Annotated in this window: 59 protein-coding genes (2 of these 59 cut by a window edge); 17 read left to right on the plus strand and 42 right to left on the minus strand. The window is 45.2% G+C overall.

Going from position 1 to position 57,671, the window contains the following annotated elements; all coding sequences use genetic code 11:
- From H8K52_RS09940 to hemE, 18 genes are all read right to left on the minus strand, one after another.
- Positions 1-383, minus strand: partial view of a DUF695 domain-containing protein gene (locus H8K52_RS09940; RefSeq protein WP_186922750.1) — the 5' portion only. 139 nt of this gene lie to the left of the window's left edge; the window shows 383 of its 522 coding nt (coding positions 1-383); the start codon lies at positions 381-383; its stop codon lies beyond the left edge, outside the window.
- Positions 384-464: 81 nt separating this feature from the next.
- Positions 465-998 carry a hypothetical protein gene (locus tag H8K52_RS09945; RefSeq protein ID WP_186922751.1) on the minus strand — a complete coding sequence of 178 codons (534 nt, stop codon included), beginning with the start codon at positions 996-998 and terminating at the stop codon, positions 465-467.
- A 367-nt stretch (positions 999-1,365) separates the two neighbouring features.
- On the minus strand, positions 1,366-1,749 hold the full coding sequence (locus tag H8K52_RS09950) for a nuclear transport factor 2 family protein (RefSeq protein WP_186922752.1): 384 nt from the start codon (positions 1,747-1,749) through the stop codon (positions 1,366-1,368).
- A gap of 105 nt (positions 1,750-1,854) precedes the next feature.
- Positions 1,855-2,121: a hypothetical protein gene (locus H8K52_RS09955; RefSeq protein ID WP_186922753.1), complete on the minus strand. Its 267-nt coding sequence runs from the start codon at positions 2,119-2,121 to the stop codon at positions 1,855-1,857.
- Positions 2,122-2,325: 204 nt separating this feature from the next.
- Positions 2,326-2,700 (minus strand): VOC family protein, encoded by a 375-nt coding sequence (locus tag H8K52_RS09960; protein WP_186922754.1) that lies wholly within the window; start codon positions 2,698-2,700, stop codon positions 2,326-2,328.
- Positions 2,701-2,728: 28 nt separating this feature from the next.
- Complete coding sequence (locus tag H8K52_RS09965) at positions 2,729-3,214, minus strand: hypothetical protein (RefSeq protein ID WP_186922755.1); 486 nt, start codon at positions 3,212-3,214, stop codon at positions 2,729-2,731.
- Between the two features lie 7 nt (positions 3,215-3,221).
- Complete coding sequence (locus H8K52_RS09970) at positions 3,222-3,671, minus strand: hypothetical protein (protein WP_186922756.1); 450 nt, start codon at positions 3,669-3,671, stop codon at positions 3,222-3,224.
- Positions 3,671-3,988, minus strand: coding sequence for a hypothetical protein (locus tag H8K52_RS09975; RefSeq protein ID WP_186922757.1), 318 nt, complete (start codon positions 3,986-3,988; stop codon positions 3,671-3,673). Before H8K52_RS09975 ends, H8K52_RS09970 begins: the two co-directional genes overlap by 1 nt.
- On the minus strand, positions 3,981-4,589 hold the full coding sequence (locus H8K52_RS09980) for an HD domain-containing protein (RefSeq protein ID WP_186922834.1): 609 nt from the start codon (positions 4,587-4,589) through the stop codon (positions 3,981-3,983). Before H8K52_RS09980 ends, H8K52_RS09975 begins: the two co-directional genes overlap by 8 nt.
- Before the next feature lie 32 nt (positions 4,590-4,621).
- Positions 4,622-5,893 carry a sterol desaturase family protein gene (locus H8K52_RS09985; protein ID WP_186922758.1) on the minus strand — a complete coding sequence of 424 codons (1,272 nt, stop codon included), beginning with the start codon at positions 5,891-5,893 and terminating at the stop codon, positions 4,622-4,624.
- A gap of 97 nt (positions 5,894-5,990) precedes the next feature.
- Complete coding sequence (locus H8K52_RS09990; RefSeq protein WP_186922759.1) at positions 5,991-6,545, minus strand: dienelactone hydrolase family protein; 555 nt, start codon at positions 6,543-6,545, stop codon at positions 5,991-5,993.
- Positions 6,546-6,589: 44 nt separating this feature from the next.
- Positions 6,590-7,429, minus strand: coding sequence for a PhzF family phenazine biosynthesis protein (locus H8K52_RS09995; protein WP_186922760.1), 840 nt, complete (start codon positions 7,427-7,429; stop codon positions 6,590-6,592).
- 174 nt (positions 7,430-7,603) lie between these two features.
- Positions 7,604-8,062 carry a hypothetical protein gene (locus H8K52_RS10000; RefSeq protein WP_186922761.1) on the minus strand — a complete coding sequence of 153 codons (459 nt, stop codon included), beginning with the start codon at positions 8,060-8,062 and terminating at the stop codon, positions 7,604-7,606.
- 220 nt (positions 8,063-8,282) lie between these two features.
- Positions 8,283-9,839, minus strand: coding sequence for a serine hydrolase domain-containing protein (locus tag H8K52_RS10005; protein ID WP_186922762.1), 1,557 nt, complete (start codon positions 9,837-9,839; stop codon positions 8,283-8,285).
- A gap of 212 nt (positions 9,840-10,051) precedes the next feature.
- The gene (locus tag H8K52_RS10010; RefSeq protein ID WP_186922763.1) at positions 10,052-10,438 is read right to left on the minus strand and encodes a YbaN family protein; all 387 of its coding nucleotides are present in this window, start codon (positions 10,436-10,438) and stop codon (positions 10,052-10,054) included.
- A 43-nt stretch (positions 10,439-10,481) separates the two neighbouring features.
- Positions 10,482-13,583 carry a DUF4214 domain-containing protein gene (locus H8K52_RS10015; RefSeq protein WP_186922764.1) on the minus strand — a complete coding sequence of 1,034 codons (3,102 nt, stop codon included), beginning with the start codon at positions 13,581-13,583 and terminating at the stop codon, positions 10,482-10,484.
- 178 nt (positions 13,584-13,761) lie between these two features.
- The gene (locus tag H8K52_RS10020; protein ID WP_186922765.1) at positions 13,762-15,786 is read right to left on the minus strand and encodes a primosomal protein N'; all 2,025 of its coding nucleotides are present in this window, start codon (positions 15,784-15,786) and stop codon (positions 13,762-13,764) included.
- A gap of 538 nt (positions 15,787-16,324) precedes the next feature.
- Positions 16,325-17,410, minus strand: a complete 1,086-nt coding sequence (gene hemE / locus H8K52_RS10025; RefSeq protein WP_186922766.1) for a uroporphyrinogen decarboxylase — start codon at positions 17,408-17,410, stop codon at positions 16,325-16,327.
- A 322-nt stretch (positions 17,411-17,732) separates the two neighbouring features.
- On the opposite strand from hemE, the gene H8K52_RS10030 reads away from it, so the two are divergent.
- Positions 17,733-18,347, plus strand: a complete 615-nt coding sequence (locus H8K52_RS10030; RefSeq protein ID WP_186922767.1) for a hypothetical protein — start codon at positions 17,733-17,735, stop codon at positions 18,345-18,347.
- Between the two features lie 344 nt (positions 18,348-18,691).
- Here H8K52_RS10030 and H8K52_RS10035 read toward each other — a convergent pair whose 3' ends face one another.
- Positions 18,692-19,381: a Bax inhibitor-1/YccA family protein gene (locus H8K52_RS10035; protein WP_186922768.1), complete on the minus strand. Its 690-nt coding sequence runs from the start codon at positions 19,379-19,381 to the stop codon at positions 18,692-18,694.
- A gap of 567 nt (positions 19,382-19,948) precedes the next feature.
- On the opposite strand from H8K52_RS10035, the gene H8K52_RS10040 reads away from it, so the two are divergent.
- A complete protein-coding gene (locus H8K52_RS10040) occupies positions 19,949-20,353 on the plus strand; it encodes an MAPEG family protein (RefSeq protein ID WP_186922769.1) in 405 nt (134 codons plus the stop codon).
- 687 nt (positions 20,354-21,040) lie between these two features.
- On the opposite strand, the gene H8K52_RS10045 is transcribed toward H8K52_RS10040, so the two are convergent.
- From H8K52_RS10045 to H8K52_RS10125, 17 genes are all read right to left on the minus strand, one after another.
- Positions 21,041-21,850 carry a PPK2 family polyphosphate kinase gene (locus H8K52_RS10045; protein ID WP_186922770.1) on the minus strand — a complete coding sequence of 270 codons (810 nt, stop codon included), beginning with the start codon at positions 21,848-21,850 and terminating at the stop codon, positions 21,041-21,043.
- An 18-nt stretch (positions 21,851-21,868) separates the two neighbouring features.
- On the minus strand, positions 21,869-22,297 hold the full coding sequence (locus H8K52_RS10050; protein ID WP_186922771.1) for a CoA-binding protein: 429 nt from the start codon (positions 22,295-22,297) through the stop codon (positions 21,869-21,871).
- A 115-nt stretch (positions 22,298-22,412) separates the two neighbouring features.
- A complete protein-coding gene (locus H8K52_RS10055) occupies positions 22,413-22,835 on the minus strand; it encodes a F0F1 ATP synthase subunit epsilon (protein ID WP_186891525.1) in 423 nt (140 codons plus the stop codon).
- Positions 22,836-22,956: 121 nt separating this feature from the next.
- Entirely contained in the window at positions 22,957-24,360 is a 1,404-nt protein-coding gene (gene atpD, locus H8K52_RS10060; RefSeq protein ID WP_186891524.1) for a F0F1 ATP synthase subunit beta, read from the minus strand.
- A gap of 30 nt (positions 24,361-24,390) precedes the next feature.
- Positions 24,391-25,260, minus strand: a complete 870-nt coding sequence (atpG, locus tag H8K52_RS10065) for a F0F1 ATP synthase subunit gamma (protein WP_186922772.1) — start codon at positions 25,258-25,260, stop codon at positions 24,391-24,393.
- Positions 25,261-25,287: 27 nt separating this feature from the next.
- On the minus strand, positions 25,288-26,829 hold the full coding sequence (gene atpA / locus H8K52_RS10070; RefSeq protein ID WP_186891522.1) for a F0F1 ATP synthase subunit alpha: 1,542 nt from the start codon (positions 26,827-26,829) through the stop codon (positions 25,288-25,290).
- 163 nt (positions 26,830-26,992) lie between these two features.
- On the minus strand, positions 26,993-27,526 hold the full coding sequence (locus H8K52_RS10075; protein ID WP_186922773.1) for a F0F1 ATP synthase subunit delta: 534 nt from the start codon (positions 27,524-27,526) through the stop codon (positions 26,993-26,995).
- A gap of 2 nt (positions 27,527-27,528) precedes the next feature.
- Entirely contained in the window at positions 27,529-27,999 is a 471-nt protein-coding gene (locus H8K52_RS10080; RefSeq protein ID WP_186922774.1) for a F0F1 ATP synthase subunit B, read from the minus strand.
- A gap of 78 nt (positions 28,000-28,077) precedes the next feature.
- A complete protein-coding gene (atpE, locus tag H8K52_RS10085) occupies positions 28,078-28,320 on the minus strand; it encodes a F0F1 ATP synthase subunit C (RefSeq protein WP_186891519.1) in 243 nt (80 codons plus the stop codon).
- A 129-nt stretch (positions 28,321-28,449) separates the two neighbouring features.
- The gene (gene atpB, locus H8K52_RS10090; protein WP_186922775.1) at positions 28,450-29,274 is read right to left on the minus strand and encodes a F0F1 ATP synthase subunit A; all 825 of its coding nucleotides are present in this window, start codon (positions 29,272-29,274) and stop codon (positions 28,450-28,452) included.
- A 2-nt stretch (positions 29,275-29,276) separates the two neighbouring features.
- A complete protein-coding gene (locus tag H8K52_RS10095) occupies positions 29,277-29,615 on the minus strand; it encodes an ATP synthase subunit I (RefSeq protein WP_186922776.1) in 339 nt (112 codons plus the stop codon).
- Positions 29,616-29,935: 320 nt separating this feature from the next.
- Positions 29,936-30,829, minus strand: a complete 894-nt coding sequence (locus tag H8K52_RS10100) for a ParB/RepB/Spo0J family partition protein (RefSeq protein ID WP_186922777.1) — start codon at positions 30,827-30,829, stop codon at positions 29,936-29,938.
- Positions 30,830-30,843: 14 nt separating this feature from the next.
- Positions 30,844-31,623 carry a ParA family protein gene (locus H8K52_RS10105; RefSeq protein WP_186922778.1) on the minus strand — a complete coding sequence of 260 codons (780 nt, stop codon included), beginning with the start codon at positions 31,621-31,623 and terminating at the stop codon, positions 30,844-30,846.
- 62 nt (positions 31,624-31,685) lie between these two features.
- The gene (rsmG, locus tag H8K52_RS10110; protein WP_186922779.1) at positions 31,686-32,342 is read right to left on the minus strand and encodes a 16S rRNA (guanine(527)-N(7))-methyltransferase RsmG; all 657 of its coding nucleotides are present in this window, start codon (positions 32,340-32,342) and stop codon (positions 31,686-31,688) included.
- Between the two features lie 3 nt (positions 32,343-32,345).
- A complete protein-coding gene (mnmG, locus tag H8K52_RS10115) occupies positions 32,346-34,304 on the minus strand; it encodes a tRNA uridine-5-carboxymethylaminomethyl(34) synthesis enzyme MnmG (protein WP_186922780.1) in 1,959 nt (652 codons plus the stop codon).
- A gap of 124 nt (positions 34,305-34,428) precedes the next feature.
- Positions 34,429-35,118: a hypothetical protein gene (locus tag H8K52_RS10120; protein ID WP_222613749.1), complete on the minus strand. Its 690-nt coding sequence runs from the start codon at positions 35,116-35,118 to the stop codon at positions 34,429-34,431.
- Positions 35,115-35,876 (minus strand): TSUP family transporter, encoded by a 762-nt coding sequence (locus tag H8K52_RS10125; RefSeq protein ID WP_186922782.1) that lies wholly within the window; start codon positions 35,874-35,876, stop codon positions 35,115-35,117. The genes H8K52_RS10120 and H8K52_RS10125 overlap by 4 nt, the downstream gene beginning before the upstream one ends.
- A 704-nt stretch (positions 35,877-36,580) precedes the next feature.
- Between H8K52_RS10125 and H8K52_RS10130 the strand changes: the two genes are divergently transcribed.
- The 3 genes from H8K52_RS10130 to H8K52_RS10140 all read left to right on the plus strand — a co-directional run bounded on the left by H8K52_RS10130 (position 36,581) and on the right by H8K52_RS10140 (position 41,729).
- Positions 36,581-39,475, plus strand: a complete 2,895-nt coding sequence (locus H8K52_RS10130; RefSeq protein WP_186922783.1) for a TonB-dependent receptor domain-containing protein — start codon at positions 36,581-36,583, stop codon at positions 39,473-39,475.
- 81 nt (positions 39,476-39,556) lie between these two features.
- Positions 39,557-40,834 (plus strand): aspartyl/asparaginyl beta-hydroxylase domain-containing protein, encoded by a 1,278-nt coding sequence (locus H8K52_RS10135; RefSeq protein WP_186922784.1) that lies wholly within the window; start codon positions 39,557-39,559, stop codon positions 40,832-40,834.
- A gap of 181 nt (positions 40,835-41,015) precedes the next feature.
- Positions 41,016-41,729, plus strand: a complete 714-nt coding sequence (locus tag H8K52_RS10140; protein ID WP_186922785.1) for a chitinase — start codon at positions 41,016-41,018, stop codon at positions 41,727-41,729.
- Between the two features lie 81 nt (positions 41,730-41,810).
- On the opposite strand, the gene H8K52_RS10145 is transcribed toward H8K52_RS10140, so the two are convergent.
- Positions 41,811-43,304 (minus strand): CoA-acylating methylmalonate-semialdehyde dehydrogenase, encoded by a 1,494-nt coding sequence (locus tag H8K52_RS10145; RefSeq protein ID WP_186922786.1) that lies wholly within the window; start codon positions 43,302-43,304, stop codon positions 41,811-41,813.
- A 117-nt stretch (positions 43,305-43,421) separates the two neighbouring features.
- Here H8K52_RS10145 and H8K52_RS10150 point away from each other — a divergent pair, with 117 nt between their 5' ends.
- From H8K52_RS10150 to H8K52_RS10170, 5 genes are read left to right on the plus strand one after another with little or no spacing between them, the layout of a single operon-like run.
- Positions 43,422-43,679 carry a hypothetical protein gene (locus H8K52_RS10150; RefSeq protein WP_186922787.1) on the plus strand — a complete coding sequence of 86 codons (258 nt, stop codon included), beginning with the start codon at positions 43,422-43,424 and terminating at the stop codon, positions 43,677-43,679.
- Between the two features lie 55 nt (positions 43,680-43,734).
- Entirely contained in the window at positions 43,735-44,652 is a 918-nt protein-coding gene (locus H8K52_RS21815; protein ID WP_186922788.1) for an FKBP-type peptidyl-prolyl cis-trans isomerase, read from the plus strand.
- Position 44,653: 1 nt separating this feature from the next.
- Positions 44,654-45,178, plus strand: coding sequence for a M48 family metallopeptidase (locus H8K52_RS10160; RefSeq protein ID WP_343044177.1), 525 nt, complete (start codon positions 44,654-44,656; stop codon positions 45,176-45,178).
- Positions 45,179-45,220: 42 nt separating this feature from the next.
- Positions 45,221-46,699, plus strand: coding sequence for a glycerol kinase GlpK (glpK, locus tag H8K52_RS10165; RefSeq protein ID WP_186922789.1), 1,479 nt, complete (start codon positions 45,221-45,223; stop codon positions 46,697-46,699).
- A 54-nt stretch (positions 46,700-46,753) separates the two neighbouring features.
- On the plus strand, positions 46,754-47,293 hold the full coding sequence (locus tag H8K52_RS10170) for an SRPBCC family protein (RefSeq protein WP_186922790.1): 540 nt from the start codon (positions 46,754-46,756) through the stop codon (positions 47,291-47,293).
- Between the two features lie 111 nt (positions 47,294-47,404).
- On the opposite strand, the gene H8K52_RS10175 is transcribed toward H8K52_RS10170, so the two are convergent.
- Positions 47,405-47,914: a ClbS/DfsB family four-helix bundle protein gene (locus tag H8K52_RS10175; RefSeq protein WP_186922791.1), complete on the minus strand. Its 510-nt coding sequence runs from the start codon at positions 47,912-47,914 to the stop codon at positions 47,405-47,407.
- Between the two features lie 7 nt (positions 47,915-47,921).
- Complete coding sequence (gene putP, locus H8K52_RS10180) at positions 47,922-49,400, minus strand: sodium/proline symporter PutP (RefSeq protein ID WP_186922792.1); 1,479 nt, start codon at positions 49,398-49,400, stop codon at positions 47,922-47,924.
- Between the two features lie 446 nt (positions 49,401-49,846).
- Between putP and H8K52_RS10185 the strand changes: the two genes are divergently transcribed.
- The 3 genes from H8K52_RS10185 (at position 49,847) to H8K52_RS10195 (ending at position 52,883) form a co-directional block, all read left to right on the plus strand.
- The gene (locus H8K52_RS10185; RefSeq protein ID WP_186922793.1) at positions 49,847-50,488 is read left to right on the plus strand and encodes a hypothetical protein; all 642 of its coding nucleotides are present in this window, start codon (positions 49,847-49,849) and stop codon (positions 50,486-50,488) included.
- A gap of 120 nt (positions 50,489-50,608) precedes the next feature.
- The gene (locus H8K52_RS10190; RefSeq protein WP_186922794.1) at positions 50,609-51,826 is read left to right on the plus strand and encodes a DUF3419 family protein; all 1,218 of its coding nucleotides are present in this window, start codon (positions 50,609-50,611) and stop codon (positions 51,824-51,826) included.
- 271 nt (positions 51,827-52,097) lie between these two features.
- Positions 52,098-52,883 carry a 5'-methylthioadenosine/adenosylhomocysteine nucleosidase gene (locus H8K52_RS10195; RefSeq protein WP_186922795.1) on the plus strand — a complete coding sequence of 262 codons (786 nt, stop codon included), beginning with the start codon at positions 52,098-52,100 and terminating at the stop codon, positions 52,881-52,883.
- Positions 52,884-53,197: 314 nt separating this feature from the next.
- Here the strand turns inward: H8K52_RS10195 and H8K52_RS10200 are convergent, their stop codons facing one another.
- The 3 genes from H8K52_RS10200 to H8K52_RS10210 are packed head-to-tail and all read right to left on the minus strand — an operon-like array spanning position 53,198 to position 55,296.
- Positions 53,198-54,010 carry a LytR/AlgR family response regulator transcription factor gene (locus H8K52_RS10200; protein WP_186922796.1) on the minus strand — a complete coding sequence of 271 codons (813 nt, stop codon included), beginning with the start codon at positions 54,008-54,010 and terminating at the stop codon, positions 53,198-53,200.
- Position 54,011: 1 nt separating this feature from the next.
- The gene (locus H8K52_RS10205) at positions 54,012-54,893 is read right to left on the minus strand and encodes a sensor histidine kinase (protein ID WP_186922797.1); all 882 of its coding nucleotides are present in this window, start codon (positions 54,891-54,893) and stop codon (positions 54,012-54,014) included.
- Between the two features lies 1 nt (position 54,894).
- On the minus strand, positions 54,895-55,296 hold the full coding sequence (locus H8K52_RS10210) for a hypothetical protein (protein ID WP_186922798.1): 402 nt from the start codon (positions 55,294-55,296) through the stop codon (positions 54,895-54,897).
- Between the two features lie 332 nt (positions 55,297-55,628).
- On the opposite strand from H8K52_RS10210, the gene H8K52_RS10215 reads away from it, so the two are divergent.
- From H8K52_RS10215 to rsmB, 4 genes are all read left to right on the plus strand, one after another.
- Positions 55,629-56,156 carry a hypothetical protein gene (locus H8K52_RS10215; RefSeq protein ID WP_186922799.1) on the plus strand — a complete coding sequence of 176 codons (528 nt, stop codon included), beginning with the start codon at positions 55,629-55,631 and terminating at the stop codon, positions 56,154-56,156.
- Between the two features lie 38 nt (positions 56,157-56,194).
- Positions 56,195-56,533, plus strand: a complete 339-nt coding sequence (locus H8K52_RS10220) for a DUF1840 domain-containing protein (RefSeq protein WP_186922800.1) — start codon at positions 56,195-56,197, stop codon at positions 56,531-56,533.
- 4 nt (positions 56,534-56,537) lie between these two features.
- Positions 56,538-57,425, plus strand: a complete 888-nt coding sequence (locus tag H8K52_RS10225) for an alpha/beta hydrolase (protein WP_186922801.1) — start codon at positions 56,538-56,540, stop codon at positions 57,423-57,425.
- Positions 57,426-57,494: 69 nt separating this feature from the next.
- Positions 57,495-57,671, plus strand: partial view of a 16S rRNA (cytosine(967)-C(5))-methyltransferase RsmB gene (gene rsmB / locus H8K52_RS10230; RefSeq protein ID WP_186922802.1) — the 5' end (the start) only. The gene runs 1,230 nt beyond the window's last position; only the first 177 of its 1,407 coding nucleotides appear in the window; its start codon is at positions 57,495-57,497; the stop codon falls past the right edge of the window.

Consider the following 57,671-nt stretch of genomic DNA (forward strand, 5'->3'; position numbering starts at 1 on the left):
AATACGAATTCCCGTTCGCCCCTGCCTGTAAGCACTAAAGTTAGTATTGCTACACCGTCTGACTCAGTTGTAGCAACCAGTCGATCTTCAAACGAATGCATCAGACTTATATCCGCTGGCGAAGCAAGTCCATTCTTTTGTGGCATGTTCATTTTCCAGAAAATGTTTATACGAATGGGGTAATGAGCACGTGGAAAGCTTGCGGGTATTTTTCGAAATCGTAGCTGAAATGGATAAGTCTCAGTTTTTCCCTCAGCAATTGCCCAACTATGCTCACTTGAAGTTCTCAATTTCTGCCCCTGCGCATAGGTTTGTGTGACAGCAAATGAAAACATTGCAGCAATGAGCATGAGACGTAAAAATTGAACATTTGGTTTAGACATAACGTTGAGCTGTGCGGCTGGCCGCCAGCGGATTATGCAAAAAAAAGACAGCGTGTCCGGCCAGTCCGAACGAGCGCTATGTTAGAGCTTAGGAACGATGCCATCATGTGAATAAGGTTTAAACCAGCGACCACTAGGCTCCAATGGAAAACGGCCCATACGCTGGAGCGATGCTACGTGATGGGGGAGACAAGTGACGAGTCCTTGCATCGAATTCCGTGTGCAGCCTTCCAAACGACAGGTTTGATCGCCCGAGACGAAGTTTCCCTTCTCTAGTAAATCATGCATAACCGCAGCGTAAATCAATAAGTCGTCCGGCTGCACATAAACATTCTTCAGCCATTCCGCAACCTCGATTTCGGGAACCCGAAAAAGGTACGGATCATTACCCCAGTTCCAAGCCCGGCTACCTTGCCAAAATTGACCACACGCGCGGCAAACATAAAGTTTATGTTCTCCGTCTGAGTGCGTCGCAATTTCATCAAGGGATTTCTTGAGTTGGCGAGACGCTTTAATTCGGCCACTAATAGAGTCACGAGTCAGTTCGATAGGATCGTAATTGCTGCAGGTACACATGCGATGGGCTCTAACGCGATTTAATTTAACAAGTTGCAAAGATAACCTACCATCAAAACTTTGGCAATTTGTTTCGCCCCTCTGGAAACCCGCATCAAGCTTGGCTGAAATTAGTTATACCTTACAGAAACTTGGTTTAAACAAACCGACAAAAAGTGCAAATGGTTTCAAGAAAGCTGAATACGCGAACGACACATTTGAGCAGACACTTGGATGCTCCATACCGCGAAGCAAACAAGGTATTACAAAAACTTGTCCGCAGCCAGACAAGCATTTGCCAAAATGGACCGCATTAGACACCCATCTTAAAATTCGGGGAAGATAATTGAAATGACAGGCTTTGGCTTATTTTTGTTATTTTTTGAAATGAGTGTCTTTGTAATCCTGTTATGCGGCATGGGGGCGCTCAACTGAAGTCTGTGATTTTGGAGATCGCGCCGTCTTGGAACTCGAATTCGGAGCGGCCGGAGAAGTTTAAAACCTGCCCTTTCTTCAGACCGTTTGGCAGATCGGCGGCAACGACTGCGCGAAAATCGATCGTGGCAATCGCCACAGAGCCTTGAAGCTCGAAGGACTCAATTTTTTGATGCCGTTCCGAGAATAGCGATAAAGACTGCTGAGCAAGGGTTCTGAGATCCGCGACCCCATTTGTGCTTGCGTTCACGACACCAGCACAAATGTTCTTGAACTCAACCTGTGAATGAACACTCATGAGCATGTCGTCAATATTCTTGCGATTGTACGCGTCGATATAGTTGTCGACGAGTGCGCGGATATCAGTGGGACTCAATTAATACCTCCGTGAAATGTTACATAACGCAACGGTGAGCGGATGGCCGCCCATAAATTTATAAAATACTGAGCCGTATCGCAGCCAGTCCGATCGACCAACCAGTTAAGCATCAGTTGATTCAGCCACTGCATTTGCAAGTTCATCATCATACAATTCTGTGTCATCAACGAACCCCGCAGCAAGGCGTCGCTTAGCCTCGGGAATAACAAGTGCAAGTGCAATTCGTTGGCGAATAAAGGTGGAAAGCACATAGTTTGAGATTTCTCCAACCGGCACGTTCCAGTTCTTTCTACATCGTTCTATAAGGCTTGATTCAAAATCTGGATCAACCCATGCTCCGGCAACGTCTGCGACACTTCTAGTTTCCATATCTGATGCTTAACGCGATTTAATTTGACAAGTTGCAAAGATAACCGACCATCAAAAATTTGGCAATTTGTTTCAACCGTCCGGAAACCCGCATCAGGCTTAGCTTAATTTGTTTATACCCTACAACAACTTGGTTTAAACAATCCGACAAAAAGTGCAGGTGGTATTAACAAGCTGAGTACGCGAATACCACATTTCAAACACTCACCGCTTCTCTTCCATCAAGCCCACCAAATTACCATCAGGATCACGCACAAATCCTATCCATAGCGCGTGATCGGGCATTTGTGCTGCCATTTGCGGTGCGCGTTCTAGCTGCGCTCCACGGGCGAGGATGCTGGTGAATACGCTTTCTATGTCTTCGACTTTGAAATACAAAACAGAATTCGCACCAACTGCACCCGCACCTTGTGGCGTGCTCAACATGATACGAACCGAGCCAGCACTGAGAAAAGCTAGACTCGGTGCGGGGCTGAATAAAAATTCTAAACCAAGCACATCACGATAAAACTCTAAGGCCTGTGAAACATCACTAACCGTGATGGCGATTTGTCCTATTTCAGATAATTTATGTTCCATCGCTGTCTCCTCAAATTTGAATTTGTCATCATGCACTCGTGCGCAATCTCTTATACAAAGTTCGCCACATCACAATAGGCATGAGGACGCTCAGACACGACCAGATTGCCGCTATGGCTAAGAAAATGGGATCGATATTCGGACTGGCTGGTGTCTTGCAATGATGGGATTGACCCAGACTACAACGCAATACCACCGTTTGATTGGTGGGCGGAATTTCATCGGCGACCATGGCATTGTCGAGCGTCAAAAGCTGTCCATCAGATAAGCGAAATGTGGGAAAGAAGCGTGGTCTACCGCGTGATGCACGTGGTGGACCAGCATCGACCAAAACAGCGTCCACCACCCGAACCCGACCAAATACATAATCTGCATCATTCTGCCAAAAGGCCGCGAATATCATCGATGTGAAGAACAAAAACGGTAGCGGTGCGAGTAACAAGATGGCGGAATTGACATGCTGTGAACTAGCCTGAAGGTGCCTGCCTATCCTTGAAAAAAAAGCGTAGGCCATTTACATCTCACACAAAATCCAAAACCAAATGACCACCAACTGCAACCGACTGCCATTGCGCACTCAATTCCAGTAGTTTGCTCCGCACCGCCTCGATGTCCTCGGCATGCAATTCCAAAGGTGCGCATTGTCGCGCATTGCAGGTGACTTGATACAGGTCTAGCATATCTGCCGGGGCGCTCGTCCAACCTGACCAACCGTCTGCCTGAAACACTTCGACCAAGCGCTCAACGCCATCGCTCTCTTCTTCTGCGGCCATTTGAAATGAGGCCGCTTCGCCATGCAAGATGCGATCAACAAAACCGCGTTTGTGCAAAGTGCTCTCGACACCGTAATGCACCATGTCATGCGGAATAATGCCTTGCTTGGGGCACTCAATACGCTCAACAGCAACGCCGTCACGCACGACAGCCATCTGATCGTGCTTGCCAGCACCTTTGGTAAAAACTAATTGCATCATTTCTCGTAGCCCGTTTCTTGTGTAGGAACATCGGTGGCGTTCGTGCTTTGCTTACGAATACGTGCCAATACCCAAAATGACGCGATCAAACCAAAAGTCATCGTGCCCCCAAAACCACCTCTGATGATGGGCTCACCGAGATAATGCGCGATCGCCGCACCAATCCCAAATCCAAGCAAACCGGCCCAAGCAATTTTGCGCTTCTCACCTTGTGCAAATTCAGCTCGGCTTTGGTCATTGAGTCGATCTTCCTGTGCTTGTAGTTCAGGGGAGCGAAACGTATCGGCTGCTTGTTCAGCTTGAAATTTATCCATCGATCACCACTCCTTCACTTTTTACCCGCGCAAAATGGGCGCGTGCCATTTCCTCACAATGCATCCACAAAGCAGGTGAACTGCGTTCAATTGTCGGTCCATAGCGTTGCAGCACCATCTCTAAGCTGACATTATTTTCAACCCAAGTACCGCCATTGGTGGCGACGTTGATTAATAAAGGTTGGACACGATCTAATGCTTTGGCGAACTTCGCGTCATCGCTGCTTGCTGCCTCAAACTCCTGCCACAGAGCGAGCAAGTCTGCGCCTTGTTGTTGTGGAAGCAGCCCAAATAGGCGCTCGGCTGCCATGCTTTCTTGTAGTGCCTGATCTTGTTGCGAAGCACCGCTATGAATCGGCGTATCACCAACATCCACCTCAACAATATCGTGAATCAACAACATCTTTATGACCCGCTCAATATTGACAGGACTATGCGCATGATCATGCAACAACATGGCGTACATTGCCAAATGCCAAGAATGTTCAGCGCTATTTTCTTTGCGGCTTTGGTCTAACAGCGGTGACTGTCGTATGACTGATTTAAGACGATCAATCTCGCGCAGAAAATCTAATTGTTGAAGCATGGCATTGGCTTGCATTGGCATCGGTACTTTCTCAAATTCAAGCGAGCTTATTCTTTATCTGCGGTGCTAACTTCGCTATGCTTCCCCGCTTGCCGTTGCCGACGCTGGGAGCGCAAACGCGCGGCTGTGCCTGCACGATACGGATCAACATGAAAAGGAAATCGTTGCTGCGCCATAAAACCTTCCGGCATGTAATCGCCAAACACACCGTAATTTTTTGGGAAGCCCGTTTGGCCTTTGATCGCAGTACCAAATACATAATCGAGGAATGAAAAATGCGCGGCATAATTTTTATCGATGGCGATTTCATCAGATGAATGATGCCAGTGGTGAAAATCCGGTGTGACGATCACATACTTTAATGGTCCCCAATTAAGATGGACGTTGGCATGATTAAACACAGCTTGGAAACCGACCACGATGATATACACATCCATCACGGTCTTTTCAAAACCCAGGACATACAAACTGCCCAAGACCAACACGCGGGTGGCGATCAGCTCTAACATGTGCATACGTGATCCCGCCAGCCAATCCATGGTTTTGGTACTGTGATGCACCGCGTGGAAACGCCATAAAAACGGTACTTCGTGATAAGCGCGATGCGTCCAATACTGCGCCAGATCTGCCACTAAAATACACAAAACTAACTGCAACACGAAAGGAATCGCCTGCACCAATTCTTGTAGTGCCGGAATCGCGATCCAACCAAAAATTTTGTGTATTAAAAAGTTGACCGTCAACAGTGCCAGTCCAATGATGAAATGATTGACGGCGAAATGCACCAGATCGGTCTGCCATTCTTTCCGAAAAATCGGCTGCCCGCGATACAGAGGAAAGAGCTTTTCCAAGCCGACAAAAATCAAGGTCGAGCCTAGCAAATCCAAGATAAACCAATCCAGTCCGATGTACGGCGTGTGATCAGGAAAATCCGCAACTGGCACATGCGATCCACCCAACATCACACTAATCAATACCAGCAAACCCGCCACCGCATTGACACTACGTGCGCGCTTCAAAATCAAATTGACCAAGCTAATGGAGCCAGACAACACCAAGGCAGCAAACATGACATGGCGAATCAAATCGGGGGAATATTGGCGTCGTAATTCCGGTGTCGTCAAATACTGCGGAAAGTGAAACGCCAACACGCCAAGCAAACACAAGATAGCCAATCCTAAGGCCCACACGCCGCTGACGATGCCATAACCTTTTATCAGCTCACCGTCTGCGGCCATTAATTTCGCGGTATCTTTAGCGACGCTGGCGATTGCAGCAACTGGTGCGGGTATTTTGTCTTGTTTGATATTTTCTGACATAGAAACTTAATGTATTTAGGAGATGGACTGCTCGGATTTCGATTGAGTTTGCAATAGTAAGTGATTTTTTAATAATTGCCTATGCGATCATCGTCGCTTAGATTGACTGGCTAGCCACACGCAAGTAAGCGAGCTGCTGATGCGACAAGCTAGAATCAAAATGGGGCGAATGTGGATTCATAAAGCCGTGACGTGTGCCAGCGATAACCTCACAATCTGTGCTTGAGTTCGTCAATTGATCGACAATACGATGTGGTTGAAACGCGCTCTCATGTTCCGCAAAGATCAAAGAACTTTTACAACGAGGCACTAGCGACAGGTGATCACGAATGCGAGAGCCATAATACATAACAGCACGACTGTCAGGATGACATTCCTCGCTACTGGCATAGTGCCATAGCGCCGATGCACCAACGCTAAAACCAATCAGCAAGGCGGGCATATCGCCCGCGATATGTGCAATTTTTTTCTGATATCGAAGCAAGCCTTGATCTGCATGAAACGCCTGTACTGCGTTTTGCTCCGTCGAATAGGGATGTTCATCGCTATCCCATGGTGATAAAAACCGCAGTTGATGCGGATCAAAACTCTCGAATAAGGCACGAACGCCATCGGTGACGCCGTGAATGTCAGTAGCAATGATTATCTGCATCAATCACATTTCTTTTATCTTCGTGAGGGTGGACGAAGTCTAAACTACATGGATGTTGCCATCAATCGCGCAGTACCTGAAACGCGAATTGAAGACCCTGGTTCGGAACCAATATCTGCCGCGATCCGGGAGCGCATTCCCATATCTTCGCCTTGAACAATATCAATATGTCCGCCATGCAGCCAAGCCAAATCACGTAAATAACCAGCAAACGCTGCACTCGCCGCCCCCGTCGCCGGATCTTCCAATACGCCACCAGAGGCAAATGCGTTTCGGGTATGGAAGAGCTGATTGTTTTCGATAAACACAAAAAGAATAGTGACGAGAGCTTCACGATTCATCCATACCCGACCAGCTGATAAATCGTAGCGCATCGCACTTAAAGCCTGTCGCGAGTTCAGCGCAAGCACTAAATGATCGGCACCACCATGAATACGCGCGGGTGGAATACGCGGATCAAGATCAGCCTCGCTATACCCAAACATCGCGAGCGCCTCCGCTATCAATTGTGGCGATGCTTCGGCACTGCGGGTCGGGGGCGATTGCAAGGCCGCAGAAATCGTACTGCCATCACGACGCCCTTCGACTGTGATCTTCGCTTGATTCAACAGTAGAGAAAATACGCCATCGCCTTGTTGCAGTGCCAGCGCAGCGCCTAGCGCTATCGTCGCATGACCACAAAATGGGACTTCGGATTCTGGTGAAAAGTAACGCACGCGCCAATCTTCGCCAAATTGAACAGCAAACGCCGTCTCAGAAAATCCTACATCAGCAGCGATTTTCTGCATCTCACTATCGGAGGGAAATTGATCTGCAATCAAAACACCAGCGGGATTGCCGCCAACTTCACCATCTGAAAAGGCTGCGATTTTTTGGACTTGCATTATGGTTCCTTGAAATAAGAGTGGATGCATCATAAACGATTCGTTCAATCAGCATAGACGGTCTCCTTTGAAGAGCGTTTTCCGTCTTCCAACCCTAGTGAATTTCGACATGAAGGGAAGATTGTTGGACAAGGTCAAAGATCGCAGCCAGTCAGTTCACACGCTGGACTAGATTCATAGAACTCGTTTTAACTGCACCAACTTGGTATTCCATTTTGGGATCGCTGATTTTCCATCGATGCCGGTGACCGTGATGTTGACCAAGACTCCTTTACGCTCATAACTGATCGAGGCAAATGAAGGTGCGTCGGCTTTCGGATTGATGTGTACAGCCTTATCAGGATCGTTGCTCACAGCGGTAAAAGTCGTTCCAGGTGGATTACTCATTTTTCTGTACATCTCGACCGAGGGTGCTGGATTAGGACCTGTATCAAGCCAAATCTTTGGTCCGTCAGAACTGTAGACACAGGCTTTGCCCAATAGCCCTTTCTCTGGAACGCCAGCTTTAAATGTATGACCAAAGTGCTTGGATAAATAATCAGGTTCAAATGGGCATTGCGCAGCGGGTGTTGTTTGAGCCGAAGCATAAGCGACACAATTCATCAGCGCAGTAAAAATCAAAATCTTCTTCATTACTTCGATCCTCCTTGTCTTTTAGCTGGTTTGATTGAGATAGTTTAAGAAAAATAAAATCCATACCGACGGCCTTACTTCTCTAAAACCAAGCAGAAAAATAGCACAAAATATTAGTAATTGTCTTACTTTCTGCATCTAATAAACCAGCATATTGTCGAGCAAACTTTGTACTAGCGATCGAATTAAGGCATCGATGTTTAAGCCCTTTTGCACTCACTCACAGCTTTTTAGCAAAAAACTTCTCGCCCAAATTCAAGCCTGTCACCTTGCCATCCTTCATTACATAAGTGAGGATTTGCCCGCGTCCCAATAATTCAGTTCTAAACGCGTGTTCTTCGGCCTTGAAAACTTCGGTATCCGCCTCAGCAATGCCCATTTTCAAAATCAGTTGATTGTCTTTGATCTGGCATTCGAGCGTACCTAGCTCGTTCTCAAATGTGCCTGCATAATTTGCCATCGGCAACGGTAATGGTTGCTGGCGTGCTGCGCGTTTTTGTTTTTCTGCGAGTTGCGCTTGGATCATTTTTGCGTAGTTTGCTTGTAACTTGTTTTCGGCTTCTATGCGTCGCGCATCGTGATCAGCTTCGCTCAACAAACTAGCATAGATGACGTCAACGATATGTTGGTTCATCATGCCTGAGAGCTGCCCGCCGTTGCTCAGTACGACAACACCAACACCACGTTCTGGCATCATGGATATATGCGCGCTATAGCCGGTGAAGCCACCCGGGCGCAGATAAATCTTTTGCCCTTTGTACTCAGCGATATCCCAGCCTAGCGACCAGCCTACACGCTTCATCCCACCCACCGTACGATTTTGTGACGCTGTTTGTTTCCAAGCATCCGCGATTAACTCTGAGGGGAAAATCGTTTTCCCCTGCCAACGACCTTGTTGCAGGTGCACGCCTAACCAAGCTGCCAAATCATTAGCACTGCTATAGGTGCCACCAGCGGCATGCATGTTTTTATCGATTTTCTTCGCCTTGCTAATGACAAAAGCATCTCCAGCGAATTCATGTCCTTGCGCTATTTTTTGCGGATCTAACTGCGTCAACCGATTCGCGCTGTTATGCATATTCAAAGGTTTGAAGACTTTTTCATCGACCAAGTCTTGCCAAGCTTTTCCGGTGAGATGTTCGAGAATATACCCTGCCAATACGGGGCCAAGATTTGAGTATTCAAAGCTATTTCCTGCGGCGGAAGCCAGATGATGCGGCAACAAAGCGAGGAGGTCTTGCGCCGATTGAAATTCGCCAGTGAATGCAGTCCGATAAGTGACGGGGCCATCACCACTAATACCGTGTGTGTGATTAAGCAGACTTTGCAAAGTCACTTGTTCGACATTCACATTAGGATGGAAGCGTAAGGTCGGCATCAGCTTTTGTACGGGTGTCGTCATTATTGGTGGTGTCATTGAGTGCGGCTTACTGCGGGCAATATCTGAACTGATATGCGCGGTGAATGCTTTGGTACTCGATGCGATATAGAAAGGCGTATCTGGTGTGACTGCGAGCAAACCACCGATTTGGGTTTTGCCAAACCCTTTGGACAAAATGATGTTGCCATCGGCGACCACGGCTACTGACAGGCCTGGTGAAAATTGTTCAATCAGTTTGGCGTTGAAGACGCGCTCAAGGTTTTCTGAGGTGAAGGGCTTTGAGGCCAATACTGGCGTTGCCGTTTCAGAAGGCGTGGCGGAAAGTGTCACACTCGGCGCTACGCTACTGACTATAATCACAGGCAACACAATCAACATCTTTTGTAGGCTATTCATCTCTTTTCCTTTCGTGTGAACATCACAAAACAGCAATGCTTCGTGTTTTGTTTAGCGTGCAAAAACGCGCCATTTTTGGCAAAGGGAAAATAATAGGAATTTTCGCAGATCGATTCTTGTTGAATCCGATGAACGACAAATTTTGGTGACTGAAATGTGATTAATGCGGAGTCGATGTCAGGGCCCGAGTGTCGTAATATCCATATTGCCGACTACGGTGATTTGTCAGATTTGTCAGAGCGGTTTGGTTCAGGCCGACTAATTAAGAAAGTGGCGATGGCCAAAAATAACAGTGCCACGCTTATTAACAACCAAACATGTTCAACGCGGAACAACATCACGGCGTAACTAAGCAGTAGCATCAGTACCGCAATGACTTTGCTTCTTCTCGAAATACTTTTGTTGGTCTCCCAATCGACTAACAATTTACCAAACACTGCGTGACGATGCAGCCACTGATGCAAGCGAGGAGAACTACGGGCAGAAAACCAAGCTGCCAATAACAAGAATGGCACGGTCGGCAGCCCGGGCAAAACGATCCCTATGTTCGCTAGAATCAAACATAGACAGGCCAAAAGTAGTGCCAGATATCGCGACATCAACAAATCTTTTATTTTGCAGTACTTAGTTGGCGATCACGAATCAATATAGCGAAATATCTTGATTGCGAATACCGATCAACTCAAGTGCTTGCTCGGTGGCCGTGGAGGTCACCAATGCCGCAATTGCCATACCCTTGGCAACAGATTCGGCATCACTGTTAAAGCTAATTCCCCAATCAATCGCCATTTTTTTTCCGACAGCGATCTTATTGTCGAGTAAATCCGCGACAAAGCCCCACTGCGCGTTCCCCTTGGAACTATGCGCTGAATCAAGAATCGCCACGACCAATGAGCCATGCGTAGCTCTGCCACTAGCTAATTCACCTTTCCAGTAATTAAGACCTTCAGCATCAGCACCGCCCGCCCTGCCTAAGGTGTTTTTGAATATGGTATTGACGAAATCCCCGTCGGTCATGGTTGCTGAATAACCAGTCAATAATGGATATTTAGTCCCAGCATCAAAGAAAGATTCTGCGATCTGCGCAATTTTTTGTCCGGCTTGCAATTCCCCCATCCAATAAGATAAACCATTGGCATCTGGTACACGATTAAAAAAGGCAATGTAAAGTTCGATCAGGGTCTGAATTTCTGCAACGCTACTCGCGGCAGCCTTGCTTTGTATCCCTAAATTGATATTGATATCTGAAAATTGTATCGTTTCGATATTCATCAGGGAGTCGGTACCATCGTAGCCCAATTTAGATACCACTTCAAAATGCGAACCTAGGTTTTTGATGGTGTAGTTGGACAAGTTGCTGCGATAGATCACCGTGTCATTCCCTACCCCGCCACTAAAAGATTCGTCTTCAATTTGACTGACGAACTGATCGTTCTTTTCTGTACCGATATAATTTCTACCGATGGATTTACTGGCAAGGCTACTGACCGCTTCGCGCGTGCCAAAGGCGTCGATATATTGTGCTGTGACCGAGATTATTTTTCCCACGTCTTTTTCGCTCAGGAGAAAACTCGAACTGTTTGCCCCATCAATCGCAATGCCGTTTGTTTTCCACTGATAGGTGATCGCCCCGAGTCCATCTGCATCCACAACATTATTGGATGCGCTGAGTGTATTTCCAACTGTGAATTTACCCGCGATAGAGACAGTCCCAATTGGCGCATCATTGACAGGCGTCAGATTAATATTGATGGTTGCAGAAGCAGAAGTATCGGCGCCGTCGCTTACTTTAACTCTGAAGCTGCTGTACTGATTGCCACTGGCATTCATGGCGCCTTGATAGAACAATTTTCCAGCAAGAATATCATTGACTTGTATCGTGTCGGCGATATCAACAGGCCGAATATCGGTGCCGTTGATTCCTTTGGTATACAGCTGACCGAGCGCTGGGATTCCTGTGATCACGATGGCTTGTAAGCTATCGGCGGCGTCGACGTCTTTGAAGACGAAGTCACTCAATTTGAAGGTATACGCTTCGTCCTCACGACCAATAATCGTGCTATCAGCCGAAGTGGGAGAATTTGGATTGGCAGCGGCTTGGATGTTGACGGTGCTAGTCGCTGTAGTGAAACTATTGGCCGCGCGACTGCCATCATCAAACTTCCAGCTCATCGAGATCGTTTTGGTGAGATGGTTATTCGTATTTTTATAGGCTATTTGCTGCAGACTTGCACTGACCAATTCCTGTGTGGCATTGCTGTTAAACGTCATTTGCAATTGACCATTGACAAGGCTGTAGTTGCCGATCTCAACATTGAGAACCACAACTTTGCCGTTTTCCAGTTTGAGGCTTCCGCTGCCGAGAAACACATCTTGTATATGGGCACCGCCAACACGCTCTAGAGTTAAGGTGCTGTTGGCATAGTTATTACTCTTTTCAAAGTCAACATCATAAATTCTTGCATTGTTATCGAGTACGACTGCTGTCCCTCCGCCTGTGAAAGTGACGGTAGCATCGACTGATTTTTGGACATCGAGTGCTTTATCTAAACTGCCATTCGAGTTGACCCGCACAAAAGCGAGATCTAGATTTTTTGTTGAAGAGAAAACGATTTTGCCGTCGGTTTGAATATCAATTCCTGTGGCACCACTCAGTCCCTCGTCGATGACCAAGATTCCTGTTGTATTGAACGTAGTGTCCATGCTGCCATTTGGATTCAACCTTGCTGCAATCAGCACCCCGTCGTGGGTAAATCCATTTATTCCAGCGACAATGATCTTTCCGTCAGACTGGATGTCCATCGCCAAAGGTTCAATTCTTGAATAACCAGTTGCGACAGTAAACTCGCGATAGCCAATGCCATTAAACGTGGTGTCGGGTGTCCCGTTGTCATTGAATCTCGCGACAAATGCCCCATTTGGAGAACTACCAGTAAGGAGTAACTTTCCATCGGTTTGAAGCTTCATCGCCTGAGGATCAGCAATTCCCCAACTGGCGCCATTAAAGATGAACTTACCATTCGTGCCATAGCTGGTGTCGATACTGCCATCGCTTCGCAATCTTGAAATAGTGGTAATTCCATCGACATAGGAAGCGATAATAATCTTGCCATCCGTTTGAATCACCGTGGACTCTGCGGAATCGGTTCTGCCGAGATTGAATTCCACATAGGCGTTCTGGTTGAAGCTACGATCGAGACTGCCATCCTGATTCAAACGTTCAACAACGGTGTTAAAGTCGTACTCAGGCGCATTAACTTGCTCATTGCTTTTAAATCCAGCAAGAATGATCTTACCATCCGCTTGCATATTGACATGGTAAATAACGTTAACGGCACTTGATTGACCATAAAAGCTGCTATCGAGTTGACCATCTGTGGTAACACGCAGAACATTGTAGCCGCCAAACAGGATTTTTCCGTCAGCTTGGATAATGACAGAAGTTCTATCTTGAGGTATCGCGGTCGTTGTCGTTAACAGCGTTCCCGTTTTGTTAAAACTCAAATCTAAACTGCCATCCGGGTTGTATCTTGTTAGGAAATAGTTATTGTACATTCCAACACCAGTCACGCCAGCGACCACGATCTTGCCGTCTGCTTGAATCGCAACTGCGTTGCCTAGTTCATTCGATCCAAGATTCGTCGTAATGATTCCTGATCCAACTGAAAAACTTGGGCGCTGATTAACGATAGCTGGCGCTGCTTGTTGATTTTCCGTGTTTACACTGCTCTTGGTCTGATGCATGGCGTAAAAATCTTTCGAGATGGGTAGGGTTACGAGGTATTTTTAGCATTATTCTTTATTTAAGTTTCGAATGCAACGCTCGATTCTCGAAACGAAGGTGGAACTTTACTAGGAGTATTGGATTGACAGTAGCAATCGGAAAGCACCCTAACCACCGTTTCCTACCGTCTTCCAATGTTCAAATATCCACAGGATCAATCTCCACGCCCCACTTCACCCGGCTCTTCATCGCCCTGAGGTCGGCGATCCAATCTTTGAGGAAAGCTTGCAATGCTGGTCGCGAGGTTGACTCGATAAGGAGTTGGGCGCGGTCGACGTTGTGCACGCGGGTCATCGTCATGGGGATGGGATCGTTGATCGTGATCCCATGATGCGGTGTGCAATTGGCGGCATCTTTGAGAAACAGGATCGCGGTTTCTAACTCTTTGGCTTCGGCACGTAGTAGTGCTTGGTAGATAAAAGGCGGCATCGCCGCTTGTTGGCGCTCTGCTAATAAATCGTCGGCAAAACCTTGGTAGTTGTGCGCCATCAAGGCGTGGTATAGCGGGTGATCTGGGTAACGCGTTTGTATCAAGACTTCGCTGGCATTGCCGCCATCTTTTTGCGCGGCACGACCGGCGCGGCCAGCGACTTGCATCAATTGCGCAAACAAGCGCTCACTTGCACGGAAATCTTGTGAAAATAAGGCACTGTCAGGATTGAGCGCCGCGACCAAGGTCAGATTTTTGAAATCATGGCCTTTTGCCACCATTTGCGTGCCGATCAAGATATCGACTTCGCCGCGATGGACGGTGTCGAATGCCGCTTCCGCACTGCCCTTGAGCCGTGTCGAGTCAGCATCAATTCGAAACACCCGCGCTTCGGGGAAAATAAGTTTCAAGCCTTCTTCCAATCTTTGCGTGCCGCGTCCCAAAGGTTGCAGATCAATATTGCCGCAAGTTGGGCAGGCACGAGGAATACGTTGCTCCAGTCCGCAATGATGGCAACGTAGCTTTTTGTCCAGTTTGTGCATGACCAAATGCGCGGTGCAACGGGTGCAATTGCTGATCCAACCGCAGGCATCGCAATGAATTACAGGCGCGTATCCTCGTCGATTCAAAAATAGTAGTGATTGCTCACCTTTCTCAAGACGTAGACGAATTGCCGATACGAGTCTCTGAGTCAGACCCTCGGATGGTTTTTCTCGTTCGGTGTTAATGATCTTGACGATAGGCAAGACCGCCGATTTCACCGCACGTTCTGTCAACTCAAGTTTTTGGTAACGCCCCGCCTTGGCGTGTTGCCAGGTTTCTAAAGACGGCGTGGCGGAACCCAACACGACTGGGATACCAAGTTGTCGCGCCCGCCAAACGGACAAATCACGCGCGGAATAACGCAAGCCTTCTTGTTGCTTATAAGACGGATCGTGCTCTTCATCAATCACGATCATTTTGAGGTTGGGAAGGGATGACAAAATTGCCAAACGCGTTCCTAAAATAATACGAGCTCTACCGGTGTGTGCGGCTAACCAATGTAGCAGGCGCTCGCCTTCAGCCATGCCACTATGTAAAGTGGCAATCTGCAAACCCGGAAAACGATTGCGAATATTGCCTTCTAATTGTGGGGTCAGATTAATTTCGGGCACCAAGATCAAGACTTGGGCTTGCTCACTTTGCGCCAAAACCTTGGCCGCTGCCTGCAAATACACCTCAGTTTTGCCGCTGCCTGTCACACCATGCAATAAATACGCCGCAAACCCTGTCGTTGTGGAAATTGTATCCACTGCAAGTAGTTGCTGAGAATTCAAAACGGGCTCTTGCGCGGGAAGAACACTTTGCTCGATTGGCAACTTTGCGAGTTTCTTCAAGTTCCGATCTAGGGATGTCGCCTTGGGCACGCGTAGGTTTTTTGGCAAAGCGGGAATGGCAACTTCACCCAATGGTCTTTGATAATAATCCGCAGCAAAGCGACATAAGTCTAGCCAAGCCGGCATCAGTGGCGGACATTGATGGCGCACGCTGAGGACGGATTTCATTTTATCCGCGGGCACATCGGTTTGACTAGAGATCGCGACGATCAGCCCAGCGATTTCCTGGCGACCAAATGGCACCAAGGTAATCTGCCCAATTTGAGGTAGTGGCTCCGCGTCAACTGGCTCCCAACGGTAGTCGAAGAGTCTGTCAAGGGGGGTGTCAAGTGCGATAGTGAGGTAAATAGGTTCCACGAACTTAATGTAAGGGGTGAGGTAATGCGCTAACTATCGGTTTCATAAGCTCTTTTTACGCTATCCACACAAACTGTGGATAACTTTGTGGACAAACCCATCTTGACAAGCCGCCAGCCTAGTCTCTATGCGGGTTTCAACAGATTGCCCAATTGGGACGCACAAAAAAACTCTATAAAAAACAATGACTTAGAAAAAAGCATTTGAGACGAAAAACAAATTTTAATATTATTTTTTTGTGCGCTTTTTTTGTGAATAACTACTAAAAAATCTAGTCCAAAGTCTGACTTATACACCGCTATTTGATTGACTTTATCCAGCATTCTGGCTGCTAAGCCGCACCAACACTATGTTTTGCGTAGCAACATGACGAATCGTCAAGCTTGATCATTCGATATGGGTATTTAGATCTAGTCCTCGCGCGCACATTCGCAAAAGACTAAGGCGACACTTAGCATCCAATCTCACACCACTTATCCAAAACCGCGCGAAAGCTAGGCGCAACTTGCCAAGCTTCCCTGATCCGACCAAAGAGCCGTTAAGCTTGACGCTGCTGGCGACTGACTTCGTGTACGGTTTCCACCAACACCGTGACCGCATCTGGCGAAGTGAATTGCGAAATACCGTGACCCAAGTTAAAGACATGACCGTGACCAGCGCCAGGTTTGCCATAAGCATGCAAAGCCGCCGTCACTTCTTTACGGATCTGATCTGGCTCAGCGAACAAAACTGCTGGATCAAGATTACCCTGCAATGCCACTTTGTCGCCAACTCGCGCACGCGCCTGCCCTAAATTAACCGTCCAATCCAAGCCCAACGCATCGGCACCGATATCCGCAATTTGCTCTAACCACAAGCCACCGCCTTTGGTGAAGACGATGCAAGGAATACGTTTGCCATCTTTTTCTTTTTGCAATTTGCTGACAACATCTTGCATGTATTTCAATGAAAAACGCTGATAAGCGCCATCCGCCAGCGCTCCACCCCAGCTATCAAAAATCATCACAGCTTGCGCACCCGCATCAATTTGCGCATTCAAGTACGTCGCCACCGCTTCGGCATTCAAACGCAAAATGCGATCCATCAAATCAGGACGCTTGTACATCAAAGTCTTGACGCCATGAAACTCACGCGAACCCTGACCTTCCACCATATAACAAGCCAAAGTCCAAGGACTGCCAGAAAAACCGATCAATGGCACACGACCATCCAAAGTACGACGGATCTGCGTCACGGCATCAAACACGTATTGCAGACTGCCCTCTTCAGGCACTTTCAAATCCATAATGGATTTTTCATCCTTCAGAGGACGTTCAAATTTAGGACCTTCGCCTTCTTCGAAATACAAACCCAAGCCCATCGCATCGGGCACAGTCAAAATATCCGAAAACAAAATCGCCGCATCGAGCTTAAAGCGATCCAAGGGCTGAATCGTCACCTCAGTCGCAAAATCCGGATTCTTGGCCAAGCTCATAAACGAACCAGCACCTTTACGCGTCGCACGGTATTCAGGCAAATAGCGCCCAGCCTGACGCATCAACCATAAAGGCGTGTAGTCAGTTTCCTGACGCAACAAGGCACGTAAAAAGGTATCGTTTTTGAGCGGAGCGAATTGGTTGGACATAGCGTGCTTTCGTAGAGCGAAATAGGTAATCCGCTATTATCCCCGATCTCTGGCTTAACCGCATACGTAAAATGTCAAAGAGGGTGCGCGTGGTGGACTGAGGACTTCAGGCGACTGGTAAGGAAATTACACTACGGCACCAGTTTCCACATGCTTGAAACTAAGTTTGAATTGCTTTCTTGACTCAAGATAGACACTTGATAGAATGCTGCTCTTTACAATTACTTTTTTTCATAGAATTCTTGGCACTGCAAGAATTACGTAATCGGTGGCGGTCACCAATCAAGGGCGCGGTCATGACTACTCGCTAGATTTAAGAATCATGAAACTACTCACAAAATTATTTCTCTTAGTATTAGTGTCAAGCATCGGTATATTCGGTTACAACAGACTTCCTGTTATTTATAAACATGAGATGGAGGATTGGTATGCGCGACTTGGCGAGCCAGCATTCGTCGAAGCTCCAGATAGTTTCACAACGCGTTTACAAGAAGACGTCATTAGAGAATATACAAAGAGAGGGCATAAATTGACATGCTATGGCAATCTTCAAAAAGAAGACCGTGTATCAGTCGAAAATGACTATCTTTGTTTTGCTCACATCAATACAGCATACGACGGAATACCTGCTCGAATGGTCACATTTTTCTTTTCCAAAAGCGAACTTAGCGACGTTCGAATCGAGTTTCCAAGCTCGTCATATGACAAATTGCAAAGCTATTTATCAAGAAAGCTTGCCAATAGTCAACGTCTAGATTTGCTCCCTTTTTTCGATTTTGGAACCGACAACATGGGTGGCAAGTTAATGGTATGGCGTGTTCCAGAGGGAATACTTGTTACCTCTGATTCTCGAGTTAAAGGCGACATCACTGTTCTGCTCTGGACAAACCAAATGCCATTCCAAAACGAGTCTAAAGTTTTCGCACCAGGAATTTAGACGGATCTACGTTCAAGTCTGCATTAAACTTCACTATTCAACATAGTCCAGATCGAAACTCGATAAACAATGGAGAGTGGGGTCTGGTCTTGACATGACATACTTCATCGACAATGCCGATTAACTGAATTGTCGGCCGCGTAGAACAAGTACATATCTAAAATGAGAGTGTCTCTCAACTAAGACTAGGCACTTAACTTTGATTGCCAAATTGAGACAATGTTTTCAAAAGTTGAAATGGCCGCAAGCCAAGATCGTGTTTCGCAAACCTATTCCGAAATTTCAACACCACACGAATAAAAAACGGCGGATATGTCCGCCGCTTACAAAGAACTAGTGAGATCTCAATTGCGCCATGAAGTGAGTATGCGCAAAATGTACCAGAACATCAACGCCACGGAAGCGAACAATTCCAGTGCTGCACCGACATAGCGCTCTTCGTCGTAATGATGAATGATGTTAGAGGCGTCGTACAAAATCGCACCACCTGCAAAGGCGACCATCGCGACGCTAAAAAACATACCCAGTTGAAATCCAAAAATCACACCAGACACTACCAAGACTAAAGCCAGCAATCCAGCCCATTTCAAGATCGTGCCAAGAAAACTAAAGTCCTTGCGTGAAGTGTAAGCAATCGCAATCAAGGCAACCGTGGCAATCAAGGTAATGACCGCAGCATTGGTGATCACGCCCGGTGCATAGCTATTGGCCACATACAATAAGGGGACAAAAATAATTGCTTCAGCCACAATGAAGGCGCCCAAAGCGGCATATTGCATGGCTTTACTCTCCACCGTATGTGCCGCCCGTGAAGCCAACCAACTGATCAACATAAACGCGCCCATGATGGCGAGCCAAGGCAATTGGAAAATTGCGAGTGCGATGGTTTCTGACAAACCCGTCGCGAAAAACAGCATTTCAATCACGGTGAAAGCAACAATAGAACCGCCTAGATGATTAAAAGTTTTGGCGATAAATTTTTCGCGAGAAGGACCATACGTATTTTGGCCACTAACTTGTGCTTCGAGTTCCATGTTTTTCCTTTGTGAAATTTTGGAGAGGTATTGATAAAAATGCCGGCAAGTGCGTGATGCTCTGTCGAGCAGCCCTGAGCTTTGCTACGGCTCGTTCAAACTCAATTGAACAAATATTTACATTAAAAACAATTTCAAATTAACCACCACGAGTCATACTAGAGGTTGTTTGTTATTTAAGCAATACATGTGTTGCCAATTTAACTTCTTAAGTCAACAAAAATGGATTTTCAGCTTATGTGAAAATTGATCAATCATGCAGATCAATCATCATGGTTTCTTGCATCAAAGCCCAAGCTGGATAGAATCGCCATCTTGATTTGTGACGCGAGTTATCCAAGTTTTGACAAAGTGAAGATCAGCAGCACACTGTTAGCAACAAATATTTGTTGCGGTTGAAGTGTATGCATCAACAGTGGCATGCCTCGTGTTACTGTATTTGGCGATTAATGAAATTTAAGAACACCGCCAACAAGACGTTTGATTCCGTTGTCGGCCTCCACTAGACTGCTTTGCCCTGCACTTTACAGATTAAAATTCCTCAACCACCATCACATAAAAAAACAAATGCCCCACTCACTAGTTTTACCAATGACTGCACATGTTCTACTCTCGGCACTACTCTATGTTCTACTGACGGTCGCGCGGGCTCCTAAGGTATGGGGAATTGGTAGGCGCGCGGATGGTTCTAATCCGTGGGCGGCGTTTGAACCTCGCATTAGTGCTAATTTGTCGAACCAATTTGAATGGCCACTATTCTTTCATGTGGCGTGCTTATTACTCATCTTTGGCGGGCCAAGTAATTTGCTTGTCCTCGCGTTGGCGTGGATCTTTGTGGCGGGACGAATTTTGCATAGTTTGATCCAAATTCTCACCAACAATATCCGTATGCGCGGAGTCGTATTTACCCTGAATTTTCTCGCGGTGATCGGGCTTTGGCTCGTGTTGCTGTATGCGAACACAAACTCATAACATCTGCCAAGGACTTCATGGGTTTATTTCGGCTGACTGTAGACGGGAGTGGCGTCGCCTGTGGATTGAAGGCTCTTCGAAACATGGTCGACTCGCTCGTTTTGACTTGCCTTCACCATGAAACTTGTATTACGGCCCAAGCGCTTTTTTGCTAATTTTTATTCATCGATGTTAAACGCTGTAACCGGTTTATTTCGCCCTACCAATGTAGTGACGGGCAAACAAGTCCGGTAGTCAAAAATCTCTGCAACTGACACATTGCCATGAATTGAATCTAACAGAAATCTAGGCCAAACAAATACACCTAGCACTGTGGATAACTTTGTGGGTAATTTTGGGATAATTTGATGTGGCTCGGTACGAAGACAGAGATCGATTTAATTTAGCTCTGCAAGTCCTTGAAAATAAACGATTTTAATTGAATTAATTTTTTGCAAATCAATTTCTCAGGATAAATACTTATTCTCATTTTGTGGATAAATATATTTTCCAGCAAAAATTGTTTGATTTTTCGTGGATTATGAGGAGTCTCAAGCAATTAACTTAAATTCCTAAATAGCTCGTTTCCGAACATACCTCGGTAGCCGGAGTGCTCGCATCTGTCATTGAAAATAACTGAGCAATTTGCCGATCAATGCCTGCTTGCTTGTTAAACCGATATCCCGCGTTCAAATGGAGGATTTGGGATTATTCAACTTTAATTTTTAAGTAGTCTGGATGTGGTGCTGGGTAACCCAAATTTAGGCTGGCGAGCTTTTCGACAACAATGCTGGCGATAATCAGGTTGCGTTGAGTTTTGGAGTTGGCCGGAATGATATGCCAAGGTGCATGCTCGGTATGCGTAGCACAAATCGTTGCCTGATAGGCATCTCGATACTTGTCCCACGATGCTCGTTCTATCAGATCTTTTGGGTCAAATTTCCAATGTTTATGCGGGTCATTTAGGCGTTCTTGCAAGCGCTCTTTCTGTTCATCTTTGGAAATATGCAAAAAGAATTTAAGAATGGTAGTACCAGTTTCGGCTAACATGCTTTCAAAAGCATTGATATGGGTATAGCGTCGCTTAACTTCGTCTGCACTGATCCAGTCGAGTACTTGAGTAATCAAGACATCTTCGTAATGACTGCGATTAAAAATGACCAGCTCCCCTGCTGCAGGAACTTGTTGGTGAATCCGCCATAAAAAGTCGTGTGCTAGTTCCTGTGCTGTTGGTGCTTTGAAGCTCACGCTGCGTATGCCTGCAGGATTTGATGCGCCAAATACTATTCTGACGGTGCCGTCTTTACCGGACGTATCCATGCCTTGCAGGATAATCAGGAGTTTGTGCTTTTGTTGTGCATACAAGACGTTTTGAAATTCGGCAATTTGCGCACTGAGCTCGAGTGTCTTTTCCTTCGTCAATGCTTTGCTGTCAACTGATGCGAGTGGCCGTAAATCGGCATCTTTTTCCAGTAAAACGACATTTGGCGACGCTAGAAATTGCGTTGAGACATTCATGGCTTACTCCGGTTTATTTTAGTCGTCGAGTTGATTCAGGCGCTTGTGCTCGATCTTAGTGCAACGATCCATAACGACTTCTAAACCAGCTTCTTGCGCGCTAGTCGCTGCCGACTCGTTGCTGATGCTTAATTGCATCCAAATGGCGCCCGCTCGAAGCGCGATGGCATCGGCTACGATAGCCGGAATATCCTCAGATTTACGAAAACAATCAACGATATCGATGTGCAATCCCGTTGCTTGTTGTGCTGCTGCAAGGCTAGGAAAACATGGCTCACCGAGTATAGTGGTGCCCGCTTGTAATGGATTCACCGCTAAAATTTTATAACCGTGTGCTTGCAGATAGTCTGCAACCTTATAGCTATCTCGCTCCGGTTTATTCGAAATACCAACAATGGCTATCGTCTTGGCTGTGTTTAACAAACGATCGATTAATACTTCAGACATATTTTTCCCCCTCAACGATGTAGATAAAGAAAAAGGCAGCCGAAGCTGCCTTTTTCCATTGTGAAACCAATATCGTAAAACTTTATTGCTTCTGCAAATTAAAACCTCTACAGAATTAACGCTTAGAACGTAACTTCTGAATCGCTGCCAACTGAGCGATCGCGGATTGCAATTCGGCTTGCGCTTGCGCGTAGTCGATGCCTGATTCGCGATTGACCAAAGCTTCTTCCGCCAATTTCTTGGCTTCAGCTGCTTTTGCTTCATCAAGATCATGACCACGAATCGCAGTATCAGCAAGAACAGTTACCGCATCCGGTTGAACTTCCAAAATCCCGCCAGCAACGAATACAAATTCGTCTTCAGCTTGACCTGCAACCTTGATACGCACCGCGCCTGGCTTGATACGTGTGATCAGTGGTGTGTGTTTTGGGTAGATACCCAATTCACCTGATTCACCCGGCAACGCGACGAATTCAGCTTCGCCAGAAAAGATCATCTCTTCTGCAGAAACCACGTCAACGTGAATAGTATGTGCCATGTGCTAACCTTTTCTTTCGTCTAAGTACGCTTGTGCGCACCACGAAAAGTCTGCCTTTTGCGTCGATTGCTTCGAGTCGTATCACCTACGCGTTACGACTCAAGCAAACGAGGTCGCAATATTAAGCAGCCATTTTCTTCGCTTTTTCGATCGCTTCGTCGATTGTACCTACCATGTAGAACGCTTGTTCTGGCAAGTGATCGAGTTCACCGGATGCAATCATCTTGAAGCCTTTGATTGTATCTTTGAGTGAAACGTATTTACCTGGAGAACCAGTAAATACCTCAGCAACGTGGAAAGGCTGAGACAAGAAACGTTGCATCTTACGTGCACGAGCAACGATCAACTTATCTTCAGGTGCCAATTCGTCCATACCCAAAATCGCGATAATGTCACGCAATTCTTTGTAGCGTTGCAAAGTACCTTGAACAGCGCGTGCTGTTTCGTAGTGATCTTGACCAACGACTTGTGGGTCCAACTGACGTGAAGTTGAATCGAGTGGATCAACCGCTGGGTAAATACCCAAAGAGGCGATGTCACGAGACAAAACAACGGTGGAATCCAAGTGAGCAAACGTTGTCGCTGGGGATGGATCTGTCAAGTCATCCGCTGGAACGTAAACCGCTTGAATCGACGTAATAGAACCAGTCTTAGTGGAAGTAATACGTTCTTGCAAACGGCCCATTTCTTCAGCCAATGTTGGTTGGTAACCTACCGCGGAAGGCATACGGCCCAACAACGCAGAAACTTCCGTACCAGCCAATGTGTAACGATAGATGTTATCGACGAAGAACAACACGTCTTTACCTTCGTCACGGAAACCTTCAGCGATCGTCAAACCAGTCAAAGCAACGCGCAAACGGTTACCTGGTGGTTCATTCATCTGACCGTACACCATCGCTACTTTGGAATCTTCTGGATTTTCCAAGTTAACAACGTTAGCGTCAGCCATTTCGTGGTAGAAGTCATTACCTTCACGAGTACGTTCACCAACACCAGCAAACACGGACAAACCGCTGTGTGCTTTAGCAATGTTGTTGATCAACTCCATCATGTTAACGGTCTTACCAACACCCGCACCACCGAACAAACCAACTTTACCACCCTTCGCAAATGGGCAAACCAGATCAATAACTTTGATACCGGTTTCCAACAATTCTTGCGATGGAGAGAGTTCGTCGTAAGCAGGTGCTTTACGGTGAATTGACGCTTGTGTTTCACGGCTAACCGGACCACATTCATCAATCGGGTTACCCAATACGTCCATAATACGGCCCAGTGTTGCTTTGCCGGTTGGAACCATAATTGGATTACCAGTGTTACTAACCATCAAGCCGCGACGCAGACCATCAGAGGTACCCAGCGCGATGCAACGGACAATGCCGTCACCCAATTGCTGTTGCACTTCTAACGTCAGGTCAGAGCCTTCCATTTTTAAGGCATCGTAAATTTTAGGCATCGCATTGCGTGGAAATTCAACGTCCACAACAGCGCCGATACACTGAACGATTTTGCCATTAGCCATGTTCGTTCCTTCAATAATTATAAATTCAGTTTAGACCGCTGCCGCGCCGGCGACGATCTCGGAAAGCTCTTTGGTAATAGCGGCTTGACGAGTTTTGTTGTAAATCAATTTCAACTCACCAATCACACTACCTGCGTTATCACTTGCTGACTTCATCGCCACCATACGTGCCGATTGTTCAGACGCCATGTTTTCTGCAACCGCTTGATAAATCAAAGCTTCAACATAACGAATCAACAATTCATCGATCACCGCAGCTGCATCTGGTTCGTAAATATAGTCCCAAGAATGTTGGGCTTTATTTGTTTCCAGCTTGTCCGCTGTCAGAGGCAATAATTGCTCTAACACTGGCTCTTGCTTCATGGTGTTAATGAATTTCGTGTAGCTTAAGTAAACCGCATCGATTTTGCCTTCCTGATACGCATCCAGCAACAACTTCACTGGGCCAATCAATTTATCGAGGTGGGGTGTATCACCCAATTGCGTCGCATGCGCCACAACTTTTGCACCTACTCGATTCAGGAAACCAAGACCTTTATTACCAATTGCGACCGCTTCAATTTTTGAACCTTGACCTTCAAGTTCACGCATTTTATTGGTGACCAAACGCAAAACGTTGGTATTCAAGCCACCGCACAAACCCTTATCTGTCGTTACAACAACCAATCCAACTTTCTTGGATTGGTCTTGTTGAACCATGAAAGGATGCGTGTACTCTGGGTTAGCCTGTGACAAGTTTGCTGTGATCGTACGAATCTTTTCACTGTACGGACGAGCCGCACGCATTCTTTCTTGCGCTTTACGCATTTTAGAAGCGGCGACCATTTCCATCGCCTTCGTGATCTTCTTCGTATTCTCTACGCTTTTGATCTTGCCACGTATCTCTTTACCTACAGCCATGAGTAAACTCCTTCAAGCTAAGGTAAATTAAAATGCGCCGGATTTTTTGAAATCAGCGATTGCGGCAGCCATGGCAGCTTCGCCATCTTTGTCCAATTGCTTAGTCTCTTCAATCTTTTGCAACAAGGCTGCATGGCTAGTTTTCATGAAGTTATGTACGCCAGCTTCGAAAGCCAAAACTTTCTTCACAGGTACATCATCCAAGAAACCTTTGTTCACTGCGAACAAAGTGACTGCCATCAGAGAAATCGACAATGGTGCGTACTGAGCTTGTTTCAACAATTCAGTAACGCGGGCACCACGATCCAATTGCTTACGGGTTGCTTCATCCAAGTCAGACGCGAACTGCGCAAACGCAGCCAATTCACGATACTGTGCCAAGTCAGTACGAATACCACCGGACAAGTTTTTGATAACTTTAGTTTGAGCAGCGCCACCAACGCGTGACACGGAAATACCCGCGTTAATCGCTGGACGAATACCTGCGTTAAACAAGGAAGTTTCCAAGAAGATCTGACCGTCAGTAATCGAAATTACGTTGGTTGGAACGAAAGCAGAAACGTCACCCGCTTGTGTTTCAATGATAGGCAATGCTGTCAATGAACCTGTCTTACCTTTAACTTCACCGTTAGTGAATGCTTCAACGTAGTCTGGGTTAACACGTGCTGCGCGCTCTAACAAACGTGAGTGCAAATAGAACACGTCACCTGGGTATGCTTCACGACCTGGTGGACGGCGCAACAACAGGGAAACTTGACGGTAAGCCACAGCTTGCTTAGACAAATCATCATAAACGATCAATGCATCTTCGCCGCGATCACGGAAGTATTCACCCATCGCGCAACCAGAGTATGCGGATACGTATTGCATCGCTGCAGATTCAGCTGCAGTTGCCGCAACAACGATGGTGTATTCCATTGCGCCGTGTGCTTCTAAAGCGCGCACAACGTTTTTAACAGAAGACGCTTTTTGACCAATCGCTACATAGATACATGTAACGTCTTGACCTTTTTGGTTAATGATCGCGTCAATCGCTACTGCTGTTTTACCAGTTTGACGATCGCCAATGATCAATTCACGCTGACCACGACCAACTGGAACCATGGAGTCGATAGACTTCAAACCAGTTTGCAATGGTTGAGAAACGGATTGACGTGCAATAACGCCTGGTGCAATCTTTTCGATTGGTGCAGACAATTTTGCATTGATAGGACCTTTGCCATCGATTGGTTGACCCAATGCGTTAACAACACGGCCGCGCAGTTCTGGACCGATAGGAACTTCCAAAATACGACCAGTACATTTCACTGTGTCGCCTTCAGAGATGTGCTCGTAGTCACCGAGAATAACGGCACCAACGGAATCACGTTCCAAGTTCAAAGCCAGACCAAATGTATTGCCTGGGAATTCCAACATCTCGCCTTGCATCGCGTCGGACAAACCGTGGATGCGGCAGATGCCGTCGGTAACGGAAATAACCGTACCTTGATTACGAATCTCAGCACCGTCGCCAAGGCCTTGAATACGGCTCTTGATCAACTCGCTGATTTCTGATGGGTTGAGTTGCATACAAACTCCTAAAATTATTTCATTCTTTCGGGAACCGCTAAAATCCAGTTCTAGAGCGCATCACTGCGTTGCTTTTCCTCGCAATACTTTCGTATTGCTCCGGGAAGCGCCTTGTGCTGCATCTCTATAATTGAATTTATAGAGGCTCCCTTTTGACTGCCAATTAGGCCGTCAGAGCGTTGTGCATCTGTTGCAGCTTGGCACGAACCGAAGTATCTAACACTTGATCACCAACCACGATACGCACACCACCGATCAGGGACGAATCCACTGTCACAGTTGGGTGCAGTTTGCGACCAAATTTCTTTTCCAGTGTTGCGGCCAAATCTTTAACCTGTGCGTCAGTCATTTCAAATGCGCTGGTGATTTCAGCATCTGCAGAGCCAGCGTCGGCATTTTGCAAAGCATGAAATTGCACAGCGATTTCTGGCAATGTGGTTAAACGGTCATATTCAGTCAATGTAAGCACGAAGTTTTTCGCTTCAGCAGTTACAGGTGACTTCAACACGGACAAGAAAGCCTCAGCAGTTTGCGCTGCGGAGACTTTGGGGTTGTGTGCAAGAGCTACTACATCTGAGTGCGCCGCGGCTTGCGCCATCTCGGCAACGAGTTCCGACCAAGCGGACAAGTTACCGGACTTAGCAACGCGATACAACGCTTCTGCGTATGGACGAGCGATCGTTGCGAGTTCTGCCATGATTACAGCTCAGTCTTTAACAAGTTCAACATATCAGCATGTGCTGATGCATTGACTTCACGTTTCAAGATTTGCTCTGCGCCTTTCACTGCCAAAGCAGCTACTTGGTCACGCAATTCTTCGCGTGCTTTTGTGACTTGGCTATCCGCTTCAGCTTTAGCAGCAGCGATAATACGCGCAGCTTCTGCGTTAGCAGCATTCTTAGCTTCTTCAACGATCAATTGACCACGCTTCTCAGCGTTTGCAACATGTTTCAAGCCTTCTTCACGAGCGCCCGCCAATTCAAGCTGAATCTTTTTCTCAGCTTCTTTCATGGCAGCTTGCCCTTGATCCGCAGCAGCTAAGCCGTCTGCGATTTTTTTCATACGTGCATCGATGGCACCAATCAATGGTGGCCAAACGAATTTCATGGTGAACAAAGCCAAGATGAAAAACACCCCTGCTTGATACCACATGGTTTGATTAAGATTCATCGTCGTTTCCTTGTGTGAATTATCGTTCCGCTAGCGCTGATCTTGTGACCAGCACCGCGGTAGAAAAAGGAAATTAAATTAACCTTGGAATGGATTAGCAGTTGCGAAGAACATCGCGATACCAACACCGATAATGAACGCAGCATCGATCAAACCAGCCAACAACAACATTTTACCTTGCAACTTGTCCATCAATTCTGGTTGACGAGCAGACGCTTCCAAATACTTACCACCCATCATAGCGATACCGATACATGCACCCAAAGCGCCCAAACCGATAATCAAACCACAAGCCAAAGCTACAAATGCGACGTTAGTCATGAGAGAACTCCCTAAAAGTTAAAAAATTAAAATACCAAAACCAAAAACTAAAACCAAAAAACCTAAATTCAAAACCGTTCTTACTGAATCCTGCTGAACTACTTAATTCCGATTACTCATTTCTAATAATTAATGCGCCTCATGAGCCTGACCCATGTACACCAGAGTCAACATCATGAAAATAAAGGCTTGCAAGAATACGATCAAAATATGGAAGATAGCCCAGATCGAACCAGCAATGATTTGTCCAACGCCACCGAAGTGACTGTAAGCACCAAGTAAAGCGATCAACAAGAACAACAATTCACCAGCAAACATGTTACCGAACAGTCGCATACCGAGTGAGAATGTCTTAGCGGCATATTCAACTAGATTCAAAGCAATATTGAATGGCAACATCATTGGGCCAAACGGTGCTGTGCATAATTCTTTGACAAAGCCGCCTGCACCTTTAATCTTGACAGAGTAAAACATCATCAATGCAAACACACCAACAGAGATACCCAGAGTACCATTCAAGTCAGCGGTAGGAACAACGCGGTGATAAGTATGGGTATCGATGCCCAAAGCTGGGAATAACCAGACTGAAAACAAATCGACTGGCAAGAAATCCATCGCGTTCATCAAAGAAACCCACATGAACACGGTTAAAGCCATCGGCGCGATAAAGGAGACATTGCCATGAACAATACTTTTCGCTTGATCATTGACCATCTCAACAATCATTTCAATCGCGCATTGGAAACGACCTGGAACGCCAGAGGTAGCTTTACGTGATGCCATGTACATCAAGATGATCGCGGTCAAACCGCAGAACACTGACCAAATAATTGTGTCGTAGTTGATGTAGGACATATCCACCAACGCGGTTTGTTGTTGATTGGCGTTGTTGAGGTGACCAAGGTGATGGGAAATATATTCCGACGGGGTTGGGGCGTGTTCAGATGCGCTCATAATCAATGCCTAAAGAGTAGTATTAAATAACTTTTCATTACCACGATGAATGCAGCGAGAAACGCCAGCCAGTTCAATCCGGGGTAAAACATAACCACCGCTCCCATGAGAGCCAAGGTCAGTGCAATTTTTATAAACTCGCCGACGAAAAAATTCATCGGGTTGGCACCACCGGGTTTTCGCACGCTACTGAGTAAGCGCAAAGCAAAAAACGCGTTTGGCAGCGCGCAACATAGTCCGCCGAGCAGAGCGGATATACCAGAAGAGAGACCAGACACTAACAACGCCACCAGCGCCGCGATGAAAGCTGCTGCAAATTGCAACAGGATGATGCGCGCCATGCCACTCCCCAGTTTTACAACAAGTGTTCATTTATCGTCAGCGCACGAAGCAATTTTCTTATTTTTCGATGCTTAATCTGCGCTGCATTGGTGCTCTGTTTGATCTATTGTAGTGCTGCCTTCGTGCTATTTTGGTGCGCATTAGGGCAGATTTTCCAAAGCCACGGAATTATACGTGCATGTATAAGCAAGGTCAAACGTTTGATGCAACGCAACAAATTTCGTTTTAGAATTCATTTACCCAATAGTCTTCGACTATTTAGCAAATTCGCCGAGGATTATAGGCAAACTTGCTATCCTGACTTGTTTTAGACGATGAATTACTGCCCGCGAATTTTCAAAATCACGCCATCCAAAGAATCCAGATCTTCAAAATCAATCACCATCTGACCACGACCTTTGCTACCCATCTTCAAAGTCACCTGTGTTGCGAGCAAATCTGACAACTCTTCTTCCAGACGCGTAATGTCACGGGATTTCTCTGCTTTGTCTTTTTGTTTGGCTGGCGTTGCCAATTCGGTAGTCGTCTTAGTGACCAGCTTTTCAGTGTCGCGAACCGACATACGTTTTGCGACCACCTGATTTGCCAGTTGAATCTGCGTTGCTGCATCGACCACCAACAAGGCACGCGCATGGCCCATGTCGATATCGCCTGCCATCAGCATAGTTTGTACCGGACGCGCCAAATTTAACAAACGCAATAGATTCGATACCGCGCTTCGTGATCGCCCGACCGCATTGGCGGCTTGTTCGTGCGTAAATGTAAAGTCGGAAATCAAACGATGAATACCCTGCGCTTCTTCAAGAGGATTTAAATCTTCGCGCTGAATATTCTCGATCAAAGCCATCGCTGCCGCGGCTTGATCATCAACATCCTTCACCAGCACAGCGACTTCAGTCAAACCTGCCATCTGCGAGGCACGGAAGCGACGCTCACCGGCGATGATTTCATATTTGGTTACGCCATTCGTCTGACCGATAGGACGCACCAGAATAGGCTGCATCAAGCCTTGCGCTTTGATCGATGCTGCGAGCTCAGCTAAGGCGCCCTCGTCCATACGAGTCCGTGGCTGGTATTTACCGGCTTGCATTTGCGTGACCGGCAAACTGGTTGGAGCGCCAACAACCGTTGGTACCGCTTCTGCGAAGTCGCCAGCGCCGTCTAATAAAGCGTCTAAGCCACGCCCCAGGCCTTTTTGTTTTTTAGTTGCCATAATAATTTAAAGGTTTATTTCTTATCCAATGCTTTAATTCTTTCCACCATCTCTGCGCCAAAGGCAATGTAGGCTTGCGCACCTTTCGAGGAGGGATCGAACACCACGCCCGGGATACCATAGGATGGCGCTTCGGCCAAACGCACATTACGCGGGATCACTGTCTTAAATACTTTGTCGCCAAAATGTTGTTCCAACTGGTCGGAAACTTGCTGTGACAAAGTCATGCGTGGGTCAAACATCACGCGTAACAAACCTACGATTTTCAGATCAGGATTCAAGTTGGCGGATACTTTTTTGATCGTATTCGCTAAATCTGACAAGCCTTCCAGTGCGTAGTATTCACATTGCATAGGAATAATCACACCATTTGCCGCACATAAACCATTCAAAGTCAGCATAGATAAAGCGGGTGGACAATCGATCAAAATAAAATCGTAGTCAGCACCCACTTGGTCTAAGGCTAAGCGTAGACGCTTGTCTCGGTTTTCTAGCTCGACCATTTCGACCTCGGCACCTGCCAGTTCGCGATTCGCTGGAAGGATATCAAATTTTCCAGATTCCGACCTAACTACGGCGGATTTCACATCCGCCATCCCTAATAAAACTTGATAAACAGACAACTCCAACTTGGCTTTATTAACGCCAGCGCCCATCGTGGCATTGCCTTGTGGATCCAAATCGACAAGTAGGACACGCTGATCAAGCTTCGCCAGACCTGCCGCCAAGTTGACAGTTGTAGTAGTTTTTCCTACACCACCTTTTTGATTGGCAACGCAAAAAATTTTAGCCATAGACACTTTTTAGAATAATTGCGGTTAAAAGAAAATCCCGGAACTGCTGTTTCACGAGTAACTCAATTTGCTGAAGCAAGCTTCTTCACATGCACCAGGTGTCTTTCCACATCAAGACTTGGTACTTGCAAAGCTTCGATACTCTCGACTTCCCATCCATCCGGCAGACGTTCGATTTCCTGCGTTGGCGACACACCCTTCATCGCAAGGAAACGTCCATCTTCGGCCAACAAATGATGCGACCAGTTGATGAAGTTATTAAGCTCGGAAAATGCGCGCGACGTAATGACATCAAATTGATGATCAACTTTCAGAAGCTCGACACGCCCAGTGTGGACTGTGACGTTTTTGAGTTTGAGCTCAGCTTTCACTTGTGTCAGGAACGCGGTCTTCTTATTCACGATATCAATCATCGTGACTGAGGCAGCCGGGAAAACAATCGCCAAAACGATACCGGGCAAACCACCGCCAGAACCAACATCAAGAATATTCTTCGCTTGGGTAAATGCATGCACCGCCGACAAAGAGTCGAGCAGATGTTGTTTGACCATGTCATGCGGATCACGAATGGAAGTCAGGTTGTAGACTGAATTCCACTTAATCAACAATGCTAGGTAGGCCAACATCTTTTCTACCTGTTCTTCATTCAGTGGCAAACCTAAGGAGGCAATACCTTCTCGCAGCTCTTGTCCCAGAGCTTCTTTATCGAATCGACTCATAGTTTATTCACCCACCACTTTGGCATTCAGTTCTTCGTCATTGGCAGGCGCTGCATTGGCAAAACCTTTGAAGCCGCGTTTTTTCAGATGCACCAGCAACAAGGATAAAGCCGCAGGTGTTACGCCCGAGATCCGGCCACACTGCCCTAAAGTTTCGGGTCTTTGTGCATTCAGTTTTTGCTTCACTTCGATAGAGAGGCCGTTCACTTCTAAGTAATCGAAGTCGGTTGGCATTTTCAGATTTTCGTAATGTGCCTGACGCTCCACTTCTTTGGCTTGGCGTCCGATATAGCCAGAATATTTGATTTGAATTTCTATCTGCTCTTTGACCGCTGGATCGGTGACATTTTCGCCAGCTAAGGATTGGCCTTCTTTACCCTTCAGCGTCATTAGCTGATCATAGGTAACTTCTGGACGACGTAACAAATCAGCCAAGGAATACTCACGTTCCAAAGCTTTGCCTACGACACGCTCGGCTTCTACATCGTCGACAATACGGGGATTAACCCAAGTTGATTTCAATCTTTCCATTTCACGTGAAACCGCTTCACGCTTTTCCTCGAACAGTTGCCACTGCTTATCGCTGACGCAACCAAGCTTACGGCCGATTTCTGTCAGACGCATGTCGGCATTATCTTCACGCAAACTCAGACGGAATTCAGCACGACTGGTGAACATGCGGTAAGGCTCTTGAACGCCTTTCGTCACTAGATCATCGACCAATACGCCGAGATAAGCCTCATCACGACGTGGCACCCAAGCCTCTTTACCTTGTGTTTGCAGGGCCGCATTGAGACCCGCCAACATACCTTGAGCGGCAGCTTCTTCGTATCCAGTCGTACCATTAATCTGGCCAGCGAAGAACAAACCTTGGATAGAACGGGTTTCTAAAGAGGTTTTTAATCCGCGTGGATCAAAGTAATCGTATTCAATCGCATAGCCGGGACGCAAAATATAGGCGTTTTCCATACCACGCATGGAACGTACCAACTCCAATTGAACATCAAATGGCAAGCTAGTCGAGATGCCGTTTGGATAAAACTCATTGGTGGTCAAGCCTTCTGGCTCCAAGAAAATCTGGTGTGAATCCTTGCCTGAGAAACGATGAATCTTGTCTTCGATTGATGGGCAATAACGCGGCCCAACCCCTTCGATCACCCCGGTGTACATAGGACTACGGTCTAAGCCCGCACGGATAATGTCATGTGTTTTTGCATTGGTATGCGTAATCCAGCATGGCACTTGACGCGGATGCATAGCAACATTGCCCATCACAGAAAACACAGGAAGTGAATCGAGATCGCCCGGTTGCTCTTCCATTTGCGAAAAATCGATACTGCGACCATCAATACGCGGTGGCGTACCGGTCTTCAAACGCCCTTGCGGCAGCGCTAATTCTTTCAAGCGACTAGATAAAGAGATCGCCGGTGGATCACCAGCACGACCTGCTGAATAGCTGTTTAAGCCGACATGAATCTTCCCATCGAGGAAAGTACCTGCTGTCAACACCACCGCACGAGACTTGAATTTCAGGCCGACTTGGGTCACCGCGCCAACTACTCTATCGCCTTCCACCATCAAATCATCGACAGCTTGCTGGAAAATCCACAGGTTTTCTTGATTTTCAAGACGACTGCGGATCGCTTGCTTGTATAAAAGTCTATCCGCTTGAGCCCGGGTTGCACGTACCGCTGGACCTTTAGATGAATTCAAAATGCGGAATTGAATTCCTGCCTCGTCGGTCGCAATCGCCATGGCACCACCCATGGCATCGACCTCTTTAACCAAATGCCCTTTGCCAATTCCACCTATCGATGGATTGCAAGACATCTGGCCTAAGGTCTCAATATTATGGGTCAACAATAACGTTTTTTGGCCCATGCGTGCGGAAGCTAAAGCGGCTTCTGTACCGGCATGACCGCCGCCGACGACGATGACATCGAATTCATTTGGATAGTACATGTGGATAGCTCAAGGAGGGATTGCTTATAGAGGCACGATTATAGTTGCTTTTCAAGGCAAAACTAATCTATTCCGAGCAACACCACCTAAAAATTCCAACAAATGTGTTTCACGTGAAACACACTTACATCCCTATTAGCAACGCGACCAACAACAAGGCAAAACCAATTACGGTCAAACCAACATAGACCCAAAACTGCCATCTACTCACAGATTGCTCCACAGGTCGCTTTGAGCGCCGACGCCGCTTGGGCTTCTCTGGATTCGGGAACACCTCCACCAACTTATTGCTTCGCTTAGACTTTTTCAATCGTAGACTCGTGTCCAGTTCGAGAGACAGTGGAATGTCCACATCATACGCACTCTCTTGCTTCCTTTTCTTCAAGTTCAAAGAGCGCATGGAATTGGAGCGTGTATCAACTACCAAGCCGGAACCACTATGCAATGGATCCATAGACGAAGAAAAGAATTCCTCAGAACTAAACTGCTCTACCTGCGCAGTCATTAGATCTGAATCGTTGAATAACGACACAGACGAGTCTCGAACGATAAAACCCTTCAGCAAAAGCGAGTCAACACTCTTCTGAAAGTCAAAGGAGTCGTCCTTCTCAAACTCACGTCGCAAAACGTCAAACGAAGCCTTGCCGTTAATGGATAACAAGACCATCTGTTCCGCTTTACTCAAAGACATCGCACGCTGCCGAATCTCCGCCTCCCCAGTTTCCGTACGTTGATAAACTTCACCCTTATGCTGACTCAAAATCTCCCCCAACTCACTAATATCGTCAATTTGTTTCACGTGGAACAAACTCACCTCACAAAAGCATCATACGATGTTTTTATCACCAATAAACTAACGACTATCAAAAACAGCGACCTTACAAATTCACTCCCATGTTTGATCGCCATGCGACTTCCAATGACTGCACCAAGCACACCGCACACGGCCATTCCCAAACCCAAAACCCACATCACATGTCCACTAAACCCAAACCACAACAACGCTGCAGCGTTGCAAGCCACATTCAACACCTTGGCAGAAGCAGATGCCTGTAGGAAATCATAACCAAACACACGAACAAATACAAAAATAAAAAAACTACCTGTACCTGGCCCAAAAAAGCCATCATAGAAACCAATTGCTGCACCAACAATCAGCGCCAACCACAACTCTTTTCGCCCAGAATACCGCAACACAGTCTGCGCTCCAAGATCTTTTCTCCAAAACGTATAGGCCGCAATGGCAACCAAAATAAACGGCAATGCCCTACGTAAATACGTAGAAGGAACGTACGTAACGGTAACAGCACCAGCGAACGCGCAGACAAAAGCAATCATCGCCGCAGGAACCATGATGGCCCACCGCAAGCGAACTGTCTTAACATAATTCACCGCAGCAACTGAAGTTCCCCAGATTCCTGCGAATTTACTTGTCCCCAAAAGACTGGCTGGAGGCGTCGCAGAAAATACAGAAAAGAGTGCCGGAAGTTGAATTAATCCCCCGCCACCAACAACTGCGTCGACAAAACCTGCGAAAAATGCAGCTAACCCCAAGATTAAATAATCTATCAAAAGAACTCCAAAAATGTCCACACCATTATTCCAATGGTACACCCTGCAAATATCGCTCAATCGGTCAATCAATACGAGACTGCTGGAAATCAACAAAACCTCGGCTCACAGGTGACTTTTCTCTGCATGTTTAAAGAAAATATTGGATCGTCCAACACTCAACGATTTTGTAAACAATCATTCACTAATCCCACTTCAACGACCATCCCAACTCGACACCAAATAACCGCCCGAAATGATTAGAGACAAACAAAATACATAGAAGTCACTCCATAGAACGGCACACCAATTAAACATCAACTTCCATATAAACAGAGAGGCGAAATCCTTCTATTTCCATACGCCATCAAAATTCAGCATTAAACAAAAAAAGAAAATCAACCAATAAAGAGCCAACTTACGATAGGACAACTAAGAAAACAATCCTATTTCGGTTTGATGTTTTGCTATCTTCAACAAATATCCAAGCCTATAACCTCAATTATATGTTTCTCCTCTACATCAAAATTGATGCATAAAAACCATAGCACTAGGTGTTGTTTTTCAGGTATATCAATGTCTCTTCACTTGTGATGTGAAGTGCCATGTGGAATAATCTTCACGGATAGAGTTAATTAGCTATCAACACCATAAAACCAACTAGCTCCAACATTCCCGAAGTGGGAAGCCCTAAATTTCAAACAATACTCCTTAAGGACAAAGAAATGATCGAGAAAATAATATCTAAGTCAGTTCGTCTGATGTTTACTGGCGGATTAGTATTGAGCGCGCCTTTTGTTAGCGCCCAAGAAACAACCCAAGTACAAAAAGTCGAAGTTACAGGATCACGTATCCCGTCAATCAGCATCGACGGACCAAGTCCAGTTACTCAAATTAGTGCAAAAGACATGAAGGTTGACGGCGTCAGAAACATCGAAGACGTCTTGAACAATCTTCCGCAAGTTTTCGCAGATCAAGGTGGATCAATTGTTAACGGTGCAACAGGAACAGCAACTGTATCCTTACGCGGATTAGGTCCAAATCGTACTCTGGTTTTGGTTAACGGCAAACGCATGCCAGGTGGTAGCACAAATAGTCCGGCAGCCGACTTAAATCAAATCCCAACAGGCTTGATCAAACGCGTCGATATTTTGACTGGTGGTGCTGGTGCGGTATACGGCGCGGGCGCTGTATCCGGTGTGGTTAACTTTCTTCTGAAAGATAATTTCCAAGGTTTGGAATTACAAGCCAACATTAGCGGCCACAATCACAAACAGCAACAAGATTACATCACTTCCGTGGTTAAGGCGAAAAAATATGCTGCCCCTGATAACGTCAATTTCGACGGTCAAACTAAAGATGTCAGCATCTTGTTTGGTAGCAATTTCGACAATAACAAAGGTAATGCAACGCTGTATTTTTCCTATAAGGAAACGGACGAGCTATTGCAATCACAACGTGATTTCTCCGCTTGCTCACTCTCGTCATTAGCCGCTGGTGGATTCGCTTGCGTTGGTTCAGGTACACCAGAACTTGGTCGCATAGGTCTCTTTGGTAATGCAGCTACTTTTGTCGCGGATGCAAACGGCGTGACACGTCCTTACACTAGCGATGATGCGTATAATTTTGGTCCGATTAACCATTTGCTACGCCCTACAGAACAATATTTGTTCAATGCTAAAGGTCACTACGATATTAATGACCAAGTTCGCGTCTATGAAGAGTTCAATTTTCACTCGAACAACACGAATGCACAAATTGCTGCTAGTGGTGCTTTCTTTGCGCGTAGAGCAACAATCAGCTTTGACAATCCACTCCTTTCACCACAGTGGAGAACGACACTGGGTTTAAGTAAACCTGGTGATAAGGTCGACATCCAATTTGGTAAACGAAACACAGAAGGTGGTGGTCGCGTCCAAAATTACGCAGACACCTCATTCCGTAATGTGTTGGGTGTTAAAGGCGAAATCAGCAATTGGACTTATGACGTGTTTGGTCAATTTGCACGCGTCAATCGCACGGGTACCAATTACAACTACTTCGATAACGCAAAAATTTCTAAAGCAATGGACGTCGTCGTTGGAGCGAACGGCCAAGCGGTATGCCGTAGTGCCGCCGATGGATCAGATCCAGCTTGCGTACCTTACAATATTTACAAACAAGGTGCTATCACTAAAGCACAAACAGACTACTTAGCGGTTACTGCTTTGGCGACAGGCTACACACAACAAACAGTTGTTGGTGCGAACGTTGGCACGGATTTGGGTAACTATGGCGTTAAAACGCCTTGGTCAAAAACTGGTGTAGGCGTAGCGTTTGGTGTAGAACGCCGTGTCGAATCCATGAACTACCAACCTGACGCAGCAACTGCAGCAGGTACATTGGCTGGATCGGGCGGACCAAGCAAAGCATTGAAAGGTAGTTTTGCTGTTAAGGAATTCTTTGGCGAAGTCAAAGTTCCCGTGTTTGAAAAGCAAGCGTATGCTGAACTTTTGGAAGTCAATGCGAGTTATCGCAATTCCGATTACAACACTGGAAACAAAACTGATACATGGGGTGTAGGCTTAGACTACGCACCAATGAAATCAGTTCGTATCCGTGCTAGTCATCAAGTCGCTGTTCGTGCACCAACTATTTTCGATTTGTTTACACCAAGCGGTGTTGGTTTAGGTGGTCCAGCAGTCGATCCATGTGAAGGTACATCACCAAAAGCAACACAAGCACAATGTGCTAATACAGGTGTTTCAGCAGCTCAATACGGCAAAGTTTTGCAAAATACCGCAAATCAACATCAAGCTTCCTTTGGTGGTAACACGAAAGTAAAACCAGAAGATGCAGTGACACAAACGTTTGGTTTTGTTGTCGAACCTATGAAAAATCTCGTATTCACAGTTGATGCATTTAAAATTGACATTGAAAACACAATCTCAGCGGTCGATTCGAACACAGTCTTACAACAATGCCTCACTAAAGGAACGCCACTCTTCTGTAACATGATCAAGCGCGATTCACTTGGTTCTTTATGGGTGATCGAAGGTGAAGGCTACATCGAAGGTAAAACAACCAATATCGGTAAAGTCAGCACATCTGGTGTCGATTTGGCGGCAAGTTACAATACTAAATTAGGTACTATGGGCAACTTGAACCTGATGATGAATGGTACTTTGTTGAAGAAGCTTGAAGTTGAAAACGTCGTTGGCTTAGGTTCATACAACTGCGTAGGTTATTTCGGTAACAGCTGCGGCACTTCCACACCAAAATGGCGTCATAAAGTGCGCGCTACTTGGGCTACACCATACAGTTTAGATGCTTCATTGACATGGCGTCATATTGGCGATGTTGACCACGAAACAAGCTCAAGCAATCCTCTGTTGAAGGGCACAGTCAACCCAATTGAAAAACAGATCAGCGCTCGTAACTATTTCGATGTCAACTTCGCTTATGCATTGACAAAGAATCTGGGCTTGAGCTTTGGTATTAACAACCTGTTAGACAAAGATCCTCCAGTCATTTCAACTAATGCAACTGGTACTGGTGGTTCCTCTAATGGTAATACCTACCCACAAGTGTATGAATCAATGGGTCGCAAGATCTATGCAAACGTAACTGCAAAATTCTAATTTTGTAAGTAACAAAACAAAAAGCAAGCTTCGGCTTGCTTTTTGTTTTTCAAATCAACACTCAAAGCTACTTGACCAAAAATGACACAGAAACAAAATCAAGAGATTGTGCAGTTATCCCAGCTGGCACAAAAAGCTATTCAAACAGGACAAGAGCAATTAGCACTCACCTATTGGACAAAAATTCTACAACAGCTGCCAAATCATATTCCCACACTTACAGAAATGGGAAAATACGCCCTATCAAAAGGGGAAATTAAAGCAGCCGTAAACGCCTTCCAAAGAGTCGTTACCATCGATGGTAAAGAACCACAACAATGGATCAATCTGGCAATCACATATCAACAAGTGCAAGATGAGCAAAATGAAGAATACGCAATCCAACAGGCATTAAAAGCCGATCCAGGTGATCTATTAGCGCTCATCATGCGGGCCGACCTATATAGACGCCAAGACAAAAAACATCTTGCAGCCAAAACTTTTGGTGCTGTTGCCAGCATTGCACCAAGCATGGAAAAATTACATCCTAGCCTGCATTCCTCTATCCAATTTGCCCGCCAATACAAAGAAGAATACGAAAGCGCACAAGGCAATTTCTTAGATGAATTCTTAGACTCGCACTATCAACAGATGGGCGGCGAAAATCTACAACGATTCCGAGATTCCGTTGACATTTTACTTGGTCGAAAAAAACGCTATGACTCACAATCGATGGTGTTTCACTATCCCAACCTATTACCAATAGAATTTTTTGAACGCGAAGAGTTTCCATGGCTGACAGAAATCGAAGCGGGAACAAATGACATCAGGGATGAATTTCTCCAGATTCTACAAGCAGAAAAAGGCTTTACACCTTACCTCGTCTATCCAGAAGGACAACCGCTCAATCAATTCGCCGAACTCAATAACTCACCAGATTGGTCCGCTTTTCATTTATGTAAAAACGGGATAATGCAAGAAGAAAACATCAAGCAATGCCCCAAAACAATGGCACTGATAGCACAAGCCCCTCAACCAATACAGCTGGGGCGCACACCAACGTCAATGTTCTCTCTACTAAAGCCAAAGACCAAGATTCCCGCGCATGTTGGTGTGTCCAATGTCCGCTTGGTAACGCATATACCACTAATCATTCCAGCCGACTGTGGATTTCGAGTAGGGAACCAAACCAGAGAATGGGAACTAGGCAAAGCATTCATCTTTGATGACACCATCGAACACGAAGCTTGGAATAACAGCGACAAACTACGCGTGGTACTTATCTTTGATATTTGGCATCCACATCTAAGCCTCTCCGAACGGGACATGATCAGTGCCTTATCTGAAGGACTAGCCCATTTTAGAACCCAAGTAAGCTAAATGGAAAAGGAGGTTTCTAAATCAAAAAAAGATCTACGAAACCTCCATCCTTCAACACAGTGTGGATTTCACCAGGAAGATCAAAAAAACATTCGTAAATCAATACCACTTCTTTGCATTCAAACTGAACTTTGATTAAGCTAAACTTTATTAAAGCCACTTTAGTATAAGAAAGAAGTCTATGAAACTGTTGACGATCCTACCCACGCTACTAGCACTTTCCCTAACAGCATGCAGCTCAGCGCCGCCGACACCCACGACGCAAACAGGCTTCATGATCAACGAAGCCCAATTCGAACAGCTATTCCCCAAACGCATCCCGTTTTACACCTTTGCAGGTTTGCAAGAAGCAATTAAGGCGTATCCAGAGTTTGGCAACTTCGGTAGCCAAGTCGAAAACAAACGCGAGATCGCCGCTTTTCTAGCCAACATCATGCATGAGTCGATAGAGCTACAAGCGATCAATGAGCTGGATAAAAGCGTACACGATCATTATTGCAACGATAAACAAGGTGTCCCTTGCGCGCCTGGTAAGCAATACTTTGGCCGTGGACCGATTCAATTAAGCTGGAATTTTAATTATGCGCTGGCTGGTAAAGCACTGGGCTTGGATCTCTTGAACGATCCTGACATGGTTTCACGTGATCCAGCCGTGGCATGGAAAACGGCGCTATGGTATTGGATGGAAATTAAAGGTTCCGGCCCACTCCCAAGTCACGTCGCGATGAAACAAAACTTGGGATTTGGTGAAACAGTACGCAGCATTAATGGCGCTCTCGAGTGCTCGAAACCTGTCGATAATATCGGCTACAAGCAGCAGCAGATGCGAATTAAAAACTATTTGAAAATTACCAAAATGTTAGAAGTTGATCCTGGTAATTACACGGCTTGCTAAAGTCAGTTAGTGCTTCAAACCAGAGCGATGAACATCACTCTCGTCGTTCTGGTTTTTTTCGCATGCAAATACAAATATAAATTACTTCGCCACAGGCATCGTAAACTCCGCCCCCTTCACAATACTATCTGGCCAACGCTGCATAATCGATTTATAGCGCGTATAGAAGCGAATTCCTTCTTCGCCATAGGCATGCATATCCCCAAACAAAGATCGCTTCCAGCCGCCAAATGAATGCCATGCCATCGGTACCGGAATCGGCACATTGATACCCACCATACCGACCTGCACTCGACGAGAAAATTCCCGCGCCGTATTGCCGTCAGCTGTATACAACGACACGCCATTTCCAAACTCATGGCGGTTAATCAGATCAAGCGCAGCACTAAAATCAGGCACTCGAACCACACACAAGACTGGGCCAAAAATCTCTTCACTATGAATCCGCATGCCCTCTTGCACATGATCAAATAATGATCCGCCGATGAAATACCCTTGCTCATGGCCAGCGACTTGCAAGCCACGTCCATCAACGATTAGATGCGCGCCTTGCTCAACCCCACTCGCAATCAAGCTCTCGATTTTTGCTTTATGTGCGGCACTGATCACAGGTCCCATCTCAACATTCGCAGTCATCCCATCACCGACTTTTAAAGCCTCTACGCGTGGCTTCAATTTAGCGACCAAAGCATCTGCTATTTCACCCACCGCCACTGCAACCGAGATCGCCATGCAACGTTCCCCTGCCGAGCCATAGGCAGCACCAATCAAGGCATCCACCGCTTGATCCAAATTCGCATCTGGCATTACCACTAAATGATTTTTAGCGCCGCCAAGCGCTTGTACGCGCTTGCCTAAGCGACTAGCTTCGGTATGGATATATTCTGCAATTGGTGTTGATCCAACAAAGGAAACCGCAGCGACATCAGGATGCGCCAACAAAGCATCAACCGCAACTTTATCTCCATGCACCACGTTAAAAACACCATCAGGCAAGCCCGCTTGTTGGAACAAATCTGCAATCAATAAGGACGCAGAAGGATCGCGTTCCGATGGTTTGAGGATAAAGCTATTGCCACAAGCAATGGCCAGCGGCGCCATCCACATCGGTACCATGAAAGGAAAATTAAATGGCGTGATGCCAACGGTGACTCCCAGCGATTGACGGATATTCCAATTATCAATGCCGCCACCGATATTGTCGGAAAATTGGGTTTTTAAAAGCTGCGGCAAACCACAAGAAAACTCCACCACTTCGATACCACGCGTCACCTCACCCATTGCATCAGAAAAAATCTTTCCATGCTCATGCGTAATCATCACGGCGAGTTTTTCTTGATTTTGTTCAAGCAGCTCTTTGAACTTAAACATCACTCGCGCCCGACGTAAGGGTGCGGTTTCTGACCAAGCTGGCCACGCTGCTTTGGCTGCCGCGACCGCTTGATCCACTAGCTGTTGATCTGCGAATTCGACTTGCGCGATCTCCACGCCACTAGCCGGATTAAACACCGCTTGCCGACGCGCATCTACCACTGTTACGACACGGCCATTGATGTAATGTGAAATGATAGACATGATTACCCTTCTGCTATTCTCTAAAGCAAGCGTCTAGATTATCATGTTGCAGCATCACGATACCAGTACTCATCGCAGATTCAGATTATTCAACCCTGTTTTCACTTGAAAGTTTTCATGGCACGTTCAACCAAAGCCAGTAATGCCGTACTGCGATTACAACAACGCAGCAACAACGCGCCGTACTCGATGGTGACGACAGCTAGCGGGCATTTTTTTCTGGTTCTAGGACATGATCCAGATACCCAAGAAAAACTCTGCGCGCCCCTAGAGATCGATGAATTTGTCCGCTTCGTCAATAGCGTCAACAAAGAAGCTCCGCGTAAAGCCAGCAAATTGGATATCGCTTTTGAAGCCAAACTAAAACGCTCTTAAACAAAATTTCACCGAATTACGATCAATCTACCAAGACCAAAAGGACATCAACAATATGAAATCTCCACTCTTGATTAGCCTCGCCCTCGCTGCAAATGTTTGCCTGATTCCTGCACATGCGCAGGAACAAAAGACAGAACAAAAAACCGAGCAAAAAGTCGAACAAAAAACACAGCAAGAGAGCGCAGCAAGTGCCATCGCAACCAGCGCAAGTAACCCTGCGGTAAGTCAAGAAGCTACAGCACCAACAGCCGCACCAGTAGCAGTTCCCGTTTTAGAAAAAATCGACACCGTAGTGGGCACTGGCGTTGAAGCAGTTATAGGTAAAACAGTCTCCGTTCACTACACAGGATGGCTACGTGATCCACAAGCAGAAAACCAACGCGGCAAAGCTTTCGATAGCTCAGTTGGTCGTGCGCCATTCAACTTTAATCTCGGCGAAGGTCGTGTCATTCGAGGTTGGGAACAAGGCGTGCCCGGTATGAAAGTCGGTGGCAAACGTACCTTGATGATTCCATCCACACTCGCTTATGGTTCCCGCGGTGCTGGTAAAGGTGTAATTCCACCGGATGCCGATTTGATTTTCGATATCGAATTACTCGATGTCATCAAAATGCCCGAGGTCGAGAAGATCGACAGTAAATTAGGCAAAGGCGATGAAGCCAAGAGCGGCAACACCGTCACTGTGCATTACACAGGCTGGTTGCGCGATCCAAAAGCCAAAGGACAAAAAGGTAAAGAATTTGATAGCTCAGTCAAACGTGAACCGTTTAGTTTTACCATCAATGGCGGCGAAGTGATTCGTGGTTGGGATCTCGGTGTACAAGGTATGAAAGTCGGTGGCAAGCGCACTTTGATTATTCCAGCAGCACTTGCTTACGGCGCCCGTGAAGTTGGCAATGGTTTGATTCCAGCAAATTCTGATTTGATATTTGAAGTACGTTTATTAAAAGTCAGCGCTGCAAAAAAATAACGTGAATTCAGAATCGAATAAACTGACTTATTTAACAGCCTATCCTGAGCATTTACAAGCCCAGGTTAGGCAGTTAATCGCCGGCGATCAATTGGCGTCACATCTGCGTAAAAAGTACCCACAAACACACGCCATCCACACCGATAAAGCGCTGTACCAATATGTACAAGATTTAAAGAATGCCTCGCTGCGCAATGGCGACCAGATCAGTAAAGTTGTCTACGACAATAAACTCCATGTGATCAAAAACGCTCTCGGCACACACACTTATGTCTCCCGAGTGCAAGGCAGTAAACTCAAAACCAAAAATGAAATTCGCATTGCCAGCCTATTCAAATCGGTACCCGAAGAATTTCTCAAAATGATTACGGTACACGAGCTTGCCCATCTAAAAGAAAAAGCGCACGACAAAGCTTTTTATCAGCTTTGCTCGTATATGGAACCGAACTATCATCAGTACGAACTTGATTGTCGTTTGTATTTGACCCAAATCGATATTTTTGGCGGTGAAGTCTGGAGCAGTTAGATACCGTGGAATAACTGAACACAAATCGAATGGAGCGCAAACATGGCTTACTTACTCGCACTTGATCAAGGTACTTCTAGCTCGCGTTCTATCCTCTTCGATCATCGTGGCAATCTGATCGCCTCCGCGCAACAAGAATTCACACAACATTTCCCATTACCGGGTTGGGTCGAACATGATGCGATGGAAATCTGGCAAAGCCAGCTCACCACGATTCATCAAGTGCTGAACAAATCTGGCATTCAGGCACCGGATATCGCTGCGATCGGCATCACCAATCAACGTGAAACGACTGTGGTTTGGCATCGTAAAACAGGGCAACCAATTTGCCGCGCGATTGTCTGGCAAGATCGTCGTACCGCGGATTGGTGCGACGATTTGCGGCAGCAAGGCTACGGCAAAACCATACAAGAAAAAACCGGTCTCCTGCTCGATCCCTATTTCTCCGCCACCAAAATCGCTTGGATACTGCGCCATATTCCAAATGCCAGAGAACTTGCGGAAAACGATGAGCTGGCATTTGGTACGATCGATAGCTGGCTAGCCTACCAACTCAGCGGACAAAAACTACACGTCACCGATGTCACTAATGCCTCGCGAACTATGTTGTGGAATATTCATACGCAACAATGGGATGCCGAACTACTCGATCTGTTTGACATCCCACACCAACTCTTACCTGAGGTTCATCCATCCTGCCATCATTTTGGTGATACCCAATTGTTCGGCCAGCCTATTCCCATTGCTGGTATCGCTGGTGATCAACAATCTGCGTTATTTGGTCAAGCTTGTTTTAACTCTGGGATGGCAAAAAATACCTACGGCACTGGTTGCTTTACACTCTTACAAACAGGCGGTTTTTGTAGTCAATCACAACATGGCTTAATCACCACCGCGGCTTGTCAGGTCAATCAACATCCACAATATGCTTTAGAAGGCAGCGTCTTCGTCGGTGGTGCGGTCGTGCAGTGGCTACGCGACCAATTGCATCTAGCACCGACCGCGACAGCTATAGGCGAATTGGCAGCGACGGTTGAAGATAGCGACGGTGTCGTCTTCGTGCCCGCCTTTACAGGACTAGGTGCCCCCTATTGGGATGCGAATGCACGTGGTGCGATTCTCGGTCTGCATCGCGGCAGTACCGCAGCCCATATCGCCAAAGCAGCGATTGAGGCAATTGCTTTTCAAACTGCTGAATTGTTATTCGCGATGCAAAAAGATAGTCCGACACCGATTATTGAATTACGCGTTGATGGTGGTGCTGCAAGCAATGACGCACTTCTACAATTTCAAGCAGACTTGCTCGGCATTCCCGTCATCCGACCCAAGATCATAGAAACAACCGCACTGGGTGTTGCCTACTTGGCTGGATTACAAACGGGTATCTATAGTGCACCTGAAGAATGTGCTGCTCTATGGCAAGAACAACAGCGTTTTTTACCACAGATTAGTCGAAGTCACGCCGCAAATCGCCTCGAAAATTGGAAGAATGCCGTGAGTCGCTTGCTTTCAAGGAGTTGACTCAAGCACAATCAAAGACTTCAATTATTAGAACCAACAATCCAAGGAGTTGCGATGAAAATCCTCAAACGCATACTGATCGCCTTCATTAGTTTGATTGCACTAATCATCGCTCTTGCTTATTTAATGCCGAATCACTATGGACTCATCCGCAGCATACAAATCGAAGCTAGTCCGGAAAAAATATACCCATTGATCGCTAGTCCAAAAGAATGGAAAAAATGGTCGGTCTGGAATCAACGTGATCCGAACATGGAAATTCTGTTCTCTGGTCCTGAGACAGGTGCTGGCGCAGGCTGGGATTGGAAAAGCAAAAGCGAAGGTAATGGCGGCATGAAGCTCACTAGAGTCGCAGCCAACCAAGTCATCAATTATGAATTGCACTTCGAAGGTATGGGCAAGCCATCCAATGGTGCGCTGACTTTAGAACCCGAAGGCACATCGACCAAAGTCACTTGGTCCATGATCGGTAGTAGCGAAGGAAATTTCATGATGAAATTATTTGCACCTTTTATGGATAAGATGGTGGGACCGGATTTTGAAGATGGTTTGAAGAACTTGAAGGCGGTAGCGGAGAAAACCGCTACAAACTAACAGCTGATACCGATACGTTCTTACAAAAAAACAGGGCAGATAGATTTACGCTATCTGCCCTATCTTTTTATCTGACTGGGTCAACACAAACCCAGAGAAATTGAAATGTAACTATAACTGATGAGATTTTCTCCAACGCCTTAGTCGTTTAGCTGCATTGCTGTACGGTGATGATGTATTCAACTGAATCATTTTTCCCATCGTGTATTGTTTGTACCATGCTTGTCCATAAAGCCTAAGATCGTCTTCATCCTCTACCAATTCAACAATCCTATTTTTCGCAGAACAAAGCCGAACAACTAGATCAGCTAATGGAATACCCTCGTAATCCTTATAAAACTTTTCTGCCAAGAGTCCTAATTGGTTCCAATTAAACCCAGTATCTGGAAAATCGACAGATTCCCCCACACCTTTTTTGGCGTGCCATTTCAGAACTAGCTCATTCCAGCCGACTAAATAAGAAATCAAATTATGCACATTCATCTTGCTGTCTTTGACATGTCCGTCTAAGGACTTGTCAAAGACATTTGTCGCAGGGATCAAGGCGATCTCTATACTTAAACGATCAAACTCATTCTGAATTGCAAACAGTAACTCTGCTTTGCATCCTGGCACCGACATAAAAAAATTAAGCTGTTTGCTGACGCATAGTAGAAAACGCCGCCTTCATTTTTTCCGATGCTGGCGCACCAAATTGACTGCCAATCCAAACTGCAGCGCAACCAAAGAAGAAGCCTGGTACCAATTCATACAAGCCAAACAATTTGAAATGTCCCCACACCAATACTGTCAAGGCACCGACGAACATGCCCGCTAAGGCACCGTTACGGTTCATCTTAGGCCAGATTAAGGATAACAAGACTACTGGGCCAAAGGCCGCGCCAAAACCTGCCCATGCGTTACTAACCAAGCTCAGTACGCTGCTAGTTGGATTAGCCGCAATCGAAATCGCAATCACGGCGACCACCAACACCATCATACGACCGAACCAAACCAATTCGGTTTGTGACGCATTTGGACGGAAGAAAGGTTTGTAGAAGTCTTCAGTCAAGGCAGAAGAACAAACCAGTAATTGGCAAGACAAAGTACTCATCACCGCTGCCAAAATCGCTGATAACAAAATACCGGCAATCCAAGGATTAAACAAAATCTGCGACAAGGAAATGAACACAGTTTCCTTATTTGCCGTCACCGCACCTGCTTGATCAGGGTGCATCGCGAAATAAGCGATACCAAAGAAACCCACAGAGATTGCGCCAAGCAAACACAAAATCATCCAAGTCATACCAATGCGACGTGCATTTTTAATTGTCGCGAAATTTTCTGCCGCCATGAAGCGCGCCAAAATATGTGGTTGACCCATATAGCCCAAGCCCCACGCGAGCAATGAAATAATACCGATCAGAGATGTACCACTAAACAAATCCGTATATTTTGGATTGATGTTTTGAATCACTGTAATCGCTTCACTAAAGCCACCAACATGCATGATCACCATCACAGGCGCCAATAACAAAGCGAAAATCATCAAAGTCGCTTGCACAGTATCAGTCCAACTCACCGCTAAGAAACCACCGATAAACACATAAATAATCGTTGCCGCTGCACCAGCCCACAAAGACACGTTATAGCTCATACCAAAAGTTTCTTGGAACAAACGTGCACCTGCCACCATGCCAGAAGCACAGTAAATCGTGAAAAACACTAAGATCACAATCGCAGAAATAATACGTAGCAATTTGCTGGTATCTTCAAATCGATGCGTAAAATAATCTGGCAAGGTCAAAGCATTATTCGTCAATTCGGTATACACACGCAGACGACCCGCCACCAAATGCCAGTTAAACCAAGCACCTAAAGTCAAACCAATCGCGATCCAACTTTCTGATACACCCGAAAAATACAAAGCACCGGGCAATCCCATCAATAACCAACCACTCATGTCGGATGCACCAGCACTCATGGCGGTGACGAAGGCGCCAAGACTGCGACCACCTAAGATATAGTCAGATAAATTATTGGTAAAACGCCAGGCGGCGAAACCGATGCCTAGCATCGCTAGAATATAAATAATGAAGGTGATGCTGGTAGGGTTGCTAAAATCCATCTCCGTATTGCCTTTCTTTTTAAGTGTAATTATTTTGCATACTTATCCATGCACAAGGATAAGCAAGCCCGCAGTATCGCTCATGCCCGCTAATCTCACAAGGATAGACAACGCTGAATTTACTGGTTTGATGAGACTAAAATTCAGCCTGGCAGTTCCTGATTCATTGACACAAAAAAGCAAGTAAATACAAACTTACATTGCCCACTAAATTTGGCAACTATTGTTCTTAAAAATTCCAAATAAGTAGCTGCTTATTCTGAAAAAGTGATTCAGGTAAATTATTCTCCAGAAATTTTTGGCTCAAAATAGACCTAAACAACGCTCAAATATGACTGATACTCGCTTACAATTCTCTGCGTAGCAAATTGGCAAATGCAATTTTTTAAGTCGATACGAATGATGGGATGGACTTGCTAAACAAATTCCCCTCAATGAAAGGCACAATGCAATTACATCGCTTTAGTCGATACCTGACTTTTTTCTCTATTTTATTGGTACATATCGGGATGATTTTGATCTGGCAGAGAACATCACCGTCACCAAATAGTATCTCCAATACCGATAAAGTATTACTACTGCTCGCCTTGCCACAGCAAAAACAAGCGATCGAAGTTACTCAACAAAAAAACCTAAAACAAGTTAGTCCAACATCGACCATTGCCCGCACCAACAACAAAAACATCAATACGCCCGAATTCAGTACAGCAAAAATTCAAACACCAAGCCCAGAATTTGAAGCCCTTTCAGCACCGCCATCGACACCTTCACCATCTTCTCCAACAATACAAAAAAACATTCGTGAATTAAGTTTGAGTTTGAAAGACGACTTTCTAAAACAAGAAAAAAACTATCGCCCTGACAGTAAAAGTAGCAGTGAAAACATGAAGAAATTTTCGAATACTTTAGCTGGCGTTGTACAAAGTCGAACAGAGGGCACCGTTATCGAGAAAAAATTTGCCTATGATGGCAGACCAGTGAGCAAGATTAAAACGCCGTTTGGTACCCATTGTGTTCGACATCCCAAGGCTGGCGAGAAATTAGAATTATCCCCACCACCGCTTCCCGTAGGCTGTGGAGAGCTATAAATAAATCAACAAAAAAAATACACTTTTATAAATATTCAAAAGCCGAGTATTTTTGTCATAAACCTGTCACCTGATCAGCCTAGAGTGATTCAATTTCTAGCAAACTCTCAGGTACAGATCATGAATACGAAAGCCTTCTTCCCCAATAAAACGACGATTCTTGATTCTTTCTCGACCAGCAAATTCTTCGCTGACCTAAAACCTCAACACAAGCTAATCCAATCACAAACTTGGGCCGATAGTCACATTGACCTATTGGCGCTCGACCTTAAACCTGCAGCCAATATCGTCACGATCGCTGCTGGTGCTTGTCATGCTTTGGCTTATCTCAGTGCAAAGCCAGCCGCCATTCACTGCGTCGATGACAATCCAGCGCAATTAGCGCTTTTAGAAATCAAAGCAAAAGCCCTAATTCATTTACCTGATTACGATGCTGTCCTCAAATTTTTAGCACTGCCACATCAAACCGATAATCTAAAACGCTATCAACGTCATTTGCGTGCCAACTTGTCTGATCAAGCCAGCCACTACTGGCAAAAGCGTAATCTGATTGGTCGTCCGCGCTACTTTGCTTTTAGTGAAAATTTGCAGGAACACGGCTACTACAACACGAGTTTGCGGGCATTACGATTTCTCTTAACGCAACTAGGTGCACGTTTTGACAAACTGCAACAAGCAAAAGATTTAACGCAACAAAATCAAATTTTTGAACAAACTATTTTGCCCGCACTACAAAATCACTACTTCCTATTCCTGATGCGACGCCGTTTCGTATTGAATCGACTAGGCTTTAATCAAAACCAAATCACTCGACTCAAGAACGCCAATCAAGATGAACTCTCCCAAATTTTGATACAACGATTACGTCGCTTATTGTGTGATTTCAGTATTCAAGACAATCATTTTGCCCAACAAGTCATAGGACAAACTTACCAAATTCAACAACAACAAAGCCTACCTTTATATTTACAAAAAGAGGTATTTCCACAATTGCGTCAATACGCCCACCGTGTACATCCCCAACAAAACCGCCTAATTAATTTCTTACAACAACAAAGCGAACAATCGATCGATGCCTTCGTCCTACAAGATCATCTCGATTATTTGCATCCAGATGATATTAAAGCCCTATGGCAAGAAATCAATCGTTGTGCTGCACCGGGCGCAAAAGTGCTTATTCGGAGCTTAGGAACGCAATTGCCGCTACCTCAGCTAGTTTTTCAAAACGCAGAAACCAGCTGGCAAACCAATGCCCTGAGAAACCAAGAATTACAAAACAAAGATCGTTGCGCCCTCTATGGCTCCTTATTTGTCTTCGAAAAAATAGCTAAAATTTAATAAAAACCTGTGGATAAGTCTTTGTATATCTTGAGGAGCTTATGTGCAAAACCACATAAGCTTTCCACAGTCCAAATCTTATGCAGAATCTATTCTTTTTCTGTACAAGCATTGTCCTAGTCTTTATCCTTAGCCTAAACCCTTGATTTCAATTCAGTAAACCGGCTTATCCACAAAATTCGTCTGCGTTAACTACTACTACTATGTATATATATACCTTATGTATACAAAACAAAGCTGCTTTCCTTATTTGCCCTTCTCTTAAAAATCCATGTCTATTTCAATCAAACCCAACACCACAGGCTTAATCTTTGCAATGCGCGAAGAACAAGAAGGATTAGAAGCTTTTATTCAACACAAAAAAGTCCATCGAATCGCTAAACGTGATTTCATCCAAGGTGAACTTTGGGGACATCCGGTAGTGATGGTTTTAGCTGGAATAGGAAAAGTAGCTGCTGCAAGTACGACAAATCAGTTGATTCATCATTTTCAAGTGAATCAACTGATTCTAAGCGGCGTTGCTGGAGCTGCTGATCCTTTCTTGAAGGTGGGAGATATCGTGATTGCTGATGCGCTACTACAGCACGATATGGATGCATCACCTCTATTTCCACGATTTGAAATTCCTCTAAGCGGTAAATCTCGTTTTTTTGCACACAAAAATTTACATAAAGAACTACAAAACGCTATCGCGCAGTTCATCCAAGTGATGCAAGAGCATTTTTCGGCAAGCCTAATCGCTGAATTTCAATTACAAAACGTGAAATTGCATACTGGACTCATCGCTAGTGGCGATCAATTTATCCATGACAGCAAAGTGTTAAAGGAATTAAAGCAAGCGTTGCCCGATTTGTTGGCAGTAGAGATGGAAGGCGCAGCAATAGCGCAAGTTTGTGAGGAACACGACTTAGCGTTTGCCATTTTGCGGACAATTTCAGATAGTGCAGATGAAACAGCGCATGTCGACTTTCTAAGTTTTGTAAAAAACGTCGCTGCGCCGTATACCTTGGGAATTTTGAAGAATTATTTTGAAAATCGAAAAATACCGGTCGACTAAGATATCGACAAAACAATAAACACAACAAAGTGAAAAATATTTTTTGTGGATAAAGCTGTGGATAAGCTTTGCAGATTTTGTGTAGAAGTGTCTTAGTTATTCAAGTCGAAAAACTTATACAAAAATTGTTGAGCTTCCATACAAAGTTTTTCCGCGTACTTATATTTTCTGTAGTGCTTTGATTTTACATCGTTAACATCACTTATCCACAAAATACCTCAACGTTAACAACTACTACTATTCATATATATAAACTTATTCAATTAAAAGAAAAAAGCAGTTTTTCTACACTCGAAAAAAACTGCTGAAATAATTCACATTTGTTGAAATAAATGGGTATGATTGCGGCTCACTTCGAGTTTGTCGGAACATCCTTTCAACCCTAACATTTGTCGACCACGAAAATCTCGCGTAACTTCTGCAATTGCATTGACTCTGACCAAGGTCGATCGATGTATGCGCCAAAACTCTTTAGGATCTAATTCATCTTCTAATTCTTTTAAGGTTTTACGAATTAAAAATTCTGCTTGTTCTGTTTGAACCAAGGTGTACTTTTCATCAGATTTGAAAAATAAAATTTCTTTGGTACTGATCATGCGCAAACTAGTACCGACACTGGCTTGTATCCAGCGTAAATAGTCTTTTTGTTGAGCTTGTTGTAGCATCAGTTGAGTCAATAGTTGTTCAACTTGTTGCGATTGATGATTTGGTTTCGTTGTGGATTTTTCTTCTTCTTCGATATTTTTTGTATTCGCAAGTTTTTCTAAAACTCTTTGTTTTAGACGTAAGCAAGTTTGCTGTAGACGTTCTACGTCAATAGGCTTCAAAAGGTAATCCATGGCACCACGCTCAAATGCCTGAATAGCATATTCATCGTAAGCCGTAACAAAAATAAGAATCGCGTTTTCCGCTAATTGTGCTGCCGCTTCGATGCCATTTTTTCCAGGCATACGAATGTCGAGAAAAATAATTTGTGGATGGCGCTTTTCAGCTTCTTCTATCGCAACAATACCATTTTGAGCTTCGGCAATAATCTCAAGTTCTGGCCAAATTTGTTTTAATTTGCTACGCAGATGTGCACGCATCGGTGCTTCATCATCGACGATCATGGCTGTAATTTTATTCATATTAACGACTTGTCTCTGGAATATGTAATGTCAATTTAGCGCCACCAGTTTCAGGAACTTCAACCACCAAACTAGCCTTTAAACCATATAACACTTTCAGACGTTCACGAATATTGCTTAAACCGATGCCATCATCTGCATGTAAATCAAAGCCAATACCGTTGTCACTGACTTCCACTTGTATTTCTGCTTCACCTTGGCGCGCAATAATATTGATATGGCCGCCATCCGTTTTTGGTTCTAAACCATGTTTAATCGCGTTTTCAACTAAAGTTTGTATCATCATCGAAGGAAAAGCGACGTGTTCTAAAGCAGCTGGACATTCAATTTGATAACTTAAACGCTCCTGCATACGTGCTTGCATGATATTGAGATAAGCGCGCGATAGTGCTAACTGTTGTCCTAACTTGCCACCACCTTGTTCACGAATTTGCGGTAAAGCAGCACGTAAATATTTGATTAAATGCGTATGCACAATTGATGCTTGATGTGGATCTGTTTCAATTAATTGGCCAATTAGCGCCAAAGTATTAAACAAAAAATGTGGTTCAATTTGGGCCTGCAAAGTCGCCATTTCAGCTTCTAAGACCCGACGTTCCAAAGCTTCAACATCAGCTCTGGTAGCGGCATCGCTAGCTGCTAATTCAGCTCGACGTTTTCCTCCTGCCAAACTCTTAATCATGAAGGAGCCAAAGGCCAAGAGTGGAATCAAAGCGCCTAAGCCTAATATGCCACCAATAATCATCGCCAAGAATGAGACAAATACTAAATAACTCCACGAGATGACAGCAAGCCAATCGAAAAATTTCCACCAAAATACTTTTGCAGTTTCTGATACATCCAACATGAACAAAAGTACTTTGTTCTTATCGCCCTCATTCATGTTAGCTCTCCTCTTCAGCTTGTTTCTCTGTTGTTTTCTCTACAGTCGGTTCTTGCTGAGCTTGATTATCTTTACCAATAAAACATTTCAACAGCAAAGAGCCAATCACCAACCAATTTGCTAAAGCATGTAAAGACAATAGACCACCGGCGATTAAGGTCAGTAAACAAGCCAGAAATAATTTTCCCCAAGACACATCAATAATCCATTCAGCATAACGTTGCCAAATGTATTTAGCTGTGTCAGCAACATTTAAAACGAATTCGAGGACTGGATTTTTAGTAGTAGTGTTCATGGTTTGACTCCCTGATGTAAATGCTTGTTTTGAAGAAGACACTGAAGTTGTTTCTAAAGCGATCGTATTGTTTGATGTTGATTGATTTTCTGAATGATCTGAATGCATTTCGTTCTCCTCTGATCTACGTTTGTGATTGGTTTGCCGCTCGTATGACTACACAGTAGCACCAGCAAAAAAACCACTCTAGGCTCTTGCGATTAAGCGTACAAATGCATAGCTCAACGGTAATTTCAGGGGATAAATGGAAGTGAAATGCACAAAGTATTCTTACTAAGAAGCATTTTTTTGCTTTAAGGGAGATAAATAGGCTAAGTATCGAATTTTGATGTCAGTTCTATCTGGGCTTGACCTACAATGTAGGCTAGCAATTTAGTCTGACAGTAAGAACATAGATCAAGGCAAAATTTGCACAAATCATGTGCAGAAAGACATATGGAATGAATAAAGTTTTTAGTTATCTTTTTTTAGTTATTGTTGTATTGAGCCATACTGGATGCAGTCCAAAGTTTGATTGGCGCGAAATCAGAAATAATGACTCACCATTCGTTGCGACGTTTCCTGGAAAGCCTGCAAGCCATAATCGAGACATTGATTTGGATGGCATGAAAGTGAAATTGAATATGACTGCGGTGGATGTAAACAAAATCAGCTTCGCGATTGCCTATGCAAAAATCGATAACAGCGATAAAAGTCTGCAAGCGCAACAGCAACAACATGCTTTAAGTGCGATGCAAATTGCCATGCTAAAAAATATACAGGGGCAAGTTATTCAACCCGCTCCGGCTGAGTCGCCAAAAAATACCATTACAGCGATGGGAAAAACACCAAGCGGACAGCCAGTAAAAATGCTTGCTCGTTTCACACAACATGGGCCTTGGATTTTTCAGGTTGTGATGATCGGTGAAGAAAAATCGTTTACGCCAGAAGTCGCGGATATGTTTTTTGGATCGATTAAATTCAATTAGTATCCATATTATTTTTTCAGCATTTCTAGAAAGATCACATGTTAATTATCTTTAAATCAAAAGCCGCCGCTGAAGTCATCATGTATAAAGAACACATCGCGTCGGTATTAGAAATGTTGAACAAAGACACAGATCGTGGCGTCATTACAGCAGCAGAGACGGCGCATGTAATTGACTTGATAGAAAAGTTAATTGAGGAAGATAAGCAAGCAAGAAAACAGGCTGAAGCATTAGATAGTGATAATGAAGATGAATTAGATGAGTTTGAAAAAAGAAAAAAACGCGATACGGTCACCTTATCAGCACGTTTGTTTCCTATCTTAGATATGTTAAAAAGCGCAAATAAAAAACAAGAAGACATACTCTGGGGGGTATAAATACATGACTGCCCATGTGGAACATACCGAAGAGTTTTTTATCAAGGCTTTGGATGGAACATCATTATTTATTCGCGACTGGCATGTGAACAATAGCGAAAATGCTCCTGGTATTGTGATCATGCATGGCTTAGGTGAACATTCTGGACGATATGTTCACATTGCTAGATTTTTTAATACGCTAGGTTTCAAAGTCCGACATTTTGATCAGCGCGGGCATGGACAATCGGGCGGCAATCGAGGTGATGTTCCTGATATTGATGCAATTTTGCGCGATACACGTTTAGTCATTAATGATTTTTCTAAACATCTAAAACGATCGCCGTTTATTTTGGCGCATAGCATGGGAGGCTTGTTTGCTACCCGTTTTGCTTTAGAAGGATTGACACCTTTAAGCGGATTGATTTTATCTTCACCAGCATTTTCTGTGCACACCAGCCGTTTAGAAAAATTGTTGTTTAAGATTAGTCGAGTGTTAATTCCCCATTTAGGAGTGGGTCATGGAACGAATGGCCGTTATTTATCTCATGATAGTGAAGTTGTAACAGCATATCAAAATGATCCCTTAGTGCATGCCAGAATTAGTGCTTGTTTATTTCAAAGCATGCTAGCAGCGATGCAGTATGTGAAAGATCATGCGACTGAACTAAAGATACCGACGTTACTGTTAATCGCTGATGGCGATGTCGTAGTGAATCCACAAGGGGCGAAAAATTTTGTGACGCAGCTTAGTACCAGTTCAAATGCACATTATTTAAAGACACAAATTTATCCAGGTTTTTATCATGAAGTTTTTAATGAATTAGAAGCCTTGCGAGTTTTTGATGATGTTAGGGTATGGTTAGATGAACACAATTTCATACCAGATAGACAAAGTAAAATCGACGTGTAAGTAATAATGAAATAATGATGCAGGCTGGTGCCTGATACGAATAAGTACCGAATTAGTAATGGAATCTTTATGGCTGAACCGAGTAGAAAAGTGTTAACACGACCTGCCTTGAATAAGGCAAAGCCACGCGTGAGCAAAGAGCAAATTAAACCGAAAGTTGCTGAACCAGAAACCTTGCAAATTAAAATTGACTCACTGGCGTTCAGCTTAGTGGGGGCGGCGCAAACAGTTGCTTATGTGTTAGAA

Source organism: Affinundibacterium seohonense (genome assembly GCF_014284305.1).
In the GTDB taxonomy this organism is placed as follows: Bacteria; Pseudomonadota; Gammaproteobacteria; order Burkholderiales; family Burkholderiaceae_D; genus Undibacterium; species Undibacterium seohonense.

Bases quoted from the DNA above. Each gene is read 5' to 3' on its own strand.
- H8K52_RS21815 (WP_186922788.1), top strand. From the start codon at position 43,735: ATGAAATCTCCACTCTTGATTAGCCTCGCCCTCGCTGCAAATGTTTGC.
- H8K52_RS10195 (WP_186922795.1), top strand. From the start codon at position 52,098: ATGTCTATTTCAATCAAACCCAACACCACAGGCTTAATCTTTGCAATG.
- H8K52_RS09985 (WP_186922758.1), bottom strand. From the start codon at position 5,893: ATGTCAGAAAATATCAAACAAGACAAAATACCCGCACCAGTTGCTGCA.
- atpB (WP_186922775.1), bottom strand. From the start codon at position 29,274: ATGAGCGCATCTGAACACGCCCCAACCCCGTCGGAATATATTTCCCAT.
- H8K52_RS10000 (WP_186922761.1), bottom strand. From the start codon at position 8,062: ATGAAGAAGATTTTGATTTTTACTGCGCTGATGAATTGTGTCGCTTAT.
- H8K52_RS10190 (WP_186922794.1), top strand. From the start codon at position 50,609: ATGAATACGAAAGCCTTCTTCCCCAATAAAACGACGATTCTTGATTCT.
- H8K52_RS09955 (WP_186922753.1), bottom strand. From the start codon at position 2,121: ATGGAAACTAGAAGTGTCGCAGACGTTGCCGGAGCATGGGTTGATCCA.
- H8K52_RS10150 (WP_186922787.1), top strand. From the start codon at position 43,422: ATGGCACGTTCAACCAAAGCCAGTAATGCCGTACTGCGATTACAACAA.
- H8K52_RS09970 (WP_186922756.1), bottom strand. From the start codon at position 3,671: ATGCAATTAGTTTTTACCAAAGGTGCTGGCAAGCACGATCAGATGGCT.
- H8K52_RS10185 (WP_186922793.1), top strand. From the start codon at position 49,847: ATGCAATTACATCGCTTTAGTCGATACCTGACTTTTTTCTCTATTTTA.
- H8K52_RS10080 (WP_186922774.1), bottom strand. From the start codon at position 27,999: ATGAATCTTAATCAAACCATGTGGTATCAAGCAGGGGTGTTTTTCATC.
- H8K52_RS10030 (WP_186922767.1), top strand. From the start codon at position 17,733: ATGAAACTACTCACAAAATTATTTCTCTTAGTATTAGTGTCAAGCATC.
- H8K52_RS10040 (WP_186922769.1), top strand. From the start codon at position 19,949: ATGCCCCACTCACTAGTTTTACCAATGACTGCACATGTTCTACTCTCG.
- H8K52_RS10175 (WP_186922791.1), bottom strand. From the start codon at position 47,914: ATGTCGGTGCCAGGATGCAAAGCAGAGTTACTGTTTGCAATTCAGAAT.
- H8K52_RS10225 (WP_186922801.1), top strand. From the start codon at position 56,538: ATGACTGCCCATGTGGAACATACCGAAGAGTTTTTTATCAAGGCTTTG.
- H8K52_RS10145 (WP_186922786.1), bottom strand. From the start codon at position 43,304: ATGTCTATCATTTCACATTACATCAATGGCCGTGTCGTAACAGTGGTA.
- H8K52_RS10005 (WP_186922762.1), bottom strand. From the start codon at position 9,839: ATGAATAGCCTACAAAAGATGTTGATTGTGTTGCCTGTGATTATAGTC.
- glpK (WP_186922789.1), top strand. From the start codon at position 45,221: ATGGCTTACTTACTCGCACTTGATCAAGGTACTTCTAGCTCGCGTTCT.
- H8K52_RS09980 (WP_186922834.1), bottom strand. From the start codon at position 4,589: ATGCAAGCCAATGCCATGCTTCAACAATTAGATTTTCTGCGCGAGATT.
- H8K52_RS10135 (WP_186922784.1), top strand. From the start codon at position 39,557: ATGACACAGAAACAAAATCAAGAGATTGTGCAGTTATCCCAGCTGGCA.
- H8K52_RS10045 (WP_186922770.1), bottom strand. From the start codon at position 21,850: ATGAATGTCTCAACGCAATTTCTAGCGTCGCCAAATGTCGTTTTACTG.
- H8K52_RS10035 (WP_186922768.1), bottom strand. From the start codon at position 19,381: ATGGAACTCGAAGCACAAGTTAGTGGCCAAAATACGTATGGTCCTTCT.
- H8K52_RS10205 (WP_186922797.1), bottom strand. From the start codon at position 54,893: ATGAATGAGGGCGATAAGAACAAAGTACTTTTGTTCATGTTGGATGTA.
- H8K52_RS10015 (WP_186922764.1), bottom strand. From the start codon at position 13,583: ATGCATCAGACCAAGAGCAGTGTAAACACGGAAAATCAACAAGCAGCG.
- H8K52_RS10170 (WP_186922790.1), top strand. From the start codon at position 46,754: ATGAAAATCCTCAAACGCATACTGATCGCCTTCATTAGTTTGATTGCA.
- H8K52_RS09990 (WP_186922759.1), bottom strand. From the start codon at position 6,545: ATGCAGATAATCATTGCTACTGACATTCACGGCGTCACCGATGGCGTT.
- hemE (WP_186922766.1), bottom strand. From the start codon at position 17,410: ATGTCCAACCAATTCGCTCCGCTCAAAAACGATACCTTTTTACGTGCC.
- atpD (WP_186891524.1), bottom strand. From the start codon at position 24,360: ATGGCTAATGGCAAAATCGTTCAGTGTATCGGCGCTGTTGTGGACGTT.
- H8K52_RS09960 (WP_186922754.1), bottom strand. From the start codon at position 2,700: ATGGAACATAAATTATCTGAAATAGGACAAATCGCCATCACGGTTAGT.
- rsmG (WP_186922779.1), bottom strand. From the start codon at position 32,342: ATGAGTCGATTCGATAAAGAAGCTCTGGGACAAGAGCTGCGAGAAGGT.
- H8K52_RS10010 (WP_186922763.1), bottom strand. From the start codon at position 10,438: ATGTCGCGATATCTGGCACTACTTTTGGCCTGTCTATGTTTGATTCTA.
- atpE (WP_186891519.1), bottom strand. From the start codon at position 28,320: ATGACTAACGTCGCATTTGTAGCTTTGGCTTGTGGTTTGATTATCGGT.
- H8K52_RS10200 (WP_186922796.1), bottom strand. From the start codon at position 54,010: ATGAATAAAATTACAGCCATGATCGTCGATGATGAAGCACCGATGCGT.
- H8K52_RS09965 (WP_186922755.1), bottom strand. From the start codon at position 3,214: ATGGCCTACGCTTTTTTTTCAAGGATAGGCAGGCACCTTCAGGCTAGT.
- H8K52_RS10075 (WP_186922773.1), bottom strand. From the start codon at position 27,526: ATGGCAGAACTCGCAACGATCGCTCGTCCATACGCAGAAGCGTTGTAT.
- H8K52_RS10130 (WP_186922783.1), top strand. From the start codon at position 36,581: ATGATCGAGAAAATAATATCTAAGTCAGTTCGTCTGATGTTTACTGGC.
- atpG (WP_186922772.1), bottom strand. From the start codon at position 25,260: ATGGCTGTAGGTAAAGAGATACGTGGCAAGATCAAAAGCGTAGAGAAT.
- H8K52_RS10055 (WP_186891525.1), bottom strand. From the start codon at position 22,835: ATGGCACATACTATTCACGTTGACGTGGTTTCTGCAGAAGAGATGATC.
- atpA (WP_186891522.1), bottom strand. From the start codon at position 26,829: ATGCAACTCAACCCATCAGAAATCAGCGAGTTGATCAAGAGCCGTATT.
- H8K52_RS09995 (WP_186922760.1), bottom strand. From the start codon at position 7,429: ATGCAAGTCCAAAAAATCGCAGCCTTTTCAGATGGTGAAGTTGGCGGC.
- mnmG (WP_186922780.1), bottom strand. From the start codon at position 34,304: ATGTACTATCCAAATGAATTCGATGTCATCGTCGTCGGCGGCGGTCAT.
- H8K52_RS10215 (WP_186922799.1), top strand. From the start codon at position 55,629: ATGAATAAAGTTTTTAGTTATCTTTTTTTAGTTATTGTTGTATTGAGC.
- H8K52_RS10100 (WP_186922777.1), bottom strand. From the start codon at position 30,829: ATGGCAACTAAAAAACAAAAAGGCCTGGGGCGTGGCTTAGACGCTTTA.
- H8K52_RS10050 (WP_186922771.1), bottom strand. From the start codon at position 22,297: ATGTCTGAAGTATTAATCGATCGTTTGTTAAACACAGCCAAGACGATA.
- H8K52_RS10095 (WP_186922776.1), bottom strand. From the start codon at position 29,615: ATGGCGCGCATCATCCTGTTGCAATTTGCAGCAGCTTTCATCGCGGCG.
- H8K52_RS10105 (WP_186922778.1), bottom strand. From the start codon at position 31,623: ATGGCTAAAATTTTTTGCGTTGCCAATCAAAAAGGTGGTGTAGGAAAA.
- H8K52_RS10140 (WP_186922785.1), top strand. From the start codon at position 41,016: ATGAAACTGTTGACGATCCTACCCACGCTACTAGCACTTTCCCTAACA.
- H8K52_RS10210 (WP_186922798.1), bottom strand. From the start codon at position 55,296: ATGCATTCAGATCATTCAGAAAATCAATCAACATCAAACAATACGATC.
- putP (WP_186922792.1), bottom strand. From the start codon at position 49,400: ATGGATTTTAGCAACCCTACCAGCATCACCTTCATTATTTATATTCTA.
- H8K52_RS10220 (WP_186922800.1), top strand. From the start codon at position 56,195: ATGTTAATTATCTTTAAATCAAAAGCCGCCGCTGAAGTCATCATGTAT.
- H8K52_RS09975 (WP_186922757.1), bottom strand. From the start codon at position 3,988: ATGGATAAATTTCAAGCTGAACAAGCAGCCGATACGTTTCGCTCCCCT.